General features: G+C 44.7%; 33 protein-coding genes and 1 pseudogene. 18 read left to right on the top strand and 16 right to left on the bottom strand.

Annotated elements, in window-relative coordinates:
- Positions 1-24 precede the first annotated feature (24 nt).
- Positions 25-2,733 (bottom strand): HTH-type transcriptional regulator MalT, encoded by a 2,709-nt coding sequence (gene malT, locus AB4484_RS03435; RefSeq protein ID WP_050650992.1) that lies wholly within the window; start codon positions 2,731-2,733, stop codon positions 25-27.
- A gap of 567 nt (positions 2,734-3,300) precedes the next feature.
- On the opposite strand from malT, the gene AB4484_RS03440 reads away from it, so the two are divergent.
- The 3 genes from AB4484_RS03440 (at position 3,301) to glgB (ending at position 10,479) form a co-directional block, all read left to right on the top strand.
- A complete protein-coding gene (locus tag AB4484_RS03440) occupies positions 3,301-5,754 on the top strand; it encodes a glycogen/starch/alpha-glucan phosphorylase (protein WP_372076457.1) in 2,454 nt (817 codons plus the stop codon).
- Positions 5,755-5,942: 188 nt separating this feature from the next.
- Positions 5,943-8,123 carry a 4-alpha-glucanotransferase gene (gene malQ, locus AB4484_RS03445; protein ID WP_019821657.1) on the top strand — a complete coding sequence of 727 codons (2,181 nt, stop codon included), beginning with the start codon at positions 5,943-5,945 and terminating at the stop codon, positions 8,121-8,123.
- A 175-nt stretch (positions 8,124-8,298) separates the two neighbouring features.
- Complete coding sequence (glgB, locus tag AB4484_RS03450) at positions 8,299-10,479, top strand: 1,4-alpha-glucan branching protein GlgB (RefSeq protein WP_052879176.1); 2,181 nt, start codon at positions 8,299-8,301, stop codon at positions 10,477-10,479.
- 98 nt (positions 10,480-10,577) lie between these two features.
- Here the strand turns inward: glgB and AB4484_RS03455 are convergent, their stop codons facing one another.
- From AB4484_RS03455 to AB4484_RS03480, 6 genes are all read right to left on the bottom strand, one after another.
- Entirely contained in the window at positions 10,578-11,042 is a 465-nt protein-coding gene (locus AB4484_RS03455; RefSeq protein WP_372076459.1) for a TetR/AcrR family transcriptional regulator, read from the bottom strand.
- Positions 11,043-11,266: 224 nt separating this feature from the next.
- Positions 11,267-12,106, bottom strand: a complete 840-nt coding sequence (locus AB4484_RS03460; protein WP_372076461.1) for an energy-coupling factor transporter transmembrane protein EcfT — start codon at positions 12,104-12,106, stop codon at positions 11,267-11,269.
- Positions 12,103-13,797 (bottom strand): ABC transporter ATP-binding protein, encoded by a 1,695-nt coding sequence (locus AB4484_RS03465; RefSeq protein WP_048610578.1) that lies wholly within the window; start codon positions 13,795-13,797, stop codon positions 12,103-12,105. Before AB4484_RS03465 ends, AB4484_RS03460 begins: the two co-directional genes overlap by 4 nt.
- Before the next feature lie 6 nt (positions 13,798-13,803).
- Complete coding sequence (locus AB4484_RS03470) at positions 13,804-14,352, bottom strand: ECF-type riboflavin transporter substrate-binding protein (RefSeq protein ID WP_004732085.1); 549 nt, start codon at positions 14,350-14,352, stop codon at positions 13,804-13,806.
- 302 nt (positions 14,353-14,654) lie between these two features.
- Positions 14,655-15,785, bottom strand: coding sequence for an HlyD family secretion protein (locus AB4484_RS03475; RefSeq protein ID WP_048609817.1), 1,131 nt, complete (start codon positions 15,783-15,785; stop codon positions 14,655-14,657).
- Complete coding sequence (locus AB4484_RS03480; protein ID WP_372076464.1) at positions 15,785-16,180, bottom strand: DUF3302 domain-containing protein; 396 nt, start codon at positions 16,178-16,180, stop codon at positions 15,785-15,787. Before AB4484_RS03480 ends, AB4484_RS03475 begins: the two co-directional genes overlap by 1 nt.
- Positions 16,181-16,430: 250 nt before the next feature.
- Here AB4484_RS03480 and AB4484_RS03485 point away from each other — a divergent pair, with 250 nt between their 5' ends.
- Positions 16,431-17,333 (top strand): DMT family transporter, encoded by a 903-nt coding sequence (locus AB4484_RS03485; RefSeq protein ID WP_268671089.1) that lies wholly within the window; start codon positions 16,431-16,433, stop codon positions 17,331-17,333.
- A gap of 56 nt (positions 17,334-17,389) precedes the next feature.
- Here AB4484_RS03485 and AB4484_RS03490 read toward each other — a convergent pair whose 3' ends face one another.
- The 4 genes from AB4484_RS03490 to deoD form a co-directional block, all read right to left on the bottom strand.
- Entirely contained in the window at positions 17,390-18,970 is a 1,581-nt protein-coding gene (locus tag AB4484_RS03490; protein ID WP_048609814.1) for a GGDEF domain-containing protein, read from the bottom strand.
- A complete protein-coding gene (locus AB4484_RS03495) occupies positions 18,970-20,439 on the bottom strand; it encodes a hypothetical protein (RefSeq protein WP_050647769.1) in 1,470 nt (489 codons plus the stop codon). Before AB4484_RS03495 ends, AB4484_RS03490 begins: the two co-directional genes overlap by 1 nt.
- A gap of 186 nt (positions 20,440-20,625) precedes the next feature.
- A complete protein-coding gene (locus tag AB4484_RS03500; protein WP_048610586.1) occupies positions 20,626-22,095 on the bottom strand; it encodes a lactate dehydrogenase in 1,470 nt (489 codons plus the stop codon).
- Positions 22,096-22,177: 82 nt separating this feature from the next.
- Entirely contained in the window at positions 22,178-22,888 is a 711-nt protein-coding gene (gene deoD, locus AB4484_RS03505) for a purine-nucleoside phosphorylase (protein WP_017061880.1), read from the bottom strand.
- Between the two features lie 346 nt (positions 22,889-23,234).
- Here deoD and AB4484_RS03510 point away from each other — a divergent pair, with 346 nt between their 5' ends.
- Complete coding sequence (locus AB4484_RS03510; RefSeq protein WP_019821668.1) at positions 23,235-24,209, top strand: L,D-transpeptidase family protein; 975 nt, start codon at positions 23,235-23,237, stop codon at positions 24,207-24,209.
- A gap of 177 nt (positions 24,210-24,386) precedes the next feature.
- Here the strand turns inward: AB4484_RS03510 and AB4484_RS03515 are convergent, their stop codons facing one another.
- Positions 24,387-24,653 carry an Lpp/OprI family alanine-zipper lipoprotein gene (locus tag AB4484_RS03515; RefSeq protein ID WP_017061882.1) on the bottom strand — a complete coding sequence of 89 codons (267 nt, stop codon included), beginning with the start codon at positions 24,651-24,653 and terminating at the stop codon, positions 24,387-24,389.
- Positions 24,654-25,014: 361 nt separating this feature from the next.
- Here AB4484_RS03515 and AB4484_RS03520 point away from each other — a divergent pair, with 361 nt between their 5' ends.
- Positions 25,015-26,346, top strand: coding sequence for a DEAD/DEAH box helicase (locus AB4484_RS03520; RefSeq protein WP_048609810.1), 1,332 nt, complete (start codon positions 25,015-25,017; stop codon positions 26,344-26,346).
- 131 nt (positions 26,347-26,477) lie between these two features.
- On the opposite strand, the gene AB4484_RS03525 is transcribed toward AB4484_RS03520, so the two are convergent.
- Positions 26,478-27,725, bottom strand: coding sequence for an SGNH/GDSL hydrolase family protein (locus tag AB4484_RS03525; RefSeq protein ID WP_248402202.1), 1,248 nt, complete (start codon positions 27,723-27,725; stop codon positions 26,478-26,480).
- 489 nt (positions 27,726-28,214) lie between these two features.
- On the opposite strand from AB4484_RS03525, the gene AB4484_RS03530 reads away from it, so the two are divergent.
- From AB4484_RS03530 to AB4484_RS03560, 7 genes are all read left to right on the top strand, one after another.
- Positions 28,215-29,156: a triacylglycerol lipase gene (locus AB4484_RS03530; RefSeq protein ID WP_050632816.1), complete on the top strand. Its 942-nt coding sequence runs from the start codon at positions 28,215-28,217 to the stop codon at positions 29,154-29,156.
- A gap of 38 nt (positions 29,157-29,194) precedes the next feature.
- Positions 29,195-30,082 carry a lipase secretion chaperone gene (locus AB4484_RS03535; protein ID WP_372076486.1) on the top strand — a complete coding sequence of 296 codons (888 nt, stop codon included), beginning with the start codon at positions 29,195-29,197 and terminating at the stop codon, positions 30,080-30,082.
- 258 nt (positions 30,083-30,340) lie between these two features.
- Entirely contained in the window at positions 30,341-32,362 is a 2,022-nt protein-coding gene (locus AB4484_RS03540; RefSeq protein WP_372076468.1) for a prolyl oligopeptidase family serine peptidase, read from the top strand.
- The gene (locus AB4484_RS03545) at positions 32,363-34,504 is read left to right on the top strand and encodes a TonB-dependent hemoglobin/transferrin/lactoferrin family receptor (protein WP_372076470.1); all 2,142 of its coding nucleotides are present in this window, start codon (positions 32,363-32,365) and stop codon (positions 34,502-34,504) included.
- A 9-nt stretch (positions 34,505-34,513) separates the two neighbouring features.
- A complete protein-coding gene (locus tag AB4484_RS03550; RefSeq protein WP_372076472.1) occupies positions 34,514-36,841 on the top strand; it encodes a proprotein convertase P-domain-containing protein in 2,328 nt (775 codons plus the stop codon).
- Between the two features lie 4 nt (positions 36,842-36,845).
- Positions 36,846-38,330 carry a DUF1566 domain-containing protein gene (locus AB4484_RS03555; RefSeq protein WP_372076474.1) on the top strand — a complete coding sequence of 495 codons (1,485 nt, stop codon included), beginning with the start codon at positions 36,846-36,848 and terminating at the stop codon, positions 38,328-38,330.
- A gap of 2 nt (positions 38,331-38,332) precedes the next feature.
- Entirely contained in the window at positions 38,333-38,890 is a 558-nt protein-coding gene (locus tag AB4484_RS03560) for a DUF1566 domain-containing protein (protein WP_050643358.1), read from the top strand.
- A gap of 102 nt (positions 38,891-38,992) precedes the next feature.
- Here the strand turns inward: AB4484_RS03560 and AB4484_RS03565 are convergent, their stop codons facing one another.
- Positions 38,993-40,636: a methyl-accepting chemotaxis protein gene (locus AB4484_RS03565; protein ID WP_086968692.1), complete on the bottom strand. Its 1,644-nt coding sequence runs from the start codon at positions 40,634-40,636 to the stop codon at positions 38,993-38,995.
- A 480-nt stretch (positions 40,637-41,116) separates the two neighbouring features.
- On the opposite strand from AB4484_RS03565, the gene AB4484_RS03570 reads away from it, so the two are divergent.
- The 5 genes from AB4484_RS03570 to AB4484_RS03590 all read left to right on the top strand — a co-directional run bounded on the left by AB4484_RS03570 (position 41,117) and on the right by AB4484_RS03590 (position 47,179).
- On the top strand, positions 41,117-41,938 hold the full coding sequence (locus AB4484_RS03570) for a phosphate ABC transporter substrate-binding protein (protein WP_076654959.1): 822 nt from the start codon (positions 41,117-41,119) through the stop codon (positions 41,936-41,938).
- Positions 41,939-42,049: 111 nt separating this feature from the next.
- Entirely contained in the window at positions 42,050-42,979 is a 930-nt protein-coding gene (gene pstC / locus AB4484_RS03575) for a phosphate ABC transporter permease subunit PstC (RefSeq protein ID WP_017064255.1), read from the top strand.
- A gap of 15 nt (positions 42,980-42,994) precedes the next feature.
- Entirely contained in the window at positions 42,995-43,858 is an 864-nt protein-coding gene (gene pstA / locus AB4484_RS03580; protein WP_017064256.1) for a phosphate ABC transporter permease PstA, read from the top strand.
- Positions 43,859-43,948: 90 nt separating this feature from the next.
- Positions 43,949-44,698: a phosphate ABC transporter ATP-binding protein PstB gene (pstB, locus tag AB4484_RS03585; protein WP_004732036.1), complete on the top strand. Its 750-nt coding sequence runs from the start codon at positions 43,949-43,951 to the stop codon at positions 44,696-44,698.
- A 336-nt stretch (positions 44,699-45,034) separates the two neighbouring features.
- The gene (locus AB4484_RS03590; RefSeq protein WP_086968690.1) at positions 45,035-47,179 is read left to right on the top strand and encodes a GGDEF domain-containing protein; all 2,145 of its coding nucleotides are present in this window, start codon (positions 45,035-45,037) and stop codon (positions 47,177-47,179) included.
- A 120-nt stretch (positions 47,180-47,299) separates the two neighbouring features.
- Here the strand turns inward: AB4484_RS03590 and AB4484_RS03595 are convergent, their stop codons facing one another.
- The gene (locus AB4484_RS03595; protein ID WP_086968688.1) at positions 47,300-48,979 is read right to left on the bottom strand and encodes a BatD family protein; all 1,680 of its coding nucleotides are present in this window, start codon (positions 48,977-48,979) and stop codon (positions 47,300-47,302) included.
- 2 nt (positions 48,980-48,981) lie between these two features.
- Positions 48,982-49,529: pseudogene (locus AB4484_RS03600) on the bottom strand (hypothetical protein); the annotation flags it as partial.

Here is a 49,529-nt window from a genome sequence, read left to right on the forward strand (position 1 = left end):
CGAATCTCGAATCTCGAATCCGCTTTAGTACCCCATCAACTGCAGCAAGTTCTCCGCTGTGCTGATTGCTTCTTTACGGTTAGCAATGTTGAGCTTTTGGTAAAGGTTACGGATGTGAGTCTTGATCGTGGTACCCGCTACATCGAGTTCTTGAGCGATCTGCTCATTACTGAATCCTGAATAGATCAGACCAAGCACTTGCCATTCACGCTGGGTGAGTGGGCTAGTACGCACAAGCTCAGGAATGTTCGGGTGATTAACCAAGTTTTCAACAAAGTCTTCATCGAAGTGAACCGAGCGACTGCGCTGGGTAGTGGAGATATCCTTCATGATTTGTTGCGCGCGGTGACGTTCTAAATCACCCAGACCAGGCTTGTTGCTCAACTTATCTAAGATATGCCCGATAGTTCCACCGTCGACTAAGAAGTTACCGACCATACCGGTTTGGTTAGTCATATGAAGCGCTTCTTCGAGTAGTATTCGTGCACTGTCTTCATCGTTAATTTGTGTACGTAACACGGCTTCGACGATCAAGTTGCGGTTGGTGTCTGTAATCAGGTGCGAACGCTGGGCTTCGCTCTTAAGGAAAGTCAGCGCTTCTTCAGCTTCTTCGTATTGCTCAAGGATGATGTGAGCACGAACGATGTTTCGCCACTGAAGTTGGCAGAAGTGGTTACTTGCCGATTCAGGTCGAACAGCCACACTCAGCCAATCACGTATCGCCTCTTTATCGCCTTTTACTTGCCAGAACAGAATCAAAGAAAGAGAAGCGTTCGCCGTCCAGTCTACGTGGTACGTTGATTGGCGCAACAAGTGCTGAATCTGGTCAATAAACTTCGATGCTTTATCAATCTCGCCGCGGCTCAATGAAATACGAGCCAACATAGAATAGCTGTGTAGGTGTTTACTCGGAGAGTGGTGGCCAAGGATATCTAATCCTTTGTAACAACACTCTTCCGCTTCATCTAGTCGGTTCCAACACCAGAAGATCTGAGCGCGAACACGCAGCAAGAATTCGTGCAGAGGTACGTATTGCAGCTGATGTTCTTCAATCAATTTGAATGCACTGTCTTGTAGCTCAAATGCAGCTTGAACATAACCTTGAGCAATCAAGATTTCGCTTTGTTGCAGAATCGCCCATAGAGCCTGATGATAAACCTGATACTGGCGTGCCAGTTTTTCTGTCTGTTGCATCATCGGTAGCGCACGGCTTAGGTTACCCATTACGTGATTCACTTCGCCCACAACCGAGGTGGCGACAATGCGGCTACGATAAACGGTGGTGTTCAACTGACTCAACGAAAGCTCAGCCAATTCCAACGCTTTCTCAGGCTCATTGCTGTTAATGGCAACTTGGGCGCGTAAGGCGTTGTATTGGCCTTGCTGCTGAGTATCGAGTTCAATGTTTCGAGCTTGATATTGAGTCTCAGCCTCTTCCAACAAAGTACCCACTTGGTCATAACGGTGCTGACTTTGTGCCAACCACGCGCGTAGCATCGAAAGCTTTGGCTCGCTGTAGAGTTGATCGGTAGTCAGTTGCTTGATCGCCATCTCTAGTGACGACAGCTCACCTTGGTTGAACATCGGCCAACCGTGCTCAGTCAGGATTTGAATGATCAGTTCTGGATCTTCAGCGCGCTGTGCGTGACGTAGTGCTTGGTGTGGTGTGTTTTGCTTGATCCACGCTTTTGCAGCACTTCGATGCAGTTCTGCTTCTTGCTGAGGAATTCGAGCTTGGCGCTCATGTGCGAGGAATTCACCAAACAAGTTATGGAAGCGATACCAGTTCTTTTCACCTTCAAGCGGGTAGATGAACAAACCAAAACGGTTGAGTGATTCGATCATACCTAGTGCATCTTCACGCTGTGTAAGTGCACACACAAGTTCATCGTTGAAGTGATCAAGCACAGAACATTGCATCAAGAACTGTCGGGTTTCTTTGTCTAGCAGGTCGAATACTTCTTCAACCAAGTAGTCCCAAAGATGGGCGTGGTTAAAGTGAGAGAATGACTCTGCGGACTGTGCAAGAGTGCGTTTCTGGTGTTGTGCTTGCAGCGCGATAAGTTGCAATGCAGAAGGCCAACCTTCTACATAACTACAAATACTGTCTGCCGTGGTGTCATCAATGCCGTCGGCTACGCGTTGGTTGAAAAAGCGTGTGGTTTCTTCGGTATCAAACGCCAACGAGTCATTACCTAACTCGATCATTAAGTCACGAACGCGCAGGTTTGCTGTACCAAGTGGTGGCGTACCACGACTGGTGACAACCAACGTTAGGTTGTCGGGCATGTGTTTGAGGAAGAAGCGCATGGCTTCGTGGATGTCGTCATTGTTGACCAAGTGATAGTCATCCAACACCAGGAAACACTCGTGGTGGAATTCAGACATCTCAGCAAACACTTCACTTAATAAAGAATGCAGCGATGAAAACTGTCGTTTTTCTGCCAGCTTTTGGGCATTCGGACAGGCATTTTGAGTCGCTTTATTAAGTGATTGAAGTAGGTAGTTGATAAAGCGGAAGGCATCGTTGTCACTATCATCAATGCTGTACCAACCCACATTGGGTTTATCTACCAACCATTGTGCAGCCATGGTGGTTTTGCCGTAGCCCGCTGGAGAGCGGAACAACACAAGCTTATAGCAATCTGCATTGTGAAGCAGATCGAGAACCCTAGGTCGTAGGATTGCATTATGTAAGCGGCCGGGACGAGTCAGTTTCGAAGGGATCCACATATCGAAGTTTTACACCTATTCCGTGGCTATGTTCTGGAATATCCCAATCTATCGTTGAGTGCACTCCAATGACATTAGCCTAATTACTTAAGTCTTTACTCATATTACGTGAAGCCAAACGTTACCGACTACGATCCTCCTCAGAAACCTTGCGCTTCTGCATGTTTTTGGGTGTCTACGCCCTTTATTTGAGACTTTGCTCACGTTGCGGGTTGGTTTTCGAATGTGACTTCGTTCGTCCCTATACTGGAATCTATGCAAAAGATGAGAGTTGGAAATTATTTTCGTGATCTGAATATCAGATTTGACAATGACTTTAATCTGGTTAAATAAAAGTCACATCAATTGAAGTTAAGTTATCGAACGGGAGCTTGTGATCTTAGTCACTCCAAGTTTTTGTTCGCAGTCAGAACATGAGAGTCAGATCACTAACCCTAAGTCGGTACGCCCCCTACGCCCTCCCATCTACTCCTAGTCAGTTGCGTTAGCGGGAGGATGTTTAGTTTATGGTGACCATGCACGATATGTCACAGATGAATTAGAACTATTAAAAGCGAGATTTCTGAAATGAAACCAACTCAGCAAAAAACTTTCGATAAAGTGTCATTCCAAGAGAGTGTTAAGAAACATTTATCTGCAACCTACGCAACAACCGTTGAAACAGCAGACAGCCGTTCATGGTATCTAGCAATGGGTCGTGCTCTTGCAGAGCTAACGACTTTTGACCTACTAGAAACTGAAAATGATGAAAAAATTAAGAACGCGAAGAGCGTTAACTACCTATCACTAGAGTTTTTGATTGGTCGTCTAACAGGTAACAACCTGATCAGCATGGGCCTATACGAACAGATCACTCATGCAATGGAAGAGCTTGGTCAAAACCTAACTGACCTTCTAGAAGAAGAACGCGACCCATCACTAGGTAATGGTGGTCTTGGTCGTCTAGCTGCTTGTTTCATGGATTCTTGTGCCGCTCAAGAATACCCAACAGTAGGCTACGGTCTTCACTACGAGTACGGTCTATTCAAACAATCTTTCCAAGACGGTCGTCAACAAGAAGCACCTGACGCATGGCGTGGTGTTGAAGGTTACCCATGGGAAGTGGCTCGTCCAGAACTAGCACAACATATTGGTTTTTACGGTCATGTAGACGTTGAATTCGTTGACGGTAAAGAAGTTCGTACTTGGGTTCCAGGCATGGAAGTAAAAGCAATGCCTTGGGATCTACCTATCGTAGGTTACGAGTCAAACACGGTTTACCCGCTGCGTCTTTGGGAATGTCAGGCAATTGCACCATTCTCACTAGCAAGCTTTAACAACGGTGATTACTTCGAAGCGCAACACTCGCTAATCGATGCAGGTAACATCACTAAAGTACTTTACCCGAACGACAACCACGAGAAAGGTAAGACTCTGCGCCTAATGCAGCAGTACTTCCACTCAGCAGCGTCTGTTCGCGATATTCTACGTCGTCACGAAGCAGCAGGTTTCTCTCTAGAAGATCTGCCTAAGCAAGAAACGATTCAGCTTAACGATACGCACCCAACGATTGCGATTCCTGAGCTAATGCGCATCTTGATTGACGAGAAAGGTCTATCTTGGGATCAAGCATGGGAAATCAGTGCTCATACGTTCGCATACACGAACCACACACTACTTCCTGAAGCACTAGAGACTTGGTCTGAATCACTGATCAACCGTCTTCTTCCACGTCACATGGAAATCATTTTTGAAATCAACCACCGCTTCATGCAAGAAGTTCGCAAGATGTGGCCTGGTGACGGTGAGAAGCAAGCGAAGCTTTCTATCATTCAAGAAGGTTTCCACCGCATGGTTCGCATGGCAAACCTATGTGTGATTGGTTCTTACAAAGTAAACGGTGTAGCTGCGCTTCACTCTCAACTGGTTAAGAAAGACTTGTTCCCTGAGTTCAACGAAATCTTCCCTGGCAAACTGACTAACGTAACGAACGGCATCACGCCACGTCGTTGGTTGAAGTTCTGTAACCCAGGCCTATCTACGCTAATCACAGGTAAGATCGGTGCTGAATGGCCAGCAAAACTTGAGCAGCTAGAGGGCATCGCTAAGTTTGCAACAGACGCGAAATTCCAAAAAGAATTCATGGCTGTTAAGAAAGAAAACAAACAGCGCCTAGCTGATTGGGTTCAAGAGAACATGGGTATCGAGCTTGATACTAACGCGATCTTCGACGTTCAAATCAAGCGTCTACACGAATACAAGCGTCAGCACCTAGATTTGCTACACATTCTATCTCTGTACCACCGTATTCTTAACGAACCTGGTTTCGAGTGTGAACCACGCGTATGTTTCTTCGCAGCGAAAGCAGCACCGGGTTACCACCTAGCGAAAGAGATCATCTTCGCAGTTAATAAGATTGCAGAGAAGATCAACAACGACCCTCGCATTGGTAACAAACTGAAAGTGGTATTCATCCCTGACTACCGTGTAAGCATGGCTGAAATCATCATCCCTGCAGCAGACGTTTCTCAGCAAATCTCACTAGCTGGTAAAGAAGCATCAGGTACGGGCAACATGAAGATGGCTCTAAACGGCGCGCTAACTATCGGTACGATGGATGGTGCAAACGTTGAGATTCGTGAAGAAGTGGGTGATGAAAACATCTACATCTTCGGCCTAGACGTTGATGGTGTTCAAGCACTGAAAGCTCAGGGCTACAACCCATACGACTACTACAATGCAGACCCACTACTGAAAGCATCTCTAGACCTACTGACTGGCGATGAGTTCACTCCAGGTCAACCAGGTCTTCTACGTGCAACGTTTGATAGCCTGCTAGACGGTGGTGACCCTTACCTATGTCTTGCTGATTTCGCTTCTTACGTGAAAGCGCACGAAGACATGGGCACGCAATACAAAGACCAAGCAGGTTGGGCTAAGAAAGCAATTCTTAACACAGCATTGGTTGGTAAGTTCACATCAGACCGCTCTATCCGCGACTACGTGAACAACATCTGGAAACTTGAAGCGGTTAACCGTTAATACTTCCAAAGTAGCCAAGGCAGTTTTTGCCTTGGCTCAATTAGCTTGTGAGCAAACGAAAGGCTTAAAGGTTTGTCGTTTATAAACAAGCTGCTTACAAACCGATTGTCACAAGCTAATTGATTAGTAAAAAATTAAATTAACAACCCTACAAAATAGAAAGCGTCAGAACGTTTTCGGAGAGAGCGATGAAAGAACAGACCGTATTAAAACAAGTCGCAGAAATGGCAAACATTGCCGACAGTTACGTTAGTGCGTGGGGCGATGAAGCACAAGTATCAGACGAGACGATCACGTCTCTATTGGCTTCGTTGGGCTACGATACAAGCAGCGATGATGCACTGCTTAAGTCAGCAGAAAGAAAACACAAAAAAGATGTACTAGACCCAGTTCTTGTCTTGCGTGACGGTGAGCCAGTAGAAGTGGCGCTTAATCTAGGTGTTAGTGCTCGTGAAAGTGAGTTCAGCTGGCGCTTAGAAACCGAGCAAGGAGAGGTACTTGAAGGCTATCTTCAATCTCAAGTCGTTCGTGACGAGCGTGCCGAGGGTGGCCCTTTAGTGTTTGCATTGCCAAGTGATTTGGCATGGGGTTATCACAAGCTCATTGTGAGCCGTAAGCGCCGTAAGAAGCCTTACGAGATGACACTGATTATTACGCCAAAAGCGTGTTTCAAGCAGTCTCCAATTGAGCAAGGCAAAAAGCTTTGGGGACCAAGTGTTCAACTTTACACACTAAGAACTCAGCACAACTGGGGTATTGGTGATTTCGGTGACCTAAAACAGCTTGTTGCGGATATCGCTTCTCGTGGTGGTGATTTCGTTGGTCTAAACCCAATTCACTCATTGTTCCCTGCGAACCCTGAAGGTGCGAGCCCATACAGCCCGTCTTCTCGTCGCTGGTTGAACATCCTATACATTGATGTGAGTTCAGTACCTGAATTCGCATTAAGTGCTGAAGCACAACAAACGGTAGGCAGCGCAGAGTTCCAACAGCGTCTACAAAAAGCGCGTGAAGCACACTGGGTAAACTACACCGAAGTGTCTGAGCTTAAGATGAGCATCTTGCCTCTGTTATTCGCAGAATTTAAGACTCGTCATCTAGACAAAAACAGCGACCGTGCACAAGCGTTCTTAGCCTTCGTAGAAGAGGGGGGCGATAGCCTGATGCATCAAGCAGCGTTTGATGCTCTACATGGTGAACTGCATGCAGAAGATTCTGGCATGTGGGGATGGCCGGTATTCCCAGAGAAGTACCGTACATTCGACAGCCCAGCGACACAGAAGTACATCAAAGAGAACCTAGAAAACGTTCATCTGTACATGTACCTGCAATGGCTAGCGGATTGCCAGATCAACGATGCACAGTCTCTTGCTGAAGAGAAGGGCATGGCTGTTGGCCTGTACCGTGATTTAGCGGTAGGTGTTGCAGATTCAGGCAGCGAAACTTGGGCTGACGAAGGTAACTTAGTGATGGATGCGAGCATTGGTGCTCCACCTGATATTCTTGGTCCTTTGGGTCAGAACTGGGGTCTACCTCCGTTAAACCCAGAAGTGCTTCAAGAAACAAGCTACGACGCTTACATCAAGCTACTTCGTGCGAACATGAAGCACTGTGGTGCACTGCGTATCGACCACGTTTTAGGTCTACTGCGCTTGTGGTGGATTCCAAAGGGTGAGAACGCAACTAAGGGCGCGTACATCTACTACCCAGTACAAGATATGCTGTCTATTCTGGCGCTTGAATCTCACCGTTACCAATGTAGCGTTATCGGTGAAGATTTAGGAACGGTACCGGATGAGATTGTCGACATCCTAGCGGATGCTGGCGTGCATTCTTACAAAGTGTTCTTCTTCGAAACATCAGAAGACGACGGTGGTTTCATCTCACCAAAACACTACGCATCACAATCTATGGCGGCACTGTGTACCCACGATATGCCAACGCTTCGTGGCTTCTGGCACTGTGATGACCTGAAAATGGGCCAAGAGATTGGCTTATACCCAGATGCAGAACAACTAGAAACCTTGTTCGATGACCGTCTAGAGTGCAAGCAAGGTATCTTAGATTCTGTAGCGTGGCATGGTTTCCTACCAGAAGGTGTGGGCCGCGATGCGAGCCAAGTACCGATGGACTCTTACCTTGCTGAGGCACTTCAACTGCACGTAGCGGCTGGTGGTTCAACACTACTGAGTGTTCAGCTAGAAGATTGGCTAGAGATGGACAAGCCAGTAAACATTCCTGGCACGGTTGATGAGTATCCTAACTGGCGTCGTAAACTATCAATGAACTTGGACGAAATATTTGCTCACGAAGGCGTTAATCGTATCGCTTCTAAGCTGACTGACGTTCGAGAAAAAGCAGGTAAGTAATGACGTTGAGTGACTTGAAATTAGGTGGTTTTTTGCTTACGCCGTACGAAACTACAACCTCGGTCACTCAATAATGAATGCTCATCTGGTAGAATAAACCGTCGTTATATTGCCCGCACTAATAGCGGGCATTTTTGTATTATGTTTTTTGGATGTTTGGTTAGGGAGAAACGTTTTGGAACTAAGTTCGATTTCAAAGCAAAAACAAATATATACCCAACTATCACAGGCTTGTTTCACAGACCCATTTGCGTTTTTAGGGCCATACCTACCTTCTGAGCAAGGTGCATTACGTGTGTGGATTCCTGGGGCAGATAAAGTCGAGTTGATTGTAGGAAAGGAACCTCGTATTGAGTTAGCGCGAGAGGGTGAAAGTGGTTTCATTCTTAAGCAAGAGAGAGACTTACGTTTCACTCACTATAAGCTTGCGGTTGATTGGGCTGGCGTAGAACAGATCATCGATGATCCGTACCAATACCACGATCTGTACGCGAGTTATGAAGATCTTCATACACCGAAAGATATGTATCATCACATGGGGGCTCAGTTTATTACGCTAGAGCGTGATGGACAGACGATTTCAGGTACGCGTTTCTTGGTGTACGCACCGCATGCAACTGCGGCAAGCTTGGTGGGTAACTTCAATGCTTGGGATGGTCGTCGCCACCCAATGCAACGCCTAGATTACGGTATGTGGGGCCTATTCATTCCTGAACTGGAAGAAGGCGCTCAATACAAGTTTGAATTAAAAGGACCAAATGGCGAAGGCTTACCACACAAAGCTGACCCATGGGGTTTCTACTCTGAGCAATACCCATCGTTCTCATCCGTGACTTACGATCACGCTCGTTACGAGTGGCAAGATACTCAATGGCAGAATCGCCCTGTAACGCAAAAGCGCAAAGAAGCGCTTTCGTTCTACGAACTTCACGCAGGTTCTTGGAAGCGTAACGCTGAAGGTGAATTCTTAAATTATCGCGAGCTTGCAGCAGAGCTGATCCCATACCTAACGGATCTTGGCTACACGCACGTTGAACTAATGCCAGTTTCAGAGCACCCATTCTATGGCTCTTGGGGCTATCAGCCTGTTGGTCTATTTGCACCGACTAGTCGTTTTGGTTCTCCGGATGATTTCAAATACTTCGTCGATCAATGTCACCAAGCGGGTCTTGGCGTTGTTCTGGACTGGGTTCCAGCTCACTTCCCAAGTGATGATCACGGCCTAGCAAACTTCGATGGTACGCCATTGTTCCATGATCCAGATCCGCGTCGCGGTTGGCATCAAGATTGGAACTCGTACATTTACGATTTAGGTAGAGAGCATGTTCGTCGTTTCTTAGTTTCTAATGCACTGTACTGGTTCGAGCAATTCCACATTGATGGCATTCGTGTTGATGCAGTCGCTTCGATGCTCTACCTCGATTACTCGCGCAGCCATGATCAATGGATTCCGAACGCAGACGGCGGCAACGAAAACTATGACGCCATCGCAACCCTTAAGTGGATGAACGAAGAAGTGTACAAGCACTTCCCGAATGCGATGACGATTGCCGAAGAATCGACGGCTTTCCCAGGTGTTTCTGCCCCCACTTTCATGGGCGGCTTGGGCTTTGGCTTTAAGTGGAACATGGGTTGGATGCACGATAGCTTGTCTTACATCCAAGAAGATCCAATCAACCGTAAGTATCACCACGATACGATTACCTTCCCACTGGTGTACGCACACAGTGAGAACTACGTATTGTCTCTGTCTCATGATGAGGTGGTTTACGGTAAGGGCTCTATCCACAACAAGATGCCGGGTGATGAATGGCAGCAAACGGCAAACCTGCGTGCTTATATGGGTTACATGTATGCGCAGCCGGGTAAGAAGCTGAATTTCATGGGTGCAGAATTTGGTCAGACGGCCGAATGGAATCATGACGACCAACTGCAATGGTTCTTGCTGGATTACGAACGTCATCAAGGTGTTCAGCGTTTAACGAAAGACCTGAATAATCTGTACCGCTCTGAAGCTGCAATGCACGATCTTGATTTTGATCCGAAAGGGTTTGAATGGCGTCTACAGGATTCTGCAGAAGCGAGCATTCTTGCGCATGAGCGTATCAGTGAATCTGGTGAGCGTGTATTAGTTGTCTCTAACTTTACGCCAGTGCCTCACGAGCATTTCCGCTTAGGTGTTCCTGCAAAAGGTGAGTACTCACTGCTGTTGAATACAGACTCTGTCGACTATGCAGGCAGCGGTTTTGAAGTGAAGCAGACAGCTGAGATTGAATCAGTAGAAAGCGAAGGATTAGACACTTCGATTGAGCTACGCTTACCTCCGTTATCGACCGTTTTTTACAAGCTAAATTAGGTCTATAAGTTGAGCAGGTCATCGCTGCTCACTTTTCTGAAAGTCTAAAAAAGGGAACCCTAGGGTTCCCTTTTTCTAATTCAGTAAGCTGGCGAGTGTTACTTGAAGTTGGTGAGATAGAACATTGAGCGTCCGACTACCATTTCAAGGATTCGAACTGAGTCGTTGCCGAAACTATCCCACATCTTTTCACGAAATTCGCCGTTTGAGCTGAGGTTAAATTGCTCAGGGTTCTTTATTTGCGAAGCATGGAAAAACATCAATTTAATCACGTATCGAAACTGCTCATTATCGAGAGCGGTTTGCCAAGACTGGATAAAAAGCGCTTCCGATGAAAAGTCTAGACTGTCTATAACGATCGATAGCATGTGTTCGTGAAGTACTGAACGAATAGCGCGGGTCGACGGATAATAGCCCTGAAGCGTCGTTAAACTAATGCCAATTTCTTGAGCAATCCTTGCATAAGTTAGTGCTTCATGTCCTTCAGCCAGAAAAAGGTTTAGTACGATGTTATCGTAGTTTTTTTGATTTTCTAATTTCTGTACTTGAGTTATTCGAGCCATTACAAATCTCTATTGAGTGTAACATTCTGTAAACACAGTATATTAAGAGTTTCTGAATTAAATCTCAAACTCCAAGGGTAAATAACTGGTCAATTTATCGTTAAATATAGTCAGTATTGTGTCATTGGTTCAATTATCAATCAGATTCTGGCATAAACAAAAACACCGCCCTATTGAGCGGTGTGTTATTTAAAGTCTTTGTTTATCTTTGCTAATTCAGATGACTAGAACGGATACCAAAATAACTGCGGCTCTAGAATGCGTTTCGCAATGGCTAACACCACGATAAAAGCGATGACACTTAAACAAAAAAAATCGATACGTTTCAAAGGTGCATAGCTATACCAAGTGCGTGCTTTGTGTCGACCAAAACCTCGTAATGTCATTGCGTTAGAGATCTCGTCTGCGCGGTCCAAACTAGAGAAAATGAGCGGGCCTAGAACCTTAGCTACATTTTTGATTCGAGTAATTAGGGGCGCTTTCTTTGAAAGCTCTACACCACGAGCCTGTTGAGCATGCATGATATTGATGAAGTCTTTTTTAACTTCTGGCAAGTAACGCAGTGTTAAGCTGACTGCATAGGCGATCTTGTAGGGAACACCGATACGGTTGAGGCTAGCTGCAAACTCAGTTGGATGCGTAGTGAAGACAAAAATCAACGCTATCGGGAACATGCTCATGTACTTGAGCGTCACAGTGACTAAGTAAAACAGAGTCTCTTGGCTCAACGAGTAGTTACCCGGTAATGTCAGCAATAAGGTCTCGCTGCCGATGAGCTCAGTACCTTGCTGTGGAGCCAGTAGATACATGAACAGAGCATTTAGGCTTAATACACTCGCCGTTCCTAATAACAAAGGCTTATACACGCGTACAGGCACATTGGTCAGCTTTAGCAGGTATAAACCAGTCACAATAAGCAGTGCAATCAATCTTAGGTCGAACGTAGTTAAGACCACGGTTACCCAAGCTAAGAAGAGCGCAAATTTGGTGATGCCGTTGAGTGCATGAAGCGGTGATTTTGTATCAATGTAATTGATGCCAAATTTTACTTTTGATGCGTTCATTGAGCGCTTCTCTCGTAGTCGATGAAGTACTGCATAAACGCATTGGTGTCGTCGATTTTCATCATAGTCGCGAGTTCATAAATGCTGGTGGTACAAAGGTTTGCACGTTCTAGAAGTGATGGTTGACTAAATACTTCCGTCATCGCTGCATTCGCAATCAACTTGCTGTCTGCGATTACGATCGAACGTGTGGTGTACTCGAGAACGAGGTGCATGTCGTGTGAGATGATCACAACAGTAATACCCAAATCACGGTTAAGCTTTTGGATGAAAGCCAGCATGGATGTGTAGTTACGGTAGTCTTGACCTGCTGTCGGCTCATCTAAGATAAGAAGCTCAGGTTCCAGCACTAAGATAGAAGCGATGGTTACACGTTTTTTCTGGCCGTAGCTCAGAGCTTCGATGGGCCAGTGGCGGAACTTGCTCAGCCCACACAGCTCAAGAACATGCTCTACTTTTTCTGTGATCAGCTCTTCTGCAATATTGCGGTTACGAAGACCAAAAGCAATCTCGTCAAAAATCATATGATGCGAGATCATATGATTCGGGTTCTGCATCACGACACCGACTTTCTGGCTTCTTTCAAAGATAGAAAGCTCAGATAGGTCTTCACCATTTAGATAGGAAGAGCCTGAATCGGCATCGATCACACCCATGATGAGTTTAGTTATGGTTGATTTACCCGAACCGTTTTTGCCCAGAATCGAAACGAACTCACCTTTGCCAATCTTGAAACTCACATCTTCGAGTGCGTTCTTCTCGCCGTCGTAAGAATAAGTTAGACCATGAACTTCGAGTAAAGGTGGGTACTGCTTCTCTGCTACCGGGGCTGGGCGCTCAGCAAACCATGCTTGAACAGCAGGGCGGAACCTTTTGTAGTCTAAAGCCTTGAGGTTTGACAGCTTGTCTTCGCTGGTTAATGGGGCTTTTGCCGCCTTAAGCGCCGACAAGTAAAGCGGTTCGCGAATACCGTGTGTATCAAGTAATTCAGAAGCCAAGATTTCATCGGGTGTCGTGTCAGCAACGATTTCACCACGTTCCATTAAGATCACGCGGTCGATATCGCGATGTAGGACATCCTCGAGGCGGTGCTCGATAATCACGATGGTCTTGTTGGTTTCTTTATGCAGCTGATCGATGATCTCAATCGTTGCTTTACCCGTTTTCGGGTCAAGGCTTGCTAGAGGCTCATCAAACAGCAAGATATCAACGTCATCAACTAATATGCCCGCTAACGATACTCGTTGTTTTTGACCACCAGAAAGGTCATGAGGTGAACGCTCAAGCATGTCCGCTAGGTCGACCATTTTTGCCGTCGACTTAACTAACGGGTACATGTCAATGTTCGACATCAACTGGTTTTCGAGTGCGAAAGCGATATCTTCACCGATACTCAAACCCACAAACTGGCTGTCAGTATCTTGTAATACCGTGCCGACTTGCTCGGTATAATCGTGCATCGAAAACTCAGATATATTCTTGCCGTTTATCTCTAAAGAGCCCGACACCTCACCTTTGATTGCATGAGGTATCAGACCATTGAGACACTGACCTAGGGTAGATTTACCACTACCACTTGGTCCAATAATGACGATTTTCTCTCCTTTCTCTATCCTTAGATTGATATTTTTTAGCGTCGGTTTATCCAGCGACTCATATCTAAAAGAGAAGTTCGAAAATGCTATAGTCATTATCGCTTATGCCTCAGTCAGGTTGCGGCTTTGTTTGTTGCGTTTAGCGACTGATTTTAGGATCAGGAAGCCCACAACAGCGATCAGAACGGTGTTACCCGCTGCGATGATAGACAGTTGAGTGAAGACTTTAGTAAACGGTTCTGCGTATAGGATGGTGTCAAGGAACGCAGAGCAGCCATAGCCAACAACGTTACCTGCAAGGGCTAGTATCACGAACAACACAAAATCTTTCATTGGCAGTTCGCCTTGTTGAAGACGGTTCTTAGTCATCATCGGGAATAAGCCGATAACCATGCCTACGATACCTGAGCCTAAAACCCAAGTTAACCACACGCCCCAGCCTGCGAACAGATCCGTTACCCAGTGACCGATAAAGCCAACTAAGAAGCCAACAATAGGGCCGAACAAAACAGAAAACAGTGCTAGGACTGCCATCGCTGGTTTCAATGTCGTGTTCGCAAACACTGGGACACCAAACATAGGTAAACCACCAATGCCGTACAGTGCCGCACCAATGGCAATAACGACCACTGTTTTAGCTGAAAAGTTCATAGATAACCTCGAATACTGAAAGATAAAGCTTAATAAAGAACGAATATTCGCCATTATTAATATGCGTCTCAATGAGAACGTTTTTTGGGCAAATATAAAAAATAAGGCGCGCATTATACAGTAGAACCCTTCCATAAGGGAAGGTAAGTGTCTAGATGTCTAAAATTCCATCTGAACACCTAAATATCGTGTAAAAAGCGCAATTTTACGGTTAATCAAGCAACAAAAAAGCCAGAGCGGGTCTGGCTTTTTCATTCGCCTTAACAATGTGTTAAGCGGGTTCGTCACATATCTACGACCGTTTAGTGGTCTAGGTATAGATAGTTTTGCCAACTCTTCATGCGAATAAGGACCTTACGCATGATAGATACGTGGGTGAAGCTGTCGGAATAAACGGCAACTTCAACCGCAGTACCCATAGGTAAATGGTAGTCAGACAGATCATCAGTGATGCTCAATTTAACAAACACACGACCACTGGTACGCAACGCATCAGTACCTAGAAGCGCGCCTCTAGCTTGGAATTGGCTCTCACCAATAGCTGGAATCACTTCATCAATACGTCCTTTGAATATCTTCCCTGGTAATGCTCTAAACAAGAACTCAGCTTCGTAACCCGGTTGTAGGCGTTGTAAGGAGTTTTGTCTGAACGCTGCGGTATAGAATTGTTCTTCTGTGTGAACAAAGGTCATCACAGGAGCTAAAGGAAGCGGTACTGCCATAACGCCTGGGCGCAATGCTAGTTGCGTAACGTATCCGTCAGTGGGAGCTCGAACCACGGTTTGCTCTAAATCAAACTGAGCTTTACGCAATTCGGCCAATAAGCTTAAAACGGCTGTATTCTCGCCACCAATTTCAGACTCTAGGGCAATTTGTGCTTGTTCTAGATTAGCATCTGCCACTTTCACGGCGGCTTCCGACGCCTTGTAAGCTTGTCTGCGAGTGTCTAATTGTTGTTCGGTAAAGGCTCCGCTGTCATAACCGCGCTTGTAACGAGAGAATTCACGTTGGGCTTTATCTCTCTCTGCGATGGCTTTGATTTTTGCAGCCTCAGCTTCAGCCACTTCAGATTCCATTCCAAGCGCACCTTGGCTTGCTTCCTTTACTTTAGCTTCTAATCTTGCAACTTCAGCTTCGAATGGAACTGGGTCGATTTTGAAAAGAATATCCCCTTCCTTCAGAGGTTTGTTTGCCTCTACTGGCACTTCGATAACTTTACCCCTAACGCCTGAAACGACTGGTGTTGTTGAGTAAACTTGATTACCAATTTGCGTGAAAGGGTGGTTGTAGTTCATCAGTAGGATCAAAGTACCTATGATGACGACACCACCAAGAACGGCGGTAGGTACTGTCCATTTATTGAGCGGGATATTAAATACTTTGAAGATGGTGATACAAAGTGCCGCATAGGTCATTATCAGCAGTAAATCCATTACTTAGCCTCCTGATCTTGAACGTTGTTTGTCTCTTTCTCTGGACTGTTTTGCTCAGTACCGGCTTGCTTGAGCTGTGCGATTTCTTCCTGAAGGGTACTCACTTGATCGATGAGAATATCGACGCGATGATGAATATCGTGTTGCTCTTCTTCTATTTTAGCGAAGCCCCAACCACGATCTTTACGCCACAGCGTTGCCCAGATCCAAAGGAAGGGCCAAATAGCGTGTAAGGTGAATAGGCTAACCCAACCTGAGACATGAATAGCATCTTGATGAGGGTGGTTGCGTTCTTTCGCAATTTCATAGGGAATATCGTGAATAACGATGATGCCGTAAAAGATAACCAATGCTACGAAAATCAGTAGACCGAGTGCAAAGTAGTCTAAAAACATAACAGATCCTTGTAATGTTAGATATTAGTTATAAATATACTACGCTATCATCCAAGTAATTGTTATAAAAATGATTTACCGAGTTGAAAATAATGTGTTGTCGCTTCTAATGCGAATAAAAGCATTGATGAATCTTATAAATTCTCATCGCGTTTGAAGAGGTTATTTCGGCTTTCTGGTTTGTATTTAAGCTGAAATGATGACAGTTAAGATTCTAACTGACGGGCATAACCACAAGGGACAAATACGGATGTATATAGGTGAATTGGCGGCCATTGGCGCTGCAATTGTGTGGGCATGTGCGACATGGATCTATGGACAATTTGGACATCGCTTCACTGCGATGCAATTGAACATTGTTAAGGGTGTAGTGGCGTCAGGGATGATGTTGCTGGTAATGCCTTTTATCCCGATGCCGGAGTTTGAACTGAGCACCAACCATTTTCTGATATTGGCAATTTCAGGGGTGATTGGCATTGCGATTGGAGATAGCGCCTATTTTGCAGCGTTGAAAAGAATCGGTGCCAATAAGACGTTGTTACTGGAATCTTTAGCCCCGCCTCTTTCTGGTGTGTTGGCATTAATGTTCCTTGGCGCTGTATTGACAGTGCAAAGCTGGCTCGGTGTCGTGATTACAACACTGGCGGTGACCTTCGTTGTCTTCCAACCATCAAAATCGGCGAGCGGTGAATCGAATGACCAAGCGCAGTGGGGTGGCATTGGTTATGGGCTTGTGGCGAGTGTCTGTCAGGCATCTGGTGTGGTTATCTCTCACTACGCGCTAGTGGCGGGTGACATTCCACCATTGTTAGGTGCACTGATTCGCCTGACGATTGGCGTGTTTGCCGTGATGCTGATTATCCCTTTCGTTGAAAAGAAGCCGTATTCATCGATAAAAAGAGATTTATGGGAAATGACCAAGCTCGATAAACTTTGGTTATTAGGGGCAATCTTTGTCGGGACGTTTCTCGCTTTATGGCTGCAACAAGTGGCGTTGAAAAATGCCAACCCTGCGATTGCACAAACGTTGATAGCGACCAGCCCGGTCTTTATTTTGGTGATTTATGCGCTGAAAGGGGAGAAGGTGTCAAAGCAAAGTATCATAGGCACACTTGCCGCCCTTGCGGGAATTTCTTTGTTCTTTTATCAATAAGATGTTGGTTTTAGCTACAGAGCTACAGAGCTACAGAGCTACAGAGTGACATGCCACTACTCTGTACAAACTTGATTACGGCCGTTGGCTTTAGCTCGGTATAGCGCTTTATCGGCACGGTAGAAGGTACGTTGAGTATTCTCTCCGTCACGATGCAAAGTGATACCGATACTCACGGTCAAACCGCGCTCCCCAAGTATCTCATGCCAACCGAATTGGAAGATGCGCTCTCGATAATTTTCAGAGTGCATTTCTGCTTTAGGAAGATCAGTGTTCTCTAGAATGACGAGGAACTCTTCTCCGCCAAACCTGACACACGACGCGCCTCTAAACTTAAAGTATGAACGCAGCTCTTGAGACACACTAACAATCGCTTTATCACCCACTAAGTGACTCAGTTCATCATTGATAGACTTGAAGTGGTCAATATCGATAACCATCAGTGCGAAAGAGGTATCGTGCAGCAGCATATCTTTCAGTTTCACATCTAACCAGCGACGGTTGTGTAACCCTGTCAACGGATCGGTGAATACGTCTTGTTGGAGTTGAGCCACCGCATTCTTGTGTTGTTCAGTTGTCTCTTTGAGCTCTTTGTTCTCTTGTTCAGATAGAATGAGTTTGAGTTGTAACTCAAAACGGGACAGGCGGCGTAGCTGGCTTGCACCGAGTTCACTGATCGGGATCTGCTTCATCAGATCGGTTTCAATTCGGTAGCCTTTTTTCTCATAGCTTAGCGCTTCTTGAAAACGCCCTTGATTCATACACACATCACTTAGCGAATCGTAGAATCGCTTTGCAAGTACTGGCGACGAGTAGGCTTTCACGCGTTTGTCTGTGCTCGACAAAATCATGCTCGCGTAGTCTTGCTTGCCGGTTGCACTTAGGCAATGTGCTAGCTCTAGACGAGTCATGGTCGCAAGCCAGCTTGCTTGAGTGCTATTGGCTGGGTATTGAACCTTAGACAGGCAGCGTAGCGCTTCATGGTATTTTTTCTTAGCGCGCAGCACCTTCGCTTGGTAAAGCAATATTTGAGCTGTGAGCAACTTGTCACTCACTAAAATACTTAATTCTTCGCACTCATTCAGTAAATCGCTAGCCGCTGTAATGCGATTGAGTAGAAGCAAGCTTGCTACCATATGCAGCTTGAATTTGAGGCGAAGTGAGCGACTGCTTATCGCATGGTCTATGCTGCTGATTTTTTGATAGTAGCGAAGGGCTCTGTTGTGATCGCCATAGGAATCACACAGGTTGCCCATGCCTAAAATGGCTAATACATATTCATCGATATGGCCGTGTTCAACCGCGATTGTCGATGAACTGACGAATTCATTGAGTGCTGAGGTGTAATCACCAATTTCAACTAAGCGGTCACTTAGGCTGGTTTTGACTGTCAGAATGTCTTCGATATCGGCAGGAAGGTGGAGCAGATCGAGTGCTCGTCTCAACTCTTCGATACTGGTTTGATTTTGTTGTAACTCGGCACGGTATTCAGAGCTAATGATATAGCAGTGCGCTTGCTCTGTTTGCGTTGTTGAAACGTGCTGACGAATGTGGTTCCAGAAGATGATCGCTTCTTCACCTGATACTGATGAAGGGTCTAAACCGGCGTCTGTGATCTTGCTTAATAGAGTTTCCATTATTCTATTACCTCAGCATCGTCTTCTTCGAGTTGTTCAAGCGTGAACGGGAACGTCAAAATATCATTGAGGCTGACGGTCGGTTTCGAACCCTTTAATCCTTTTCTATGCCATGGATAGATATCGAGCATGGTACTGAGAGTTTGGAAGGTTTGCTCTGCAGCTTTGCCTTTTTCGGAAAGCATAAGAGCCACACGTTCAGAGCTTAGTCTTGCGATGAAGTCATTCTGGTTACATAAAGCATGAGCAATCTCGGTACAGACATCTAAGTAATCAGTATCGACATGATGGAACATAATGATGCTGTGGTTTGAACGTTTAAGCTCTGTCTTGAACAGCACCAACTTTTCCCACCAAAAGGTTTCAGAGACAACATAAGAGAGGTGCTTCTCAGGATCGTACTCGTGCTGACCGCGAATACGATTAATCAGTTTTCGTGCTCTCTGTTCAAGCTGGCGTTTTGAACTTCGCGCTTTATCTAACCCAACGCGGGTCGTTTGCTCTTTGAGCATGCCGATAGAATATTGACGGTACTTTTTAAAGGCGACGAGCGCGGCTTGGAAGTCTTGGTTTTCTTCCGCCACCAAGGATTGTTGGTAACAGATTTGGCTCAGCAACTCACCATTATCGAACTCGTTTGCGGATTGTTCTGCGAGCCTGAGTAACTCCGCCGCTTGTTCTGGTCTTTTTCTCAGGAGCTCTAATCGCGCTCGGCTGATGTATGAGTGCGCCTTCATCCAAACTAGGTTGTGTTCAACGGCCAGATTGTGCGCTTTGGCCGTGGCGCGCTCTGCGTCATCTAAGCGTTCAAGACCAAGTAGGGCAAGGCCTCTAAAGTCCCACACCTCTGCATGCCAAGTGTTATCTTTATGGTCTTTTAATGCTTCTTCTGCACCGTCTAATACCGATAGCATTTCAACATAGTTGTTGAGCAGGTAGTAATCCCACGCGAGCAGTATTCTGGCTTTACCCTCTAACCAACCAATACGGCTGTTGTTAGCCACTTTAACGGCAAGTTGGTGGGTTGAACGTGCAAGTTTATATTCGTGGGTCATTCGCCAAATATTGCCAAGGCCAATGAGGCATTCAATTTGAATTTCGACTTCATCAACCAACGCGGACTGCTCTAAGGCATTGATCCAAAACTGTTGGGCGGAGTAATACTTGGCTTGTCCCCAGAACTGGAGCGCGTGTAAATGGAGGATTTCAGGGAGAAAAAGGTCGGTATCTAATCGGCTTTGGCGCTTGTAGGCTTCCTTGATGTATTTTAAACCTTTTTGGTAATCCATCAGGTTCCAGCTACATCTTGCCATTAACATTAATGACTGGATGGCACCCTCTTCAAACAGAACTTGCTCTGATCGGACTAGGCACTGTTGGGCAATCTCTAGGATCACCGATGGCTCAGAGTCGACACGAGTTTTGAGTTTTTCTAATTCTGTTTCAAGAAGGTACTGATTTTTGTCCAAGACTTACATCCATGATTATCGAACATATTGATAACACAATCATTATAAGAGTGTAATTTGAGATAAGCACCAATTATCTTTCGTAGAGCGTCAAAGGAACATCGATCTTTTCTAATTATGGGTGTTACCTCATATTGTCGCTTTAAAATCAATGAGTTCCCGAATAATTACCTAGAGGCTTTGTTGCTATGAAAGTAGTTGCTTTAGAGTTAATGGCAGCTCCGCTACGCCTAAGCGTTGTGCTGCCGTGAGCCCTTGCTTATCTTGGTAGCACAGATTGTGCCAAGCTCTAAATATGTCGAGCAATGGAAGAATGCCCCCAGGACGAAGCTTACGTCTGGGCTCATTAATAAAGCTATCAAATAACAGCTGAAAGCGCTGTTGATAGAACTTAGTTTGTTGAATTGAGGCCGTGTTAAACCACTGTTTTGGTTCTGGATTGTTACCGGTTAGGTAGCAGATACCTTTCTGGTTATCACCCTGATTCGCAATAGCCCAACGATCTCGCCACCAACTCATGTGAACGATGTCGATCTTTTCAAAACTTTGATCGTCTTGCCAGCCAGAATCTTCTTCGACATACATAAGGTCAATATTTTGACTCTGAATGCGCGGCAAACATACGCTTAAAGCGGCAGATCTTAGTAATGGATCTTGTGGCATATAGATGGCGACATGCTTGTCTTCGTTACACATATCCAACACATGTAAGAAGTGAGCATAAGAGGTATAAGGCGGTCGAATGAGTGCACCCTTTGAAGGGTAGCTAAATGTGGTGAGGTTACCCATAGGGTCCTCAACGTTACCTCTCGCAAGAATCACTTGGTACTGCTGTTCAATGCGCTCTTTTAGTTTGTCAGAGGGCTGAGGCAGTTCGAGGTTCGCTTCTGAAGAGTGCTCCTTGGATACAAATCGTGCCACATCATCATAAGGGTTGTGGTCGACGTTTCCTGATGGTTCTTCATTTTGAGAGTAGTTAACGTGTTGGCAAAGTATATAGCCAGAATGCGCCTCGCCCGTCGCTATCCACACCACACCGTTGTTACTTTGTGGTTGCAGACGCTGGTAGTGAGATGCGAATTCGTAATCTTTCGCATGGTTAACCCATCGTGCATCGATCATCGCTAATTTACGACGACAACGGCTCGCGATATGGTCAACATGATCATAGAAAGTCTTTGGATTGATCTCCAATTTTCGGCAGATTTCACGTACGGAATAGCCCATGAACAGTAAGCCCATGAGGTTCTCTTGAAATTGGAGTTTTTTGTTGGATCCAGACCATTTATCAACGAAGGTTGATTGGCAGTCTTTGCATCGATAACGCTGCCTGTCGCCACTGTAGCCGAAGGCATGATAAAGATGTTTATGGGTATGAACCGATAAGCCGAAATTATCGCAATCATCATTACGACAAGCAGGGAGCCCATCGCTGTGAAGTTGTCTTAGGCGATGAAGTTCGCTTAACACTTCACGGTTGTTAAGTAAGGGGGGGAAAGCTCCACATTCACGACAAACCATCGCTGGACGCTTAGGGTTCGCGTGTTGCAAAACATACCGTTTTGCATCGCTCAAGCCAAAGTTGTCACACGCCAATGTTTTACAAAAGTTGAGTTGCAAACCATCCGCATCTTTTGGCAGCTTGTCGTTAGACACGATCTCCCCCTCGGGATTATTTGAGCAGCCAAGCGAGCCTGGCTGCGGGGTAACGCTTTTCAATGTATCTTTGATCAAATCGTTAGATGTTGATTGCTGTCTCTAGAGCAACTTTCATCATGTCGTTGAAAGATTTTTGACGCTCTTCAGAACTTAGTTTTTCACCACGGATGATGTGGTCAGATACTGTTAGGATAGTTAGTGCTTTAGCACCAAGGTCTGCAGCAACACCGTAGATACCAGCCGCTTCCATATCAACACCTAGGATGCCTAGCTTTTCCATTTTTTCGAAAAGGTCAGCTTCTGGAGTGTAGAAAAGGTCTGCAGAGAATACGTTACCAACTTTAACTGGAACTTCTTGTGCACGAGCTTGGTTTACTGCTTCTTCTAGAAGACCGAAATCAGCGATAGCAGCGAAGTCGTGGTTGTTGAAACGAATACGGTTTACTTTTGAGTCAGTAGATGCACCCATACCGATAACAACGTCCATTAGTTTAACGTCGTCACGTACTGCGCCACAGCTACCTACGCGAATTACGTTTTTCACGCCGAACTCAGCGATTAGCTCGTGTACGTAGATGCAACATGATGGGATACCCATACCGTGGCCCATTACAGAAACTTTCTTACCCTTGTAAGTGCCTGTGTAGCCAAACATGTTGCGAACGTCACAAACTTGCTTCACGTCATCAAGGAATGTTTCTGCAATGTATTTTGCGCGAAGCGGGTCGCCCGGCATAAGTACTGTTTCTGCGAAATCACCAGCTTGAGCATTAATATGAGGTGTAGCCATGGTCGTTCTCCAAAGTTTAAACGGTAATTATAGGAACAGGATTTAATCAATTACCGATTCTGTTGAATTGAATTCGTTTTGTTGAGGCAATATTAGCGAGTTAGAACGTGGCTCCATGAGACTTTAGTCACAAAACAGGTCTGCCATTATAGTTTTATTAATATTGATAACCAAATATGTTGAAAGCGTAAAGGCAATCGATTTTGTATGGGTAAATTGCAAGCGAATGAGAGGAAAAGGCCTACACATAAACTTGTTGCCTATCAGTTTCGAGACAACAATACGTTGTAGAGACGTTTGATCAGAGATAATCTAAACTTTGATAAAAGACAAACCAAGGATTTGTATGTCGTATTGCGTTAAACCGACGCCTTTGCCGTCAATGAAAACACGACTTCACAGAGCGGCGTCGCTTGTTGTAAGAACCACTTTGCTTGCCAGCGGGATAGCTTCATCGTGGGTGTCTGCTGCAACCTTTGAATTGCCACCGACAGAAAGCCGCATTGTGGGCAGAATCCAGCAGCATGAAGTGGCGGCGGGCGAAACCTTGGCCATCATTGCCAAGCAATACGATATTGGTTTTCTCTCTTTAATGGCAGCTAACAAAGGGGTGGATCCTTTTCTTCCCGCGGAAGGCTATGTGTTAAGCATTCCAAGCCGCTTGATTTTGCCTGACACCCCAAGAAAGGGGATCGTCATCAATCTTGCTGAGTTAAGGTTGTATTACTTTGAGCCCGAGAAAAATCAGGTGCATGTTTTCCCTGTCGGCATCGGTCGAGTTGGGCGCGATACTCCCGAGATGATCACCAAGATAAGCCAAAAAAGACCGAATCCAACATGGACACCACCAAATTCAATCCGCAAAGAGTATCTTGAAAAGGGCATTGAGTTACCGAGAGTGGTTCCTGCTGGGCCAGAAAACCCATTGGGCGAGTACGCTCTGAGGCTTGCTTATGGCGCTGGCGACTATTTGATCCATGGTACTAACAAGGACTTCGGAATAGGTTTACGAGTTAGCTCTGGTTGTATCCGAATGGAACCTAAAGACATTGAGTGGCTGTTTGAGCAAGTGAACCGTGGTGAACAGGTCACTATTATCAATGAGCCGATTAAGGTGTCATTAGAACCAGATAGAAGTGTGTTTGTTGAAGCGCACGAACCATTAACTCGAAGTGACGGCTCAAAGAAATCATTACAGATCCCTGTGGAACTAAAATGGTGGCTTGAAGACGCAGAACTGCCAAATTCAAAGGCGAAAGCGGTTATCTTTGCTCAAAACGGCGTGCCTGTAGAAATAGCACCACCTGTGATTGAGTTTTAATTCGATGGCCTCTTCTGTAATAGGGAGCGGTTTTATCTTGTCTACTCGCATTAGTACCTTCTACTCGAATTAGTATCGCCCAAAAAAAAGCACCACATCCGATAAGAAGTGGTGCTGTCTATATACTGCTTTTTGCGACTTATTTAATTTACAGCTTAATCGCGATTAGATCTCAAACTACTTAGTGTAAGACTCAGCGATGTTATCGATGCGTTCGTTAGCACGATCCGCTTCTTCTTTCGCTGCCATAGCGGCAGCTTCTGCTTCTTGAGCCTTCATTTCTGCGGCTGCTTTGTCACTCTTAAGTGCTTCAACTTCGCTTGTAAGTTGAGCCACTTGGTTAGTTAGTTGATCCATTTCTGACACTGCAGCTTCTTCTGGCTCTGAAGAACAACCGGCTAGAATGAAAACTGATGCTGCAGCTGCGATTAACGTCTTATTCATAAGAACTCCTTGCTTATTTATCATCAAAAGATGCGCTATACATTCTTTATCATATAGTCGCTTCATTAATGATTGTAGCGACTAATTTTTTAACTGCAAAAACAATAACTAAAGAAATTGCTAAATTTTTGAGGTAATTAGCTAAGCATCACGTTCTGTCTCACTTATGAGATGAAGGATTTAGAGACGACTTGAAGGTGTTTTTGGAGGGCCACCCCTTTGCTAGCAATGCATACAATGTTCTAGCTAAAGATAGATAAAGGGATAAATTTACTGTGATCTCTATCCTTATAAAGTACTTTCGCGGTATCATGTCACGTTAAATTAATTTTATTCAATACCATCATGACTGGAGAGTCCTTTGCACTTTAAAGATTTAGGCTTAGATAACCGCTTACTGAAGAACTTAAAACATTACGACTTCAAGAAGGCGACAGAGATCCAATCAAAAGCGATCCCTGTTGCTATTGCTGGTAAGGATCTATTGGCTTCATCAAAAACGGGATCAGGAAAAACATTGGCGTTTGTGTTGCCAATGATACATAAAGCATTAAAAACAAAAGCGTTTTCTGCTAAAGATCCTCGTGGTGTAATTTTGGCTCCTACTCGTGAGCTAGCGAAGCAAGTTTACGGCGAATTGCGTAGCATGCTTGGTGGTCTGTCTTATGAAGCGGCGCTTATCTTAGGTGGTGAGAACTTTAACGATCAAGTTAAAGCACTGCGTAAGTACCCTCGCTTTATCGTAGCGACGCCAGGTCGTCTTGCTGACCACCTAGAGCACCGCTCATTGTTCCTTGATGGTGTTGAAACGCTAATCCTTGATGAAGCAGACCGTATGCTTGATCTTGGTTTTGCTCCAGAACTGCGTCGTATTGCAAACGCGGCTAAGCACCGTCGTCGTCAGACGCTAATGTTCTCTGCAACGCTAGACCACGCTGAAGTGAACGGTATTGCCAATGAAATGCTAGACGCACCTAAGCGTATCTCGGTGGGTGTTTCTAACGAGCAGCACCTTGATATCACTCAGAAATTCTACCTATGTGATCACCTAGATCACAAAGAAGCGATTTTAGACCGTGTACTGGAAGAAGCTGAATACCGTCAGGTTATGATCTTCACAGCAACTCGTGCTGATACTGATCGCCTAACGGATAAGCTGAATGAGAAGAAGCTTAAAGCCGTTGCACTGAGCGGTAACTTAAACCAAACGCAGCGTAATGCGATCATGAGTCAGTTTGAGCGTGCGGTTTACAAGATTTTGGTAACAACCGATGTTGCTTCTCGTGGTATCGATATTCCAAACGTAAGCCACGTAATCAACTTTGATATGCCGAAGCACACCGAAGAGTACGTTCACCGTGTTGGTCGTACTGGGCGTGCTGGTAACAAAGGCGATGCAATCTCTTTGGTTGGTCCAAAAGACTGGGACAGCTTCAAGCGTGTTGAGCTTTACCTTCAACAAGATCTTACTTTCTCTGTGCTAGAAGGCCTAAAAGGTAAGTTCAAAGGTATTAAACCTCGTAAACCTGCGTTTGCTAAAGGCGGTCCTGCGAAGAAGAAAACCAACACTCAAGCGAAGAAAACGCCGAAGAAACCAGTTAAGCGTGATAAGAGCTTCCACCAGAATGTGGCAGTGGGTGATACCGTGTTTATCCCTAAGAAGAAAGTTGCGCCAAAAACTGACGACGAGTAATCACCAGCCAGTTAAAAGTGTTTGTTTGTAAAACTGACATAAATGAAAACCGCCTATGAAGGGCGGTTTTTTTGTATCTGACTTTTGTGCCTAAGAGGTGCTACCTCAAGTTAAAGTTCAACTTGGCGGCTTTAGAAATCAAAAGTCGAGAAAGAAAAAGCTAGGATATGGTCGGCAATGTATTTATGCGTGGCGGTGGTTGGGTGGGTCACGCCCCAAAAGACATAACTGTCTGAACCATAGGTCGCACAATCATTGGTTAAGCTGTGGCTTTTCAGGTAGTCGGCCGCTGAGCTTCTATTGAGATTAAGACAAGCATCACTCGAGTTTCGAAAGCCGTGCTGTTCGGGGTTATCGGTAATGCTGGCGAACAACGCACTCGCATCGAACAACACCACATTTTTCCCCATATCTTGGTAATACTCGGCTTGAGCTTTGATGAACTGGTTAAATTCTAAGATCTTGCCACGAACTTTTATGATCTCTTGTTCGGTAGAGTATTTGAATTGAGGGGCTTTGGTCGCATCGGGTAAGGTGAACAGCAAGATATTGTTCGCACCAGATTCCGTTAAGCGGATCAGCGCGCTACTGAAATCAGCTTTTACATCGGCGACTTCTCGGTTGTAGTTCATGAAGTCATTGAGACCAAACTCTAAAGTAAACAGTGAGTTTTCCGGGCGATAGTTTTTGGCGACTTTCATGTAGGTCAGATAAGAGGTTACTTGATCATAAACACCAGTCAATGCCACGTATTGGTTGGTACCTGCGGCGCCACCCACAGCCCAGTTATACAGAGGGACATCTTTCGCTTTTGCTAAATACTCCGTCCAGACTAAACCATTCGAAAAGTGCCCTAAAAACCAAGAATCTGCGTTGGGGAAAACCCATTGAGAGCCATTAAAAAGATTACCAGTGTCGGACAGGCTATCGCCAAAGGTGACAATACGGTTGATGCTATTGGCTTGAAAAGCGTTGTCGTTGGTCCAGATGGAGTGATTGTAAGAGAAGCGATTATCTGCGGCAAAGTAGGTGATGTCAGCGGCGTCATGTTGGATGTCGAGCGTTTGTTCGCAACGCTGTTTGATTTCAGATTGAGGCGCATCACTGTAGAACATGTTTTTGAAAGAAACAGAAGACCACCAATATCCGTTGATCGTGTAGTATTCACCATTCTCTTTCTTTGCCCACTTCCAGTCGGTGGCCGGAGAGTCATGAGAGGCATCGGTTCGATACCAACATCGAACGTACGAATAGGTCTCTGAGCCTTGTGTACTGAGTACTTGTGCGGATGTTATGGATTCAGGAGTTGGTATTGAGTCTTCAGCGGCATAAGCGCCAAAAGGCAGGGCTAACGTGAGTATTAAAGCCGTATTTTTCATCACTGTATTCTCTTTTATATTTAGATGAGCCAAACAAAAACGTTGTTGCTTGTTGCTTGTTTCTTGCTGATAACTGGATAAGTAAATAACTGGTACGACCTATATCTAAAATCAATAATTAACGTCAATACATTCAGGTTTGTGGTGTGTCGTTAATGGCATAAGTATCAAGTTTTCAACGAGTTTATGGTTGAAAAATACCTGTTTCCAAACGGTTATTTGTCGAAAAATTTTGGTTTATTGAGAATTTGGAATTGATATTTGAGTCGGGATATTGAATGAGCAATCTCATTAAGATTAACTAAATGTTAATTTAATCAATTACTTATGGTTTTAGTTTTTATCACGATTCTGGTCGTCTGATGTTCATCGCACCTGTTTAATTCAAGTTCGCCATCACAAATATCAAATCGTTACTTTCTGTTTTATAAAATCATCATCTACGGTTCTTTTACTCATCAGAGGTCTAATCTGTTTAAGGAAAGAGCATTGAAAAAGATATTAATTTGGACGATAGCCTGCCTATCCAGTTTTGGCGTATATGCCGGAACGAGCGCATCAGCATTAGAAGCCAGCGGATACACTGAAACGAAATACCCCATTATGTTGGTACATGGTCTGTTTGGTTTCGATACATTAGCGGGCGTCGACTATTTCTATGGCGTACCTGAATCCCTAACCAAAGATGGCGCGAGCGTATACGTCGCTCAGGTCTCTGCAACCAACAGTTCTGAGGTCCGTGGTGAACAGTTACTCAGCCAAGTTGAAACGCTGTTAGCTGCAACAGGAGCAAGTAAGGTGAATCTGGTTGGTCACAGCCATGGTGGGCCAACGGCTCGTTATGTTGCGTCGGTTCGACCGGATCTTGTTGCTTCAGTGACCAGTATTGGCGGTGTGCATAAAGGTTCTAAGGTTGCGGATCTCGTTAGAGGGAACGTATCTGAAGGCTCTGTCACAGAAGGTATCGCGGTTAAATTAGCGGGTGGGTTAACGACACTGATTAACCTTTTATCTGGTGGAACGGATCTCGACCAAGACGGCCTCGCTTCTCTTGAAGCATTGACCACAGAAGGCTCGCTAGCATTCAACCAGTTTTACCCTGAGGGCGTTCCGACGTCTGAGTGTGGCGATGGTGAGTGGCAAGCAAGTAACGGCGTTTATTACTATTCATGGACAGGATCTTCCACTTTTACCAACCTTCTTGATCCTACCGACGGAGCCATGACAATCCTAGGCTTAGCTTTCAATGAACCTAATGACGGGTTAGTAGGGGCATGCAGCGCCCATTTGGGCAAAGTGATTGGTGATGATTACAAAATGAACCACCTAGATGAGATCAATGGGTTATTGGGGATTCACCACTTGTTTGAAACCGACCCTGTAACTCTATATCGTCAACATGCCAATCGATTGAAGTTGGCTGGTTTGTAGTCTGCAAAGCCGTTTAATAAGAAAACAAGGAAAGTATGATGAAAAAGACCGCCATTTTGTCGATAACCACGATAGCCCTGATGAGTACGGCGGCGGTCTTTTTATATCTAAATAATCAAGATACACATACTGACGACGAACAACGCGTCTCCGCATTGAAAGTTGCCTCTCAGAAAGATACCGATATCGATAACGCATCAGCCAAAGACATGATGGAATACTTCGTGTCCGGTAATACCGAACTAACACTTGAAGATATTCGCGACAATGTGGCAAAACACCATGAGCAATCACAAGCTACGATTGTCGATGAAGCACTGTTTGCCAAGTATCTTGAGTACAAGTCGGCACTGATATCGTTGGACGTGCAGTTAGATACCACATCCATTTCCGTTGATGATCTACGTGCACTCAATCAAGCGCTCCTTGACCTTCAAGCTCAGTTCTTCAATGAAAGCGAGATAAGTATTCTGTTTACGCACGACAACAGAATGAGAGAAATCGCCTTAGAAAAGTTACTTCTGAAACAGGAGGGATTAGAGGATGAAGAATACCAACAAAGACTTGAATCCTATTTATCTGAGCAACCTGATTATGTTCAGTCGAGTCACCAGAATCAGGTGTTACTCCAACAACTCTCTAGCTCTGAAGGTCTCGATGAACAGGGTAAATACTTAAAGAGAAGCGAACTTGTTGGTGAAGAAGCAACCCAAAGACTTGAAGCACTTAATAAACAAAGAGCGGCCTTTGAAGACTCTTTTGAGGTCTACTTGGCAGAACGAAATGATGTTTTGAAAGATTCATTCCTATCAGAAACCGAACAACAAGAGAAGATTGCGCAACTTAGGACTGAACATTTCCCACCAGAACAGCTTAGAAGGGTAGAAGCGATTGAAAGAATTCGAGCTAATGAAACTAAACAGTAAAGTCATTTAGTTTAATTAAGTAAACGATTGCTTATTCTGTAATATGGTAAATTATTGCTTATAGTCAAAACTATCAACTGGTTTTCTTCTTCTGAATAAACATAAATATTCCATAGTAATACAAGAGCAATTCATAATTAATTGACGTATCTATCGTGATTAATATCACATATTTATGTAAATGATAATTGATCTCATTATCGTTTGGGTGCAGTATACGCGAAATTTATTAAATTAGCGTATGGATTTGTTGAGTTTATGAAAGTGTTTGTGTTGTTAGCTTTTACTCTTTTACTGATGGGGACGGTCAGTGCTTCCGATCAGCTCTCTTGGCTTAGAGATGATTCCCGTAGCGCGAGCAACGTACTCAACTATCTTAATCAACAAAATAATAAAACTCAGCAGTATCAAGAACGTATTCGGTTATTGAGTGAATCCTTGCAAGACAATTGGCAGGACAATCGCCCAGAGAGAGCTGACAAACCGTGGTTTGAAATTGGTGGGTATGAGTATGCGATCCTCAATCACAATGGTGAAAGAGTTTTGTCGTCCCGATTGGTTGGGAATGAAGAATCAACGGAGCTACTTAACCTTGACGATCGATCTACCGGTCTTGATTACTATCAGTTAGCTGGCTGGGCATTAAACTCAACCAGAACACAGCTGGCGATCGCCGAAGATGACACAGGATCAGAACAGTACCGAGTCAGTGTTGTTGATCTTAAAACTCGTCAAGTTACCCCAATCGCGCGGAATGTAGACAGTACACTTGCGTGGTCGAAAGACGATCAATCTCTGTATTTGGTTCAACTTGAGCAACAAACTTCGAGACCTTATGCGCTAACGCAATACTTCTTAGACCAGTCAGAACCAAATCAATTAATTGAAGAACCAGATTCTGCGTGGTTACTGTCGTACTACCTTTCAAGTGATACGCAATTTGCTATCGTTCAGGCAAACAATGAAGATTCAAGTGAGCAACGCCTGTTAAATCTTGATACCGGCGAAATCTCTAAACCTTTCTTACCTCGCAGAACTGGCGTGGAGTACTACGTTGATGTTATTGGCTCTCGTTTATTCTCGAACAGTAACCATGCTCGTAAGGGATTTGCTTTTTACTCGGTAGCGCTTAATCAAGCATCAAAAATAGATAATTGGAATGCTGTTTTTGAACCGAGTGATGAATCTAGAATCAGTAACTTTCATCTGTTTGAGTCGGGGCCTGTGATCATCACCCAGACTGGTGCGTCTCAATTTTTACAATTCTTCGATAACGACGGACGTCATCGTTCAAGACAGCTGATAGCAGAACCAGATCAAGTTGCTTGGGTAAGCCAAGTAGGTGACTACCAAAGTAACAAACTGCACATTCGAAGCATGTCTTTAACTCAGCCAGCGAAGTGGGAGCGGCTGAATACTGACACTCTAAAACGAGAGCTCTTCTCTCAAGATCACTACCCTCAATATCAAAAATCTAACTATTATTCCGAGCAAGTCATCGTCAACTCTGGCGGGGTAACGATCCCAGTAACTTTGGCGTATCGCAAGGATAAGCTCACGAAGGATACACCTCTGTTTTTGTACGGGTACGGGGCCTACGGAATGACGATGAAGCCTTATTTTATGCCCCAAATCATTAGCCTACTTGATGAGGGCGTGATTTATGCAATTGCACATGTTCGCGGTGGCGGCTTTTATGGTGATGCTTGGTACCAAGCAGGAAAAGGGGTCAAAAAAGAGAATGCTATCTCGGATTTCATTGCTGTAGCTCGAGATTTGACGACATACGATCAAGGTAGACGCCCAATTTACGCTATGGGTGGAAGCGCTGGTGGCACTCTTGTTGCCGCAGCATTAAATCAGGCTCCTGACTTGTTTAATGGTGCAGTCCTTAAAGTCCCCTTTGTCGATGTCGTGAACAGCATGTCTGATTCTGTAATACCTCTAACGGCTCAGCAGTATGGTGAGTGGGGTAATCCAAATATTGCCGATGAATTGAAGGTAATGCAGCAATACGACCCTTATCTGAATATTAGCGAACAAAACTACCCACCAATATTGATTCAGGTTGGCCTCAATGACCGCCGAGTTCCCTATTGGGAAGGAGCTAAGTATTACGCAAAACTTAGCGAACTAACGACCGGGAGCGGGCCTTATTTATTGTCGACAAACTTTACTCAAGGGCACTCGGCAGACAGGCGACGATCGCAATCGCAACAAGCGTTTGAGTACGCATTTCTTTTATCACTTATCCCAAAAGACATTAAAGCGGAGCAGTAAATGAAGCTTTCCCCCCTATCAGCGGCAGTACTGAGTGTACTTGCTGCCAACCCCGTGCACGCCGAATCTGAGGTTTATCACTTTGAAGAAGTGATCGTAACAGCGAATAAAATAGAACAGCCACTATCCGAAGTCGCTGGGTCAGTGGCTGTGATCACTGGTGAAGAACTAGAGAAAAAGGGTGCAACAGAGCTTTATGATGCAATAAAGAGCGAGCCGGGAGTTAGTGTTTCTGGGGGAGCGGGGCGACCTCAAAACATCACTATCCGCGGAATGACAGGTAACCGTATCTTGATTGTGAAAGACGGAATCAAGTCTGCTGATGGCTTTGGTGCCAATGACATCAATGACAAGATTGGGCGTAACTCGTTTGATATGTCTAACCTAGAAAGTATTGAGGTTATAAAAGGGGCGAGTTCGTCTGTATTTGGCTCAGGTGCTATTGGTGGTGTGGTGGTGGTTCGGACTAAAAAGCCGGGGGACTATTTAGAGGACAAAGATTTCTATAGTGATGTCTCTGCAACCTATACCGGTATCAGTAATAAATATAAAGGTGCAACAAACCTCGCCTTCCGTTCGGGAAAATTCGAAAGCTTGGTTAATCTTTCTTATTGGGAAGGTGAAGAAACACGAAATTTTGATGAAGACTTATATAACCGAGACATAGATGGTGTCGGTGGTGGTTACACCTTGAACTACTGGTCAAGTGATGCCTTGATGCTTAAAGGGAATGTTGAGTACTACAAAGAGAATCTAAGTCGAAAAGAAGGTACCTCTAAGATCCAAAAAGACGGTAAGTGGGACACTGAAGATTTTGACCAACAGTCTTATACTGAGACGTTTTCTGCGTATGCGGGCTTTGAGTATCTGCCCCTAAATTCTTGGTTTGAGGAGTTAGATGCCAAGATATATTGGCGTGATATGACTAATGAGGACACAACGAATCGTTTGATGTCTCGAACCAACAACAACGTTTCCGAGCTTCGTAGAACGATTGATGTTCGTGGTTTCACGGATCAACTTCTTGGTGCTAACGCCGATTTTATTAGCGCATTCCAACATCAAAACATGATCCATACCTTGTCTTATGGCATGAGCATGGAAACCAACCTCCATGAGCGTCCAAGTCAATCTTCTGTTTTAGACTGGAACGGAGTGTCACTTAACGCGGATGTCCCTTTTGCTCCAGCTCGCTCGTATAACTTTGCTGCATTTGTTCGTGATTCGATTGAAATTGATCAGTGGACGGTGACGGCAGGTGCCCGTTTCGATTTACACCAGTTGAAACCTGAGTCACAGAGCACGATCAATGGCTACGAAGTGAAGGAACAAAGCTCTAGCGAGTTCTCACCTAGCTTATCGGTGAGTTATCAGTTAACAGAATCACTCAACACATACCTTTCGTACAACCACGGCTTTAGAGCTCCGGGTTATGACAAAATTTATGGTTATCAAAATCATGATTTTGTCCCAATTACCCCATTTGTCATTGTGCCTAATATGGACCTAGAGGCCGAAACCAGTGATTCGTTTGAGCTAGGTAGTAAGTTTGATAATGGCCAAACTCAGTTATACGCCGCCGTTTTCTATCAGAAGTTCGATAATTTTATCGACGTTAAACAGATCACGTTTGTGCCTGACTCAAATACAGGCAACTACTACAAGCAGTATCAAAACGTAAATGGAGTCGAGACGTACGGCATTGAAGCGTCAATTGCGCATCGTTTGAGTGACTTTTGGAGTGTGAGTACCAAAGTCGGTTTTGTTGATGGTGAAGATGAGGATGGAGAAAAAGTTCGCACATTAACCCCTTGGGAAGGCAATGCCGAGGTGACTTATGACGACAACATGTTCTCCGCTTACGCGATGGTTAATTGGGCTCAAGCTATGGATAGCGTACCTCAGTGTGAAGATGATTTAGGTATCGTTACTGACTGTGCGACCACCTCTGGCTGGGCAAGTGTCGACTTGGGAGTCAGTTACTCTTGGAACTTTGGCTTGGATGTTAGTGCCAATGTGATGAATCTATTCGACAAAGAATATATCCGATACCAAGACGTTGCGGGTATTGCAGACTGCAATAAAATTTACTCCACAGAACCTGGCCGCTACTTCACCGTTAACGCCAAGTATGCGTTTTAAGGAGGGCATATGAAAAAGAGTCCTCTATACCTCGCTTTGTTCTTGGTTTCAGCAGCCAGTAGCGCTGCCGAGTGGGATTACCCAATTGATAATACTGTTGTGACAACGCAACAGGAAGCCAAAGCCTATTTAGAACAAGCTTACCCTGAGGTTGGTACGTTTAGGTTTCGTTATGAAACTCAGTCTAAGTTGGGGCACCACTACAACTTCGATGTATTGATCGAAGGCGAGTACCAACAACAGAAGTCTGTGGTGTTATCAACCAACATAGACGAGCAGGTTTCGCGAGTCTTCAGGAGTCTGGAAAATACCATATTACTCAATGGAATTCCGACAACGGCAGCTGAGCTTGAAGTTCCTCGTTTGCTAGAAGCTGAGCGAGCGCCAAGCTTAAGCAGCGGGCAAGTGGTTTCGACGCATGTAAATGTATTCAGTCCAGATTTGAGAACTATGGACAAAGCTGCACCACCAGAATCTTTACTTACCGATGTTAGCCAATACCCGAGTCTTCCACATTATGTACAAACTGATGTGGAGGTTTTGAACCACAGCGATGGTATCTACCTTACCAATGATCGTGTCTCTCAGGTTGATGCAGCTGCCTTATATTCGATTGATACTGGCTCGGGTGCTGTAACGAACCGTGATGCTTCAAATTTCCTCGCAGCTGAAGGTGTCGCTAAGTTTACTGACCTAGCTGAACTACAAAATGTAGATTGGCAAGATACACGATTCCCGCAATTAATGGTTTTCGTTCACCTTGATCAATCTTTGCGTTATATCAGCAACTTGGGCTTCGATCTGTTTGAAGAGCCACTTGAGTTCGATGGCAGAGGTTTATCCGCAGATAACTCGACCTATTACTATGGCCCCAAAGCCGCTTTGTTTGGTATCGGTGGAGGATCTCCTGATGCACTAGATGGTGATGTGATCCTGCATGAGCTGGGGCATGGGATTCATTATCACATAGTAAAAGATTGGGCTTATGGTCATACCGGCGCAATCGGTGAAGGTTTTGGTGATTACTGGGCGGGTAGTTTTAGCTTTCGTACTCAATATGAAAATGCTCAAACTCGTGGACAAGAGTTCGAGATCGATACCGTCTTTAACTGGGATGGATACTTCGGGGTCAGGAATACCACTCGCAGCCTATGGAACCAAAGAGCACGTTACTTTAGACAAGCGGAATATCGCCCTCATGAAAGCGTTGCGGGTGAGCTAGGTGATGAGCTTTGGTCAACGCCTTTGTTCCAGGCTCTGAAAGCATCGGTTGAACAATATGGTGAGCTCGCTTTTAAAGAGTTCGATTCGATTGTACTCGAATCTATGTACGGGGTTGGTCGTGGGTTGAAGATGCACAATCTAGCTGAGAGCACGCTGTTTGTGGCTCAAAAACTGTATCCAAATCGCGATTATGCCGAAATATTGAAGCAAAAATTTGATGTGCATGGGCTGGTAATAGAGCCGTTTAAGGTTGAAGTTGCTAGCCGCTATGTTGATCCAGAAAAAGCGCTAGCGATCGAGTTGTATCCCAGGCTCAGACAGGCACAGGTCGACGGTCAGGTCAAAATATCGACATTAACACAGCCATTCGTTAGCGATCCGGTTAACCAGCTGTTGATAGAGGCAAAACTTCCTACTGGTGAGGTTTGTGGTTCGTCAGTCATCATGAATACGAGCGTCGATTATCAATACAGCGACGCTTTGAAATCACAAAACTGGCAGCATAATTTGTCACTTGTTTATGGGTTACCTGTCCTCGAATCTGATATCAAAGAAATGAACGGCTATCTTCCAGACAGCAGATTGAGCTCAACAAATCAGCCGATCGTTGGGTTTAAAACATTTAATTTCACCCTAAATGGAGCGGTTCAAACGGCAGACGAAAACTTCGGAGTGTACCTAGAGATCGGTCACCCTCGATTGAGTGATTTAGTGGTCACCTTGATTTCACCTAGAGGGACACGGATAGATTTACTTAACCATAAATCGACGCGATTTTCTGGCTTTGATGGTTACTTCACACTCAAGCATGACTCGATTCTAGATTCGTTTAAGGGGGAGCCTATTAACGGATCTTGGCGCTTAGAAGTTGCCGATTATGTGAATGGTGAAACTGGGCACTTAAAACGGTGGGGGCTTGGCACGATTTCGAAATACGAATGTGGAGAAACAACGACTTCACCACAAGAACCAACAGCTACCAGTGGCTCTTCTGGTGGTTCTGCTTCACTCATATCAATTCTATTCATGTCCTTGCTCTCGTTCGGCAGGTCATTTGGTACGCGTTACTTGTCTCTAACGGCAAGGCTCTTTAAAAACAAAACAAGAAGATAACTCTATGAAACCTCAATTGACAATTTTGGCCATCTCTTTGGCTCTTGCTGGCTGCGGTGGTTCGGGCGGTTCCGATACCTCTGCATCAGCGGCACCAACCTACACAGTGTCAGGTACAATCACAGCCCAGAATATAGACTTGCAAAGTCAGGTCTGCGCAGACATAAACCAGAACTACATGTGTGACAGCGGAGAGCCTAGTTCAACAGCTAACGCGAATGGTGAATTTAGCATTACCAGTACTAAAAAATCGATTCTATCGGTGCCTTTGTTAGCACAAGTCGATACGGGGATTGCTGCAAATAGTGCAAGTGGTTCTGCATCTTCTTACGCTTATATTGCCGCTCCCGGTCTTCAAAAAAATACTGGAAATGAGATTAATGGTATCAGTTCACTATTGGCTGGTTATGTTGCGGATGGATTGACGGTTGCTGAGGCCAACAGCAAGTTAAAAGCGCAGTTGGCGAAAAGTGGCATCTCTATTTCTGGTGACATACAAGATGATTTATCTGCGTCTGAGCTCGCGAGTTTGGAGCAAAATATTGTATCAACAATTAAGGCGTTTAAGCACTCGAATCGTGCATTCATGCTAGCTCAGTTGAGTGCGAAGTTTGATAAGAGTGCGGCTGATTATGTCAATGGAGTACTGACTAATGAAGAGGTTGTCGATTTTGCAAACTTCTTAGAGGGTGAATTGAAAGCTGCGACAGCATTGAATGATACCGGTGTCATACGTTACTTCTCTGATATTGATGACACACAAGATGTGGCAGAACCACAGAGCGCATTCCCCGGTCAAGATGCAGAGTATGGTTTTGATAAAACCGAGTTGAATACGAACACTGGCAATGGTTTTCAGTTCGCGAAGTTGGATGCTAATGGTCAGGTGCTTGCCGATGATGCAGCACAGTGGTCTTGCGTTTTGGATCAACGCAGTGGCTTGATTTGGGAATCGAAAACGGATGATGAAAACTCGATTCAACACAAAGACCGCTTATTAGCCCTTGAACTACCTGGAGTAGTAACGCCTTACGATCAGGATGTTGATCTAGCAACGTGTAAGACCAAAGGCGATCAAGTTTGTACGACCCAAGATTACGTGGAGCACATTAACTCAATTAACTTATGTGGAAAATCTGACTGGCGTTTACCAACATTTCATGAATTTTATAATCTACTCGACTTTGGTGAGACAGAAACCAACTCGGATGGTAAGGCTTACGGTTTAACTTATAAGTACTTCCCCCACCAAACGGCTGGGATCGACTACACAAGCTATATAGGGTCGGTATGGAATCAATCCATTATTTATAATCAGTACAGTAATACTGCCGTTGATGGGGGCTTCTATTACAACGAAATTGGCACCCTTGGCGGCGATCGTGGATACATCAGTTCTCTCGAAATTTACTCTGGCGACGTTGACTCTTCAGACAATTACGATTCATACCAATTTCCAGCTCGTTTAGTTTCACTACAAGGTAAATAGCGATGAAAAATTTATTAACCATTACTTTGATTGGTCTATTTTCTGCGGGTGCAATAGCACAAGAGTGCAGCTTGAATATCGAAAAATCAGCTCCAAGTACGCGTTATATCGCGAATGATAATGGGACGTTTAGCGATGAACTGACTGGATTAACGTGGATGCGTTGTCAACTAGGTAAAACTTGGGATACGAAGACATTAGCTTGTAGTGGACCAGCTGAAACGTACCATTGGCAGAGCGCGCTCTCCATGGTTGAATCAATTAATGATCAGAGTGGTAGCCATGTGTTACATCAGTTTGCAGGCGTAAAAGAATGGCGCATGCCAAACATCAAAGAGTTGGTATCATTAAAAGAGGTGGCTTGTCACTCTCCAGCAATAAGTCACAAGGTGTTCGGTGATACGTTTAACGTTGAAGTCGGAAACTTAGCTTCATTTATTTGGAGCTCAACGCCTGCAGGTGGTGGACAGAGCGTGATGACGTTTGATTCGATTAATGGTGAGGTTTACCAGTACAACGCTGCACAATATAAATTTAGCGTCTTGTTAGTTGCAGAATGATTTAGCTCTTAATGCATAAACAAAAGGGCCGTGGTTTTCCACGGCCTTTTAGGTTTTGGTCTTTAGGTCTTAACTTAAACCTTAAACCCTAAACCCTAAACCCTAAACCTTAAAGTAGTCCAACTGCTGCTTCTGTTGCTCGGCTAGGTTAGATAGCTCGTGGCTTGCTGCAGCGGCTTGAGTAATGCCGGTTACGTTTTGGCTTACTAAGCTGTAGATGTTTGAGATATTACGGTTGATGTCTGAGGTTACTTGGCTTTGCTCTTCAGCGGCAGAGGCAACCTGAGTGTTAATCTCAGTCATGTCCGTTACCGAGTTAGCAATGCCTGAAAGCGCCGCGCTTACTTCACCTGCAAGAGTTTGGTTGTGTTCCAGCATAGCCAGTGAGCTGCTCATGCTTTCATTCGCGTTACCGGATTGAACCTGCAAACCTTCAATGATGGTTTGGATCTCTTTGGTTGAATCTTGTGTACGTGCCGCTAGCATTCGAACTTCATCAGCAACCACTGCGAAACCACGACCGCTTTCACCCGCGCGAGCGGCTTCAATTGCTGCGTTAAGCGCCAACAGGTTAGTTTGTTCAGAGATACTTTGAATCACCTCAATCACTTTACCAATCTGTTCAGAGTGCTCTTTTAGCGTGCCCACAACATTTGCAGCTTCGCTTAGCTGAATCGCCATCTGTTTGTTAGCTTTGTTGCTTTCATTAAACAAGCTCATGCTGTGTGTCGCCATTTCGTCAGCTTGTTTAGACGCTGAATCGGCTTGTACTGCGTTCTCGTTAACGTGTGCTGCAGTACTTTCAAGTTGGTTTACAGCAGAAGCGACTTGTTCCACTTCTTGCTTCTCTTGGTCTGAGTTAACGCTCGATTGTGTCATTACAGCCGCTAATTCTGTCGACGCAGAAGCCACTTCGATACTGATTCGAGACAGCGAGCTTACCGTGTCACGTAATTGTTCAACAGACTGGTTTACGTCTTGCGCTAGGCGTGAGATTTCGTTGTCGCCATATTCTTCTGCTTTAACTAACAAGTTACCTTTTGCTACTTCTCGCATGGTTTCTTGAATGTTGCTGATCGGCTTAACAATGATGCCAGCCAGCGTCCAACTGATAATTAGAGCTACAGACAGGATCACCAACAGTGCAATGGTCGCAGTAGTCAGTGTGCTAGCGTGTTGCTGGCCGTTGATGTCGACCTCCTGAGTGGCAAGCAAGTTTAGCTTTTTAGACAGAGTGTTGATCGCTTGCACCATGTCATTGCCCGCATGTCGGTATTGGTCGATTGCGATCTGGTAGCGGTTTTCAAAATCTGACGAGAGTGATGCATCGCCGTGTTTCGCTCTTAATAGAGGAAGCATGGTGGTGCGAGAAAAATCGACATAGTGATTCATCGCCTTGTTCATCGCGGCCACTTCATCTTGCATGCCTGGCACAGTGTCTAATGAATTCAGTAGGCGAGTATTCTGATCGCGTTTTTGGTTTAGCGTTTCAACCAGTGTTTTTACGTCATCAGCATTGAATAGACTGTAAATCGCTTTGATACGCATACCATAGCTGTTGTCGACGATTTCGCTGAGTTCTTCTTTATGTAAGATTAATTGGTCGGTTGCTACTGACACATCTTTGAATGCACTTTCTAGCTTTTCACCACCGATAATGACACCGGCTAAAAGTAAAACGACGGAAAATAGTACGGGTATAAGAATTTGTATTTTGATTGATAAGCCACTGAGAAGTTGGCGCATGTAATGTCCTTCTTTGAATAAAATAAATAGATGAGAATTATTATTATTAGAATTAGTTGGCGATTCTAACTAATGAGACTGACAATTCAATCAGTAAAGGCTTTGATTTCGTTATATGCGATAGGTATTTGATATAGGTGGTTGTTTATTGTTCTAAATGGCGATAAAGGTGCATCTTTTTATCCATCGTGTTAGGGCTACTTGATTGATAAATAGAGAAATATATTGGTTAGTGTTCGATATAAATAGGGAAGGGAATCTAGTTTTTTTGTGCTCAAACGATGGTGAGACCTGCATTCAATAGCTGCATCTGATGGGGGCGCGACTATCAATTCATCGAGTAGGAGAGAAATTAGCCATTAATTTGTAGTTGTCATATAGGCTTCAATTAAGTGAAACACAACTGTCACATTCGGATTCTAAAGTAGGCCTCGTTCAAGCAAAACATTACGGCAATAACGCCACTAAAGGAAATTTGTGATGAAAAAGACAGTTATCGGTGCAATCGCACTACTAGGCGCTCTAACAGTGAATACAGCTTCAGCTAAAGAAACTATCTCTGTAGTTGGCTCTAACAGTGCTTCTCCACTGGTTGAAGTTTTTGCAGAAACCTACATGAATAAAGGCGAACCAGTGTTCATCGAAATTCAAGCACCAGGTTCTTCTGCAGGCATCAAAGCAGCAAAAAATGGAAGTGCTGACCTTGGTATCTCTTCTCGTGACCTAAAAGAAGAAGAGAAAACAGCTGACCTGAAAGAGCTCGTTATCGCTCGTGACGGTATCGCAGTTGTTGTAAACCCAAATAACGAAGTATCTGCTCTTACAGCTGAGCAAATCACTTCAATCTACAAAGGCGACATCACTAACTGGAAAGATGTTGGCGGTGCAGACAAGCCTATCGTAGCAATCACTCGTGATACTGCATCTGGTACACGTGGTGCATTCGAAGACATCATGAAGCTTAAGAAGACGATTGGCGATAAGAAAGTATCGGCTATCTCTCAACGTGCACAAGTTGCAAACGGTAATGGCGCACTTAAAGTTTCTGTAGCAAGCAACCCATACGCTATCGGCTTTATCTCTCTAGGTACAGTTGACGAATCTGTTCAAGCTCTAACTATCGACGGCGCTGCTGCGACTGTAGACAACGTTAAGAACGGCTCTTACAAAGTTGCTCGTCCTTTCCTAGTTCTTTACAAAGATGGCGCTCCATCAGCTGAAACTCAACAATTCCTAGACTGGATGGTTGCAGACGAAGCTCAAGCTATCTCAGCTAAAAAAGGCTACATCACAGTTAACTAATCTTAACTGACTCAATCTTAATTATTGCTCAGCCTGCTTTAGGCTGAGCCTTTTCTTTCAACTTTGTTTATTTCGAGCTCTTATTGAGCCACAAAGTTTGAGATTTTATATATGACCATCGCAAATAGTGAAAAGCTTATGAATACTGAAGCGACTCAAATCAACAAGCCAAGTCTACGTGCTAAGAAGCGCATCGACTGGAGAGAAAGAATCTTCCATGGCTTGTTCTTATCGAGTGCTGTAATCGGCATCGTATCACTAGCCGTTATCGCTTACTTTATCGTTGCAGAGAGTATCCCTGCATTCCAAGAGGCCGGTGTTTCTGGCATTGTTCTGGGTGTTGACTGGTTACCTCCAGCTCTATTCGGTGTTGCAACTATGATTGTTGCATCGATTGTTTCGACACTTGGAGCTGTAGTTGTTGGTGTACCAGTTGGTGTATTAACCGCTATTTTTATTGCTGAGATTGCCCCAAAGCGTCTTGCAGATATTATTCGACCAGCAGTTGAGCTTCTAGCGGGTATCCCGTCGGTAGTTTACGGCTTCTTCGGTCTAGTAATTATCGTTCCAATGATTCAGAACGTTTTCCAAGTACCAGCGGGTAACACTATCCTGGCGGGTATCATTGTTCTGGGTATCATGATTCTTCCTACCGTTATCACGGTTTCTGAAACTTCGATTCGTGCTGTACCTCGTACATACAAAGAAGGTTCACTTGCACTGGGTGCTTCGAAAATCTACACGATTTTTAAGCTACTCGTTCCTGCTGCACGTTCTGGCATTATGACTGGTGTGATTTTGGGTATCGGTCGCGCACTTGGCGAAACGATGGCAATCATCATGGTTATGGGTAACGCGCCAGCAATGCCAGAAGGCATTTTGGACTCTGCTCGTACGCTAACCGCAAACATTGCAATTGAAATGTCTTACGCAAGTGGCGTTCACGCTAACGCACTCTACGCAACAGGTGTTGTACTTCTAGTGTTCATCATGATGTTAAATGGTGCTCTACTTTATCTTAACCGTGAAAAAGCGAAGTAGGCGAGGATAAGTAATATGGATCGCGTAAAACTAAAACAAGCACGTCAAACCAAAGATAACATCCTAAAAGGTTTTATCTGGGCAGCTGCAGCTGTAACCGTTGGTTTCTTATTCTGGATTATTTGGTACATCCTATCGAACGGTCTGCAATACGTAGATTGGAACTTCATCACTGACGATTACACTCGTACTGGTGAAGAACGTGGTATTTTCCCAATGATCATTGCCACGATCTACATGGTAATTGCATCGATTGCGGTAGCCGCGCCACTAGGCATCATGACGGCAATCTACCTAACTGAATATGCGAAAGTAGGTAGCCGATTGGTGAAAGTGATTCGATTCTGTACTGAGTCGTTAGCTGGTATCCCATCGATCATCTTTGGTCTGTTCGGCATGACCTTCTTTGTTTCGATTCTTGGCCTTGGCTTCTCGATTCTGTCGGGTGCACTAACGTTAAGTATCCTGATTCTTCCTGTAATCATTCGTACTACAGAAGAAGCATTGATGGCAGTGCCACAAACTTACCGCGAAGGCTCATATGGCCTTGGAGCTTCAAAAATCTACACTATCTGGCGTTTGATCTTACCAAGCGCAATGCCAGGTATCTTAACTTCGGTCATTCTTAGTATTGGTCGTGTAATTGGCGAATCAGCACCTGTATTCTTAACAGCAGGTATGGTGGCACGTGTTCCTGAGTCGGTATTCGATTCTGGCCGTACACTAACGGTTCACCTATATAAGCTGACAACAGAGCTATTTACTATCGATGAGTGGAACCAAGCCTACGGCACGGCGACAGTCCTAATCGTATTGGTTCTCTTGATCAACATGGTTACAAAACTGATTGCGAGACGCTTCAACACGGCAACTTACTAAGCTCATTAGCTGGCTCATCAATAAAGAGAGCCCCCGTGATAAAGAAAGCATCAAGTTAGACACGAATTTAAGAATTTAGAGATTACGAACATGAACAAATTTGATATTGAGAACCTAGATCTGTTTTACGGCGACAACCAAGCGCTTAAGTCCATTAACCTGCCAATTCCAACGCGTCAGGTAACGGCTTTGATTGGCCCATCTGGTTGTGGTAAATCGACACTGCTACGTTGTTTGAACCGCATGAATGACCTAATTGAAGGCGTTACTATCAAAGGTAAGCTGGATATGGATGGCACGAACATCTACGGTAACATTGATGTGGCTGACCTGCGTATTCGCGTAGGCATGGTATTCCAAAAGCCAAACCCATTCCCAATGAGCATCTACGAGAACGTGGCTTACGGCTTGCGTGCTCAAGGCATCAAAGACAAGAAGCACATTGATGAAGTAGTAGAAAGTTCACTGCGCAGTGCTGCACTTTGGGACGAAGTAAAAGATCGTCTTAAAGCACACGCATTTGGTTTGTCTGGTGGTCAGCAACAACGTCTATGTATCGCTCGTACTATTGCAATGGAACCGGATGTAATCCTGATGGATGAACCTACATCGGCTCTTGACCCAATCGCGACGCACAAGATTGAAGAATTGATGGAAGACCTGAAGAAAGACTTCACTATCGTTATCGTAACGCACTCAATGCAGCAAGCGCGTCGTATTTCAGACCGTACTGCTTTCTTCCTAATGGGAGAGCTTGTAGAGCACAATGAAACGAGTGTTATCTTCAGCGAACCAAAAGATGATCGTACTAAAGGTTACGTAAACGGTGACTTTGGTTAATTGATTATTTAAGTGCTGTGTTTGGCCTATTAGCAAAACCAGCACGCTAACTGATACGCAGGTTAGATAATCGAATAGATCGACAGAATTATCACTATAACTATAAGCGATGGAAGTTTTGCCCCACTTTAGGTGGGGCTTTTTTATGCCTCTAAAAAAGTCCCAATGTCGATGAAATTTTGGGCAGGAAATCCCATTTTTGTAGTCCTTCTCATGCTTGTGATAATGTAAAAAGTGAAATTGCGACCCGCTTAACATCTCATTTTTAGTTACATTGATTGCATATCAAGGCTTCTGTATTTTTGCTGTATTCTCAATAGCCAATGGACGGAAGCTGTGCCTGTAAAAGCCTTTGCAAAACAAATATCTGCTACGCGCGATCACCGTTTATTGGCAGAGTCTCTTTTTGAGTACTTAGCTAAAATGCTTGCTCCAAAAGGGATTGGGATATTTGCTGAGCCGATACCGGAAAGCGATTCGTTGCCGTTGTTTTGTTACGGTGAATTAACCCCTCTTGAGAATTACCCCTCTACATTTTGGCCTTGGGTTTCACAGTTTGATACCGCAGACGGTGTTTTACCTATGGCAATCAATACCTGTAACTGGGATCACATAAAAGTGCTCGGTGGGGAGTCGTTCATCATGATGCTCGACAACGCGCCTGCCTGTAGAACTTATTTAATTGTTCAAAATTGCGATGCCGAAAAGATCAATCAAACCTTCGACCAAGATCTAGATGTTCTTCAACTTGCCGCCGCTCGCTGGCAGTGTATTCGTGCTGAGAAGAACGCGGCACTTGAGATCAAACACAGAGACACACGTGAAGCTCAATACCTTGATGAGATTAAGCTTCGTGAATTGTTTGTCGAGAACATGAAGCTAGTTCATCAGGTGGCGTTAGAGCTTTCTAATCCCGAAACTTTAGATGCACTCTATAAAGCATCAGTAGAAGCCGTACGCGATCGCCTAGGCTTTGATCGTGCGATCTTCATGTTGCTTGATATGAAAAAGCGCTGTTTTAGCGGCACTTACGGCACCGATGAAACGGGTAAAACCAACAGTGAACATCATACTCAATATGATTTACACCAACTTGAAGCTGAATACATTGAGGCGCTGTCTGACAACCACACCAACTTAGTTATTATTGAACAAGCGCCACTCTACACCGAAGGCAAGGTGGTGGGGCAGGGCTGGAATGGGATGCTTATCTTGCGTGAAGGGGATAAACCGGTCGGCTGGATTGCGATGGATAACTACATTCACCGTTCACCAATCACCAATTATCAAAAGCAGATGCTTGAGTCCTTCGGCTCGCTGCTCTCTCAGATATACATTCGTAAACGCCAAGAGCAGAACATACGCATGCTGCACTCTAGCATGGTTGAGTTGTCTCGCTGCGACAGTGTTAGTGAGGTGTGTAAGTCTGCGGTTAGCTTTGCTATTCAACACCTAGGCATTGACCGATTGGCGGTTTTCCTGACGGATAAGAATTGCAGCTACATGCAAGGTACATGGGGTACGGATATAAAGGGCGATATTGTCGACGAGTCCTACTATCGTTCAGAGCTGGTGGAACGCAACATTGTTTCAGCGGCTCGCGCTTGTCCTAATCAAGTCGCATTTGAAGAATCAGTACCTATCTATCATGACTTTAATATTGTTGGGGTAGGTTGGACGGCAATGACCATGCTCACCACCAATACGGGTGAGCCGATTGCGTTTATTGCCGCCGATAACTTGTTAACACGCAGCCCTTTAACTTCCCAGCTTCGCGAAGTGATTCGGATCTTCGCCTCTAGTCTTGCTGAGGTGCTGCAAAGAACCATGGCGCAAGAGGAGCTTAAAAAGCTCAATGAAACGCTTGAGCAAGAGGTCAGTAAGCGCACTCAAGAGCTTGAAAGAGCCAATGAACAGTTGGATATCATTTCTAAATTAGACCCGCTGACGCGCCTTGGAAATCGTCGTATGCTGTCGCAGGTGTTAGAAGATCTAAACTGTGACGATCAAGGAGCGTTTGCCACACAACATGAAGTCACATTTGGATTGATCCTCGTCGATTTGGATCATTTTGGTTTGTACAACAGTGTTTATGGTCATACCGAAGGTGACGCTGCTTTACGCTCGATAGGTAAGATACTGAATAACCATGTTTATAGTGAACAAGAGACCTTCTGTCGTATTGGAGGAGAGGAGTTTATGTTGTTGATGATCGGCACTCATCATTCAGAAACTAAACAGCGTGCAGAGTCGATCAGAAAATGCATTGAAGAGGCGAAGATCCTTCATTGTGAAAGCAGCACCAGTCAGTATTTAACTGCATCTGTCGGCTATGCCTCGATAACCTCAGACCAGCATCAATTCGATTTTGATCTGCTGTATGGCAAGGCAGACAAAGCCTTGTATCAAGCCAAAGACTCTGGGAGAAATCGAATCGTTTCTGCGTTGAAACGTAAAAAGGTCGCAGTTTCAATTTCTTAGTGCGGTATCTGTTTCTTCTTAGCGTAAAACGAATGAAGCCGTGATGATCACTATGTGGTCATCACGGCTTCGTTCTTTTTCGTTTACTTAGATTTTATGCTTACTTAGATTGCTGGTTAACTAAAGCTTTTCCAATGTGCTCTTGCGTGCTTTGCTTGTGACTCGCTTTGGCTTCTTAACTGCTTTGATTGCTTGAGCCGGGCCCCATGACTGACTTGGTGAACCAGCTTCAGCATAGAGGCTCTGATTGAGCTTCGTTAGTTCAGTTTCAATCACTTCTATTGTCTCGTCGCTCAAGTCTGGATTTTCTGCTTTCCATTGTTCAAACAAGGTTCTGGTCATCACGCCATCTTTCGTTTTTAGAGCTTCAATAAGCGCTTCTGCTGTATCTGATTGACGTTCAACTATGCGTGTTGGTTTTGTAGTTACACCACGTCGTGACCAGAAATAGAAAGCCATCGCTGAGCTGATTAACCATAAAACAGCAAACACAGCGGTGAGATAAGGCCAGATCCCAGGGCTATCCACAGTAACAACCGTCGGGCTTACCTGTTGGGCGGGCGTAGCAGTCACTGGTGGAGTGCTTGACGCTGCGCGATCACTTGCTTTTACAGCTAACTCTAGCCCTTGCGCTTTGCTGGTTTGTTCTGATTGCAAATCGGTGTTAAACCAAGCTTGAGACACATCAGGAAGCGAGATATTTCCAGCCTCTTTCGGAATCAATACTTGCTTGTAAACAACGACAGCATCACCTGACTGAGTTGTGCCAAATTGCGGCTTCTCTTCATAAACACGTACCGAATTAGGGTAGGTGATATTCAGTTTTGGCAGCTGGTGTTGCGTTAAGTTACTAGCCGTCATGGTGATGGTACGAGTTAACGAATCACCGGCTTCCATTTCAATTGTTGGGGTACCGCCTTCTAAACCATTACTATTTCCCAGTTGATTGCCTTGGCTATCTGACCATTGTTGAATCAGTTTGAAGTTTGATGTTGGTAACCACTCACCTTGGTAGCCTTTTGGCACCTCTTTGACGGTGACATCTAAGGTTTCAACAGGTGTATCGAGCTGGAACAGACGCGTTGTACGGGAGTTGTTGGTTGAGTAAACAACGGCTCCAGTCAGCTTCGGTCCGTTCAACTTAAACTGTCCGGCCTTTTGTGAGGAGATACGGAAAGACTGTTGAACTACCGTCACCTCTTGTCCATTGAGAACATCTTGAAATTGCTTCGATTCACCAATAGGTTCCACATCTAAGCCCGGCGAGCTCGGTGGCGCTATTTTAGGATCTTGCAGTCTTCTTGGGTCAGCTTTTATGATGAGTTTTACATCAAGCTCAGCCACTTCTTGTGGGTATAGAGAGCTTTTGCTTAGATTAAGTTGAAACTCAGCCATATCATGTTGAGTGGGCACAGCTTTATTAACGGCAACATTGATGGTGATTGGCTTGGTTTTCGCCCCTTCAATATCGAAACTAGGTATTTGTATCTTGCCCAAACGCAGTGGAGCAAGGCTGATGTTCCATTCACTTGACACCGAACGGCTGCCATTGACGATTCGCATCGACGACCCAAAGTTTGGTGTGCCGACATAAAAATCCTGCTGGAGCGCCGTAAGATCTAACGCGTCAGAAGAGACCTTTTCATCGGTTGCGACTCTAAGAAGAAATACTTCATCTTTGGTGACACTGTTATGTGAAACACTCGCCACGGCGTTTGCAGCCAATGCTGAGAAGGACGAGAAAGCTCCCAACAACAATGTTAGGAGTACGGATAAAAATGGCTTATTTAGAAATCGCATGGTTACCACTTTTTGTTCTGGTTGTTAGGAGCACTTTTTTGTCGTGCTTGTAAAATCATTTGCGCTTTAAGCAGTTGGCTCGGGTCACGGGCGCTTTCTACTTGCTCAAGTTTTCGCATGTCCGGATCGCTCGACGGAGGTTGATCTGAGGTTTGTGCTACAGCTTGCTGACCATTTTGCTCACCATCTTCTTTTGAAGCTTGTTGTGCGCTAGCACTTTGAGGTGTAGCGCCTTCTTGGTCACTCTGTTTCTGCTGATCACTCTTACTTTGTTGAGCGGCAAGCTTGTCGTTTTGTTTAGACTTTTCAGAGTCAGATTGATTTTCAGGTTGGCCTTGAGCTGCGTTTTGATCTTGGCTACCACGTTGATCTTGGTTACTGCTTTGATCTTGCGACTTGTTATTGTCTGTGGAGCTTTGCTGTTGATCCTGCGAGCTTTGCGAAGAATCATTTTGCTGACCTTGCTGACCTTGCTGACCTTGCTGACCTTGCTGATTTTGGTCTTTCTGGTCTTTGGAGTCAGAATCGCCTTGCTGTTGCTGTTGCTGTT

This window comes from Vibrio sp. 10N.261.46.A3, from assembly GCF_041472995.1.
Lineage (GTDB): Bacteria > Pseudomonadota > Gammaproteobacteria > Enterobacterales > Vibrionaceae > Vibrio > Vibrio coralliirubri.

Excerpts from the sequence above, each read along its gene's own strand:
- malT (WP_050650992.1), bottom strand. The coding sequence starts at position 2,733 with ATGTGGATCCCTTCGAAACTGACTCGTCCCGGCCGCTTACATAATGCA.
- AB4484_RS03440 (WP_372076457.1), top strand. The coding sequence starts at position 3,301 with ATGAAACCAACTCAGCAAAAAACTTTCGATAAAGTGTCATTCCAAGAG.
- malQ (WP_019821657.1), top strand. The coding sequence starts at position 5,943 with ATGAAAGAACAGACCGTATTAAAACAAGTCGCAGAAATGGCAAACATT.
- AB4484_RS03455 (WP_372076459.1), bottom strand. The coding sequence starts at position 11,042 with ATGGCTCGAATAACTCAAGTACAGAAATTAGAAAATCAAAAAAACTAC.
- AB4484_RS03460 (WP_372076461.1), bottom strand. The coding sequence starts at position 12,106 with ATGAACGCATCAAAAGTAAAATTTGGCATCAATTACATTGATACAAAA.
- AB4484_RS03465 (WP_048610578.1), bottom strand. The coding sequence starts at position 13,797 with ATGACTATAGCATTTTCGAACTTCTCTTTTAGATATGAGTCGCTGGAT.
- AB4484_RS03470 (WP_004732085.1), bottom strand. The coding sequence starts at position 14,352 with ATGAACTTTTCAGCTAAAACAGTGGTCGTTATTGCCATTGGTGCGGCA.
- AB4484_RS03475 (WP_048609817.1), bottom strand. The coding sequence starts at position 15,785 with ATGGATTTACTGCTGATAATGACCTATGCGGCACTTTGTATCACCATC.
- AB4484_RS03480 (WP_372076464.1), bottom strand. The coding sequence starts at position 16,180 with ATGTTTTTAGACTACTTTGCACTCGGTCTACTGATTTTCGTAGCATTG.
- AB4484_RS03485 (WP_268671089.1), top strand. The coding sequence starts at position 16,431 with ATGTATATAGGTGAATTGGCGGCCATTGGCGCTGCAATTGTGTGGGCA.
- AB4484_RS03490 (WP_048609814.1), bottom strand. The coding sequence starts at position 18,970 with ATGGAAACTCTATTAAGCAAGATCACAGACGCCGGTTTAGACCCTTCA.
- deoD (WP_017061880.1), bottom strand. The coding sequence starts at position 22,888 with ATGGCTACACCTCATATTAATGCTCAAGCTGGTGATTTCGCAGAAACA.
- AB4484_RS03510 (WP_019821668.1), top strand. The coding sequence starts at position 23,235 with ATGTCGTATTGCGTTAAACCGACGCCTTTGCCGTCAATGAAAACACGA.
- AB4484_RS03515 (WP_017061882.1), bottom strand. The coding sequence starts at position 24,653 with ATGAATAAGACGTTAATCGCAGCTGCAGCATCAGTTTTCATTCTAGCC.
- AB4484_RS03525 (WP_248402202.1), bottom strand. The coding sequence starts at position 27,725 with ATGAAAAATACGGCTTTAATACTCACGTTAGCCCTGCCTTTTGGCGCT.
- AB4484_RS03535 (WP_372076486.1), top strand. The coding sequence starts at position 29,195 with ATGAAAAAGACCGCCATTTTGTCGATAACCACGATAGCCCTGATGAGT.
- AB4484_RS03540 (WP_372076468.1), top strand. The coding sequence starts at position 30,341 with ATGAAAGTGTTTGTGTTGTTAGCTTTTACTCTTTTACTGATGGGGACG.
- AB4484_RS03545 (WP_372076470.1), top strand. The coding sequence starts at position 32,363 with ATGAAGCTTTCCCCCCTATCAGCGGCAGTACTGAGTGTACTTGCTGCC.
- AB4484_RS03550 (WP_372076472.1), top strand. The coding sequence starts at position 34,514 with ATGAAAAAGAGTCCTCTATACCTCGCTTTGTTCTTGGTTTCAGCAGCC.
- AB4484_RS03555 (WP_372076474.1), top strand. The coding sequence starts at position 36,846 with ATGAAACCTCAATTGACAATTTTGGCCATCTCTTTGGCTCTTGCTGGC.
- AB4484_RS03560 (WP_050643358.1), top strand. The coding sequence starts at position 38,333 with ATGAAAAATTTATTAACCATTACTTTGATTGGTCTATTTTCTGCGGGT.
- AB4484_RS03565 (WP_086968692.1), bottom strand. The coding sequence starts at position 40,636 with ATGCGCCAACTTCTCAGTGGCTTATCAATCAAAATACAAATTCTTATA.
- AB4484_RS03570 (WP_076654959.1), top strand. The coding sequence starts at position 41,117 with ATGAAAAAGACAGTTATCGGTGCAATCGCACTACTAGGCGCTCTAACA.
- pstC (WP_017064255.1), top strand. The coding sequence starts at position 42,050 with ATGACCATCGCAAATAGTGAAAAGCTTATGAATACTGAAGCGACTCAA.
- pstA (WP_017064256.1), top strand. The coding sequence starts at position 42,995 with ATGGATCGCGTAAAACTAAAACAAGCACGTCAAACCAAAGATAACATC.
- pstB (WP_004732036.1), top strand. The coding sequence starts at position 43,949 with ATGAACAAATTTGATATTGAGAACCTAGATCTGTTTTACGGCGACAAC.
- AB4484_RS03595 (WP_086968688.1), bottom strand. The coding sequence starts at position 48,979 with ATGCGATTTCTAAATAAGCCATTTTTATCCGTACTCCTAACATTGTTG.